The organism is Methanosarcina sp. UBA289 (assembly GCA_002496565.1).
GTDB lineage: Archaea > Halobacteriota > Methanosarcinia > Methanosarcinales > Methanosarcinaceae > Methanosarcina.
Map to the genome: position 1 here is coordinate 1 of DAKJ01000015.1, position 48,561 is coordinate 48,561.

Here is a 48,561-nt window from a genome sequence, read left to right on the forward strand (position 1 = left end):
GAAGTGTGCGAGCCTTCGGGAACTCTCGATCGCTGCCATACTCACCTTATAATACTTGCTATTCTTCTATTTCTAAATCAATTTTGATACTTTTATTGATCTTTTATATTGTTATTCTTACAATATTATTTTTCCAACACTGATTCTATGACTTGTTATACTTCATTAAGAATATGCTTTAGAATATGCTTTTTTGAAACTGTCCTAAAATCCTGTGAAATATATTTTATATGTTTTCTGGTTAATATTATAAATCAGTTTAAAGTGGGTCATTTTTGCTTCAGTATCAAAAGGTATCTCTTTTAGATTTATTCTCCCCGCAGCTCAAGCCCTGCTTTTACTCCTTTAATCACGACTTCAGTAATCTTTTTTCCGAAATCTGTACTTGAACCTGCGTAAGGAATTTCCTGCTTCCTCTCATTCTTTGGGCTAGATTCTGAATCAAACCCAGAGTCAATCTCATAGGCAACAATCACTGCATCCGTGTTCGTACCAAGGAAGGTGTAGCCTTTCTCAAGCAGGGCAAGCCCTTTTGCTTCCGTGGCTGTGATTATCGCTCCGAGAAGAGCTGTCTCAGATAGTTTTGCTTTTGAGACCAGAATTATATTTATGGTTCCTACTTTTGCCCTGAATTCCGAACCATTGCTTACGCCAGCAGTTATAAAAGCTGTCAGGTAGTCATTTTCTATTACCTGAAGGTATTCCATTTTCACAGCCGTAAGGAGGCCGAAGTGAGCTTCTTCAAGGCCCAGTTTCAGGGCTTCTTCTTTTACGAATTCTCTTGGGTCTGGTGGGTTGAAGGTTCTTGGCACCTGTTTGTTGGCAAGGTACTTGACCCGCGCGCGGCCACCGTTTAAGCCCGTACTCACGGCTTCGAAATTTCCTTTGATTATAAGGGTACTGTTCTTTACATAGTAATGCATAAAATTGCTCCGTTTTTACAGAGATGAATATAATTGTGTATTTTTTATTTTCTTCCACTAGTTAACTCTATACTTGAATTACTATATCTCAACTTTAGCAATTTACGCAGTTAGGAGAAGTTGCAGATTAAAAGGGTTATTTTAAGAAGGATTTGATTGGAGTTCAAAAGGTAATTAAACGATAACGGTCTACTCTTAACAGCTATTTATATCATTCTATATCTCAACTTTAGCAATTTACGCAGTTAGGAGAAGTTGCAGATTAAAAGGGTTATTTTAAGAAGGATTTGATTGGAGTTCAAAAGGTAGTTAAACGATAACGGTCCACTCTTAACAGCTATTTATATCAGTCTATAACATAGCAAAATATTTATTACTGTTCTTCTAATTATTAATTATGAATAACAAGTACTACTCATACTGGTTAGCTTTTCTTATTCTCTCTGGAATATTTTATATTCTCTTTGGAACATCCTATGTCATTTTTGGTTTACGAGGATTTCTAGTCGTTGCAGGTTTCTTTTTTATTTTAAGTGTGCTGTACGGTCTATTGTATTCTATTTCTCGTAGTTGAGTAAATGTTTAACTGCTTTTGAATAATTAGGCTCTGAGCCTGTCGTTTTACTAGGAAATTGTCTGTCTCTCCTTGGTTCTATTTATGGATGCAGTGCAAACCAAAACTAAATAAGTCACTCTTATTAAAGGGCATCTGCTTACGCTACAAGGTGCACTTGGACTTTACTGCTGATGAAATTACTCGAATCCTTACCAATGCGGGAATATCAATTGATACAGCCCAGCTATCTCTACAAAATGTCTCTTTGCTTTACAGGTATGGACTGCTGGCTAAAGCCTTTAAACTGAGCATAAAGGAATTAATTTGCTCAAACAACTTTCGGGTATTGACCCATTTAAATCCCTAAGCCCGGATCTAATGCACGAATTTCTACGAAACTGGACTCTAAATGAGATCCCGTAAGCTCTCTGAAAAGAGGCAGATGACAGGTTCTTTTCCGGAGAAATATGTTTACGATAATCCTAATAAATGGACTGAAGTTATCATAACTGCTTATAACCGCCAGTTAGAGATAATACAATAAGATATCAAGAGCCTGTATAAACTCTTAAATTTTCTCTATTATCTCCAGACAATTCTTTGCTTCTCTCAGAGGATAATCCTTGTAACTTGTATTAGACTTAAACATTGCAATTCTCAGCAGGCCATAAGCCATATAAAAAGGAATAACTTTAGTTATCTTGCAAAATTCCTTTTCATCTTTACTGTAATGCTTCAGGAAATGGCGAATATAAGGCTCTGCTCTCTGGCTTGATCCCTTCCGCGCAAAATAGTATTTAAGTTCAGCACAAAGTATCCCGAGATCACATGCGAAATTTCCATGTCGGGATGCTAGTTCAAAGTCCAGTAAAAACGGTCTTCCCTTGTGGAATACAAAGTTTACAGGAGTAGAATCGTTATGAATCATGCAGCCTTTTTTTATATCCAAGAGGGAACTGTGCCACCATTTTCCAAGCAGATATTTATATTCTTTTTTCATACACTGGTTGATTTTTAGATGATTCAAAACATAATGGAATTTTGAAAATTCATTTTCTTTATCATAATATGTCTGCGTATTTTCATGAAGCTTTCTAAGCATATCTGCTATAAGTTCTAATTTTTCCTTAAGCTCTTTCCTGTGTTTAAGGTACCAGAATAAAGGTTTCCCAGATACATATTTACTGGCTAAGACACAATTAAACTCTCTATTTGTTGCGATAGGTTCTGGGACATTAATTATTTTTTGGGCTTTTTTAAGATTCTCATATTCTTTATTCATCGAACCATAGCTATTGTACTTTTTAATTACCCCTGTAGGTATCCCAAAAAATTTGGCTATTATGGTTACTTTTTCCCCCTTGAATTCATATTTACAGATCCTATGGGATGCATGACTGAGTTTAAAAACTCTAACTTTACAACCTTTATTATGTATTCTATCCCCAAGCACCTCTACAAGCCAGTCCCTAAAAGTATCACCTGGTTTCACTGTCCGAATATATTCAAAAGAAGCTACAAAATTCCCTCCCTCATACTTGAATTGCTGTGATTCTTGATCAATGTAGCTATTCAATGATAGTTTATATCTTGTGAAACGTTGAATATGACTTTTATTAAGGATAAACAGGTTCAAGCTCTTGTTAATCTTCTCTGATTTATTTCTTGTCTTCTTTACTCTCTGGCTATTCCTCTAAGAAACTACCAAATAATCAATAATAACATCCAAAAAATGAAATTGGCCTATGCTTTTAGTCCAATATTAGTCCAATATTTTTGTTTTCTAAGTCCGCTGCCTTTGACCGTGCTGGGCAACCCTCCCACATTGATAGATATATTTTTATTTTTGACTGCTCATATTTCTTTTACTTTTGTTCCTTTCGCTGGAGATTATCTTAACATGTTTTTAGTTCTACATGTTATCTATTAAGTCCAGCAAGCTGGGCAGCGAAACTATGTGGGGACAGGCTATGCCAAGACGATTAGCATGGACGCTACAATATTGTTTTTCCCACAGGATGCAGGAACGAAGTTCAATGTTGATCCTGCCTCCTAGCTATTGGTTGAAGGTGTGGATGTGACAATCATAGCTGGTACAATGCAGGCTTTTGACTATAGCTAGATAAAGCTCGTCGGTTCTTACCGGCTCGGCTACCGTATCATAGTCATGGAATCTGGCAACCACTTCCTTGCTTGGTGGTCAGGAGCCGCTAGCTATACCATTGACAGTGATCCCTCCGGGATCGGTTCGAAAGATCTCAGCACTTTTTGCATTCCAGAAGAATGGGAAACTATATTCCGTGAATGCTGATGCAATTTATAAAAATCTGTCAGGTGACGGAAAAATGGAAAATCGATTCTACATCCCCGTTCCTGAAGATCCACATCTGCTACTTGGGGCTGTTGGCACATTAGCAAGATCATCTTTAAGGGAGAGGTCATTTGGATTTCTCTTCCGGCTTCGCGAATAGGCTGGGGAATGCGCTACACACCGAAAATTCAAAGTGAACAAATTCAAGAATTCAAGAATTGATAAAATGGTTCCACATACTGATTCGTCTCATACAAACTATTTGAGCATTTCTAGAGAGTCCGACTCACCCTATCAACTTTTAAAATTTCTCACAGAACTCTCTAGAGCTCTGACTACAGCAGGAATCGCGGTAATGTCCATAGAGTCAATTTTGAAAAAAATATGCCTGGCTTATGGTTTCAAAGCTGAGGAGGTTATTAGTTTACCTACTTTTTTAATCATAAAGATTGCAGATGGCGATTCAAAGGCTCTGGAAGTCGCCCTGCAGAAACCCGGAGTACTTGCTTTAGACCAGGTCTCAAGATTGTATGAGTTGATCAACAAGGCAGAAAATGCTGAAATAACACCTGAACAGGGAATAAAGTCTATTAATGAAATAATAAACGTTAAACGCCAACATAACTATCTTAAAAATATTTTAGGCTATGCACTTTTTTCCACAGGCCTGGGAATGCTCTTTTTACCAACTTTTAATGGTTTATTTTTTTGTGGAGCATTAGGAGCCATAGCAGGACTTATATTAGCTTATTCTGAGGATAAAACAAAACTTACTCCGATTCTGCCTGTTCTAACGGCTTTTATTGTTTCCACAATATTCTTTTTCGGTTTTAAACAGGGAATTATAAATGGGTCCCTAACCATAATGGTCCCTGCACTTGCCTACTTCATTCCCGGAGCAGTTCTGTCTACGGGAATGTTCGAACTGGCAGCAAACAATTTGGTCTCTGGTGCAGCCCGCCTGGTTCAGGGGGTTGTAATACTGCTACTTCTCTTATTTGGAGTGATAGTAGGCCTACAGGTTGTAGGCTTGTCCGAAGATTACATAATAGCCAATGCGGCAACTCCTTTGAATTGGTGGGCTCCCTATATTGGGGTTCTTGTTTTCACCCTAGGAATGTACCTCTTGATGTCTATAAGAAACAAGGATATGTTAGGGGTTTTAATTGTATTGCTCGCCACTTTTCTTGGACAGCAAGCAGGAAACTACCTTTTTGGGGGACTTTTTGGGGCTTTCATAGGTTCTATCATCATGACAATGTTAGGAACTTTTCTGGAGCGATCCAAACTTAGAACACCATATTATGTATCTATAACACCTGCATTCTGGATCTTGGTTCCCGGAGCACTTGGATTTATCAGCTTAGCTGCATTAGTGGGGCAGAATTATTCCTCTTCCATTGCCAGTCTGATCCAGGTAGCTCTGACCTTTGTGGCGATCTCCACGGGGCTGTTAATCGGTGCTGTGATTGCCGATCCATTAAAAATTGGATCGTCTCCCTAAGTTATTGAACAGGAGCTCTAAATTTTAATAATTCCTTTAAACTCATATGTGATCAGTTCTTCCTTCTGCTATTTGGAGATTTGAGCCCATAAAGGCAAGTTTCATCCGTACTAGGGGGGCTCGCTTGGCGTGATCACATCTGGCACCTATGCAGACCTCCTTGTCATGGACTGCAACCTGCTTGCGGGCATCACTTTGCTAGCCGACTCGGAGATGAACTTGAATCTAATCGTGAAGGGCGGGAAGATCTACAAGAACATACTCAAGCAGACTAACCAGAAAGGGAAGCTCGCCATGAAAACCAATGAGTCAGCTAGAATCTTTGTAATAAACTGGCAGAAAAATTAATAATATAAGAATCAAGTTATTTAATATCGGCAACTTACAGTATTATCCCAAGTCCATATTACGAAACTAATGTCGTGATAACAAGGCTGCGCAGGAAGCTGGAATTTTGTACTTTGCAGAACTTTTGGTACACTGTCCAAAAGAAAGAGATGTAGACCTGCTGCCTTCTACTTCCCAATATCTAAAAGCAGGCAGCATCAGTATTGAATTCAACGATATCCGAAACTGCTTTTTTAGAAATTTTTTTGTAATTAAAAGTTGTTATTTATGAGACTGATAAAAATGATAAATAATGAATATCTGCCCATATTGGAGAAAAAAATGGAACACGTTTCAGGAAGAAGGAAAAATACCCTTATTTTCGCTTGTTCAGGCCTTTCTAACACCGGAAAACTCACCATGCAGGCAGCGTCTACTCTTGCTTTCATGAGGCCGGATGTGTATAGAGCTGCGGCTGCTCACAAAGGAGTCGATGCGGTTGAGGATGCAGCATCCGAAGGCTTTAGAATTCTCGTCCTTGACGGCTGTACGGATCGATGTGCTACAAAAAAACTCGATGAAGCCGGGATACGAGCAGATATCTACATGGTAGTTACGGAACTAGGGATTGAAAAAACCAGGCCTTCAGATGTGAAGCCCGAATACGTAGAAGTAATAATACGTGCAGTCAAGGAAGCCTAAATCCAATCTACTACCGGTTTTCTTACTATCAATATTCCTATCTATGGATAATTGCCAATCCATCTGCATATAGCATCCTATCTTCTATTTTATGCAGACTGCATAGGTATCGTAATTAAGCCTAAGAGATTCTATTTTTATAGGGTAAGCTCTAGAAATTAGTCAAAAGTAGAAAAGTAGTAATTCAGTTATCCAGTTTGAGCATGACCTAACGGCGGGAACGATATTATGGAATAGTCTGTGACTTCAGATGATTATATAACTGGAAATCTAAACTCGAGAGTAGCCGTGGTAACTCTTGCCTTTGCCTACAGAACTTGGAACCTAAAGAACTATGTGATTTGCGGACATGTTTTACAGAAAATTTCGGAATCGAAAAAGTAATCGTCAATGTGCTTGCAAATCCGAACATAAATTGTCTCATTGTCTGTGGGGAGGAAAGTGAGCATCTTGTAGGTGAATCTATTATTTCTCTTGCCGAAAACGTAGATTCTACAATGACAGGTTTAAGGAAAATAATAGGCTCAAATTTTCCTTTGCCTTATTTGAATGAAACTCCAATGACTGTAATTTCCCGTTTCCTTAAGGAAATAAAGATCCTGTCACTATCCAGAAAGCTATCAACTCATGCACTACCCCTGCAAGAAGCGAAGCTTATGTCACATCGATTCTTGACAGATCTTTGTCTAGTAAATATCGCCCTCTATCTAAAACTCTAAAAACTTCGACTTATTATTGATAGATGTACAAATCGTTCTAACATGTATCAACTATTCTTGATATCCGTCATGAGGGTTTTTAAATCTGAATTCTAAATATAGCTTATATAAGTTTAAAAACTAAGTTAATTAGGAAGTCTAATGGAGTCTAAAGAAATGGGAAAAGAAAATAGTGTGGTGCAAGAAGAGGATTCTGAAAACAGCCCTATAGATAATGAAGAGGACTTGCTGTACACACATAAGCCCGAATCCAAAGGTAACACTATGCGATGGAACTCTTCTCTTTGCAGAAGGCCTGGCCATTAAAATTACTGGAATACTTGACAATGTTGCTTCAAATAAAAACTTTAAAAGTAAATTTAAAATATTATTTTATTATAGATTATTATAGATAAACAGATTTACTTTGAACTTAAACAATTTGTAACTACAATATGCTTTAAAATCTTTATAAACAAGGGGCTATTTAAATGTCTTTTTTGAATGAAATACTACCTGAAACTGCAGAAGCTTTCGGAAAGATGAGAAATTCCATTTTTAAAGACGGATATCTGGATCTCAAGACCAAAGAACTTATAGCCGTTGTCTCTTCTGTCCTTATGCGTTGCCAGTTCTGCGTTGATGCACACTCCAAGAGAGCAATTGCTGCAGGGGCTACAAAGGAAGAAATTGCCGAAGCTATTTCAATCGCTATGTTCGTTGCTGCCGGTTCACAGATTGGATGGACAAATGTATATGCGGAAAATATATATGACAAAATCTTTGAAAACGGTAAGGAAAAAGAAGACTGCTGTTGCTGTAAGGACTAAAACCTCAGTCGTTATGTTTTTCTTTTTTTCGGTATCTGTTAACTTTTATTAGGATTTTTTGTTTTTCATTTGTGAAATAGTATGAAAAACATTTTCAAATTCTGGATTTAACTTGTAAAAGTGCCATTTTGAACTGCTGTAGGCTTCGATGATCCCGCAGTTTTTCATGATTGCCAGGTGATGAGAAACAAGGTTCTGTCTCTCATTTAATTTAAATATTAATTCGCAAACGCAGTGATCTCTCTGAGAGAGGAAGTAAGCAATCTTCAGCCTTATCGGATGCCCAAGAGCGCTGAATATCTCACTGACTTTTTTAATGTCATTATCCAGGAAATCGATTTCCTGGAGCATTTTCTCTTCCCATTCCTTCTTTTTCTCAGGATCGGCAGGACAACAATAGTTCATAAATAAAAGAAGTTAGCTTTCTAATTAAGATTTTTCATATCAATTTTGTTTGATGTATTAAATGTTTTTTAATACTTGCCATTCTATTTATTTAGATTTATTCAATTCTATCATAATATAATATTAATCGTTTTTAATGAGTCTACTAACAAATTTATTACAGTTGTTTCCCCATCCCAATTTAGAACTATCAATTAATCTTCTGTTTAGAAAGATAGTTCTGAACTCCTATCTTTATGGAAATTTAATCAGTTCTGGAATGAGCTATTAATTTCCATGTGATCAGTAATTAGCAGTTAGAAATAAAATCAGTATTTTTAAATAACATATGAGTATATGTAATTATACTCATATTATATGGTGATGTTTGCGGATCTCGTTGATATTCTTAAGGCATTGGCTGATGAAAACCGACTACGGATATTGAATCTTCTAAAAAACGGTGAATTGTGCGTCTGTGATATTGAGACTGTTCTGGGCATTAAACAATCTAACACCTCAAGGCATTTGAACAGGCTCAAAATCTCAGGGATTATTACTTCCCAAAAAATGTCCCAATGGGTTTACTATAGATTAAAGGATGAAACTTTCACAAATTTTCCCTTTCTTTCAGTAATCATTAATGATGAAGTAGAGAAAATTGATATTTGTAAAAAAGATCTGGAACTTCTGGAAAAGATTAAAGCAAGTAATAGATGCTGCGATTGAGTGAGAAGTTATCAGCTTATTAAAGACAAAGAGGTGTCCTATCTGCAAGACTCCGTTGTGTCAAAATTATCGTTCTTGAACCGTTATTTGACCCTATGGATTTTTCTGGCTATGTTCATTGGTGTAGCTCTAGGCTTCGTTTTCCCCGGATTTGCAGACTTTTTACAGAGTTTATCCATCGGTACGACTTCGATTCCTATAGCCATCGGTTTGATAGTTATGATGTATCCTCCCCTAGCACGGGTAAAATACGAGGAATTAGGCAAAGTATTCAGGAATCATAAAGTATTAGGCCTGTCCTTATTACAAAATTGGGTCATTGGTCCTATTTTGATGTTTATACTTGCGATTGTATTTTTAAGAGACTATCCTGAATACATGGTAGGTGTTATTTTAATTGGTCTTGCCAGGTGCATAGCCATGGTGATTGTATGGAACAGCCTGGCAGACGGAGATAACGAATATGCTGCTGCCCTGGTTGCTTTCAATTCAATCTTTCAGTTAGTCTTTTACTCCGTTTTTGCTTATTTCTTTATAACCATAATACCTGAATGGCTGGGACTTAGTGGTATGGAAATACACGTATCTATGGGAGAAGTTGCCCGAAGTGTTGCGATCTATCTGGGAATTCCTTTCGCTGCTGGTTTCTTTACTCGATACTTCTTACGCCCTTCAAAAGGAGCTGACTGGTATGATAATAAACTCATTCCCACAATAGGTCCAATTTCACTATATGCCCTACTATTTACGATTATTGTAATGTTCTCGTTAAAAGGCGAATATATTGTTGCTCTGCCATTAGACGTTGTAAGGATTGCAATTCCTCTCTTAATCTATTTCGTAATTATGTTCGGGGTCTCTTTCCTGATCTGCAAACAAATGGGAGTTAATTACGAACAGACAACATCTCTTGCTTTTACTGCGGCCAGTAACAATTTTGAACTAGCAATTGCTGTGGCAGTAGCGGTTTTTGGGATCAATTCCGGGCAGGCATTTGCAGCTGTGGTAGGCCCTCTTATTGAAGTGCCTGTAATGATCGGACTTGTAAATGTTGCACTTTACTGGGGAAGGAAATACTTTGGTAAAAGTACAATGCAGCTTGGAGACGATAGTAAAAGAGGCCTTAAAACTTAATTACGCAGTCAAACTTACGCAGTCAAACTGCTTTGCATTATATGGAATTATAATTCTGTACTTGAAGCATTCATTATTTTATTTATTTTTTATTTTCCATTATTTATTAAAAATTCGATACCCGGTTATCCCAGTGTAATATAAAACTAGCCGAAAGACCAATACATGTTACTCGTAAGTAAACAAAAAAGGAGTAATTTTCAGCATGCAATATAGTCTTGGAATTGATGCCGGAGGCACATACACCGATGCGGTGCTTATAAGGGATACGGATAGTGCCATTGTTGACTCAAATAAATCGCTTACTACTTATCCTGACCTCCATCCCGGCATCAAAAACGTAATAGACGGCCTAAACCCTGAATATCTTAAAAATGTAAAACTTGTTTCAGTCTCCACAACCCTTTCTACCAACACTATCTTGGAAGGAACTGGATTTCCAGTAGCTTTGGTTCTTATTGGAGCCCATCCTTTTGAAAAACAATTTCCTACAAAATATGTGCTTCTTGCGTCAGGTGGACATAACCATAATGGAGAGGAAGAAGCTCCTCTTGATCTGAATGCTATTGAGAAGTTTTCCCTGCGCGTAAAGGATAAAGTTTCAGCTTTTGCCATTTCTTCCTATTTTAGCACGAGGAACCCGGAGCATGAACTTAGAGTAAAAGATCGAATTCTTGAACTTACAGGTCTTCCTGCTGTTTGTGGGCATGAGCTTTCCCAAGAACTCGGAGCCTATGAAAGAGCAGTCACAGCTTTCCTCAATGCTCAGCTGATCCCGATAACAAGGCAGTTCGTGAAGTCCATAATTAAAGATATACAAGAGCGGGGAATTAATGCCAGACTTCTTATGCTCAAATGTGATGGCTCCGTTGTTGGAATCAAAGATGCCCTGAAAAAGCCTATTGAAACTATCTTTTCTGGTCCTGCAGCAAGCTTGGTTGGAGCTTCGTATCTCTCTGGACTTGAAACCTGTGCAGTTGTGGATGTAGGAGGCACGAGCACAGATATTTCCTCGATCTGCATGGGTGTCCCTGATCTGAGCGAAGAAGGTGCAGTGGTGGGTGGCTGGAAGACCCGGGTAAAGGCTATTCGGATGGAAACAACAGCTACAGGCGGGGACAGTCATGTCTGGACTGTTAACAAGGAACTCTTCTTAGGACCTAGGCGAGTTATGCCCTTGGCAGTAGCTGCGGTAAAATATCCGGATTTCTTGAATAATCTAAAAAGGAAGCCCATATCTGCTAGAGAAGAGCTGGGTGAGAACATTCAACCCACAAAATTTTTTGTAAGATCTGGCTACCCGACAGGAGAACTGAGCAGGTCTGAAGCTGAAGTGCTAGAGGTTATCGGAAATGAGCCCGTCTCAGTACCTGAAATCAGAGCGCTTATCCGAAAAGACTTCCATCCTCAGACTTTAGATTCTCTTATTAGGAAACGTCTTGTCCAAGCAATCGGTTTCACTCCTACTGACGCCTTGCATGTGCTAGGAGAATATACTGCATGGAATGCCGAAGCTTCGCGAATTGGCGCAGAAAGACTTGCAAGGCTCATGCATATAGCTCCAGTAGAGTTTTGCACCGCTGTAAAAAAGCGAGTTGCGAGGAATATGGTACTTCATCTGTTATCATATATTTTGGCAGGCGTTCCATATGCATCAATTGCAAAGATCCTGGATGGAGACTATCCTGCAAAATTCCAGTTGAATATTCCGGTTGTGTTGCTTGGAGGACCTGTCCGGGCATACAGGAAGGAGCTGAATGAATTAATTGATGCAGAAATTCTGGTTCCAGAGCATGCCGAGGTAGGAAATGCAGTCGGAGCACTTGTAGGAAAAGGTATCAAAAGAGTTGAGATACTGATACGACCAGCAAGTCTCATTTCACCTGATAAGGATTTCCTGGTCTTTGCACCAGGTAGTCGACTAAGATTAGATGCTTATACAGAGGCTCTAGACGCAGCAGTCAAATTTGGGAAAAAACTTGTTGCGGATTACATGCAAGACTGTGGCCTTAGCGGAAACCAGGTTGAAATTTCAGTTGAGAAAAAGACTATATCACCTGATGGCTGGAACCATCCTCCTATGGAAACAAGTCTTTTAGTTATGGGAGTAGGAGTGAGGGAAAGATCTACCTGAACCAGATTCTTACCAAGAGATTGTAAATATGATCAACGGACTTGTATTAATTACTGTTTAAAGATTGAAAAACGCAATTTATAAGCGGCTTATTAGAAATTGTCTGAGATATCTAAAAACATATTAAGAATTGATGAATAACTAATGAGTGAAAGAGAAGATAATACTGTGGATGCAAATGAAAAAAAAGCATAATTAAAGAGACACAAGGGAAAATCGCAATAGTAGGTGGGTCCTGTCGTTCGAGTGGATGTTATGGTGATTCAAGTACGAGAGGTAGAGCTGAAAAATGACAAAAACCTGCTCACAAGTTGCATTGCAGGTGCTTTACTTAAAGAAGAATATCTCAGGATTTTAAGTGAAGCTGGATTTTCAGTTGAAATTTTGAATGAAGATCTAGATAAGCAAAAGGCAGTATAGTGGGTTTGCCTGCCGAGAGCTTGAAACTTAAAACCTGGAAGTGAGAAGGCTTCTAGGTTTCTCAAATTGGCTCTATATAAAACTTCAGACATCATTGAATTCGATACTGATGCTACCTGCTTTTTTTACCAATGATTTTGCAAGGAACCCACTCTCCATTCTGCAGAGGTTGAGTACTGCACAAGGCACAAGGCAATTTGAACAGCACTTTGCTTCCTGTGCTCTATCAATAACGTAATTGTTTTTAATATCCAGAATTTCCATCATGGGAACTTCCATGTGAGAGAATTTCTTTATCTTTTCACATGGAGTTTCTATGTCAACAATAATTTTATTTCCTTTTTTGCTTCCATGTATCTTGTGGACAAAACCACAGATAGTGGAATTTACAGTAAATTCAGTCAACATGTAACCCTCTATTTTTTGGTTATGCACGTTTTTCGAATCCGCTATTACTCGGACTGTAAGATCTTTAAGGTGTTTTCAAGAGCTTTGGAGAATTCATCCTTTTTGAGTTCTTTCTCTTTGGTTTTTTTAATCCCAAATTCGGATATAACAATCTGACGATCTACTTTGAAGCCTGCCAGTTCAAGGATTTTGCTTGCACAGTTTACAGAACAACCATCAATTGCAATTATCCGGTCACAAGCTTCGGCAGATTTCATAAGCCCTGGAGCTCTTGCACCAATTCCTGCAGTACACATAAGGTTTCCAATGTTCCGTTTTTCTAATTCAATTGCAATTTTATTTGAGAGCTGCCCCACATTTGAAGCTCCTACACATGGGAAAATTGCCACATTTGGAGAACCGCATGTACATTTTACCTCTTCTGCCATATTTATTCTCCGTTCTGATTCTTGTTAGAATTTATATTTTCTGATATAGACTAGGCCTCTCCTTTATTAAGAAATCCACTTTTTAATATCTTTTTCATCCGGAACTTTGCCCACAAGTTTGACTTCCCCATCAACGACGACTCCAGGGGTGATCATAACGCCGTAATTCAGGATTTTTTCAATATCTTCAATCTTAACAACTTCGGCTTCAACACCTTCATTCTTCAATACTTTTTCAATAACTTCTTTTGTTTTCTTGCACTTTGAACAGCCAGTTCCAAGAATTTCAATCTTCATGTTTTTAACCTCATACTTGTTTCTTTTGTTTTTGCCTCTAACACTTTTTTCTTTATTTTGATACTTGACTATAATCTCACAGAATAATGTTAAATAGATATCCCGTAAAAATTATCGATAAACTAACAACTAAAACAAAGGCTCCAATTAACTCGTTTTTAAGAACCTTTTTGAGGATAATCATTTCAGGAAGTGAAAGCGCAGTAACTGCCATTAGGAAGGCTAGGGCAGTGCCTACTGGAAGTCCTTTTCCAATAAGGCTTTCCACAATCGGAATCATACCCATAACGTTTGAGTACAGGGGCACCCCTATAATAACTGCAATTGGAACAGCAAGTAAATTGTCCTTCCCTGCATATGTTGCTAGGATGCCTTCGGGGGCGTATCCGTGAAAGATTCCTCCCAAAGTAACTCCAATAATCACATAGAGCCATACTTTTTCCACGATGTCTTTAACATTGTCAAAAGCAATAGCGGTCCGTTCTTTTATACTTAGGGCCTCTGGCTTTTTGTTCTGATCCCCCACTTTGATCTTGTAAACAAAATCAGCTACGTATTTTTCCATTTTCATGAGGCCTATTATATACCCACCAAAAACTCCGAGCAAAACACCTGATACAGCATAGATCAAGGTTGCTTTAAGACCAAGGGTAGCCCATAGTGCAGCGACTGCCGCTTCATTTACTAAAGGGGAAGTAATAAGGAAGGAAAAAGTTACTCCAAGAGGGATTCCAGCTTCTACAAAACCAATAAAAAGGGGCACTGAGGAACAGGAACAAAAAGGTGTGACAGCTCCCAATAGGGAAGCTAACAGATGATATTGCAGCCCTGTTTTGCCTCCAAGTACCCTTCGGGTTTTTTCTGGAGTCACAAAGGTTCTGATGTAGGAGATAGCAAAGATCATCACAACTAGTAGAATTAAGATTTTCAACACGTCATAAATGATAAAGTTAACACTGGCTGCAAGGTGTGTGTCAGGTGCAATCCCTAAAACCTCATATACCAGTTTGTCGGCAATCCATTGAAGAGGATAGAATACATCAACCATTTTAAGATCCTCCTTTGTTAGTTATTATTTCTTCACTAATTCAATTCCAAATATATCAATATGCATTGATATTAACATACTATATAAATAGTTCCATAATGCATGAATATTATTTATTACAACGGGAGCGCAGAGGGTTTACTTCATCCCCGAACTAAACAGCCTGTTTAGGGTGGAGTGGCCTCCTGCAATTTGATTTTAATAAAATAGTTTGAGCGTTTCTTTAATATAAATAGCAAACTCACCGGATTTAGAAAAAATGATAGAATAAAGAAGAAAACCACTAAAAATTTAAAGTATATATTCTTTATTAATGGAAAAAAGAACTTTCTTTTTCAAGCAAAAACCTGTGAGCTGAAGAATTAGTATTTCATGGATGTTGAAGAAAGGGAAAAGTAAGGAATAATCCACTTCAAATGAATAATGCAGTTGCTACAAGGATTCATGAAAATATTTATTAAATTTTAAATAATGCAATTCTTGAATTTTACCCGTAATAATACAAAACTTTATTCTTCAAGGACTTCTAAAATTTTCCTTATTTTTTCATTCTGTATAGAATAAAGCCTCATTTTCCCATTTCTTCTTACCTTTATTATTCCCCAATCCAGCAATTTTGCAAGATGCATTGAGGTATTAGACTGTGTCCTATCGATGATTTCTGGGATTTCACAGGCGCATAGCTCTCCTCTGTAGCCATATTGATTTTCTTCGGGATTATTCTCAGATTCAATTAAAGCCTTAATAATTCTATACCTCGTATCTTCGCTTAGGGCTTTGAAAAGCTGTATATTTTCTTCATTAATCATATCAATAATCATTGAATATGTGTAACTATATATATTTTTCTAAACCCAAAAGGACTTGGTGCATACAGAATAAAGCATGAAATTATTCTAACTTAAACATGTTCTTAGTTTTTAAGAAGAAATTAATTTTTTACAATAAATTCTACTGTTTGATTGATTCTTAAAATTCGTAATCTTTATATCTAACATCAAGATATATCGATATATATCGATATAATCATATCATGGTTTATTGATAATGGAGTTATATTTAAATGAGCAAGATTGGTAAGAGTTTGCTTGGAAAACTCATCGGAAATGATAAAAGTTGTTGCTGTTGTGGCCCTTCTATCGTTAGTGTCAGAAAGATAAAAGTTGCAGACAAAGATATGAATATTGCCGGATTAGATGAAGAATTTAAAAAATGTATTGATGCTGGAAAAACACCAGAGAATTTAGATGCTGAGGAGCTTATTCAAAATCTATTAAAAATTAATGTAATTCCTGAAAAAGAACTGGAAAATTTTAAAGCTGCAGTCCAGAAAGAATACGCAATATACTGGCAGAGCAATAAACTTTGATCATATTGACGGTTGTGAATTTAATTTGTGCCCATATTTTTGAACATGAATTTGTTGAGGTTTCGCAAATGAATTTTAAGTGTACAATATGTGGGAAAGAAGATTATTCTTTATTAAGGGCTAACCACAAAGACTTAGGAATCATAAAGCTCTGTGTAGATTGCTGGTCTAAGGAACAGAACAAAAACAAGTTGCTTTCCTTGGAAGGTGGAAGCAATTGTTGCAGGTGATACAACGATTAAAGAAGGAAGACGACTGTGACTGAAGGAACTGAAGTAAAAATTGAAAGATTGAAGCGATTCATCCCTGACGGAGACCAGTTTGAGTTCAGGGCACAAAGACTCAGTTCTCTGGTGAGCAGATTGAATGAAAAAGAATTATCTTCAGAAGCCAAAATTTTTAAAGCCCTTGCGGATGTCAATCGTGTTAAAATCATAAAGTTACTAAAAGAAGGAGAACTTTGTGTCTGTGAACTAACGACCGCACTCTTAACTTCTCAATCAACTGTTTCTCATCACCTGTCAGTACTAAAAAATGCAGGTCTGATCAAAGAAAGAAAAGAAGGAAAGTGGTCTTACTTTCGTCTTTCTGAAGGGGCAGTTATTGAAATCCTTAACCAGGTAAAGTTGCTTATCAATGAATAATTTCGTATAACTTTTCCATCTAAAAGGCAAATTTTGGAATGAGCAAGAACTCCTCAAAAACATTTTTTTCTCGAGAAAATAGGAGTTGTAAATAGACTAATCATGGCAGTTCGAGATAGCGGTAGCTTTTATCAATTACCTAATGATTGCTGCTCTCTGCGATTGTTTTTGCAGATAAGCAGAAAAGGGAATGTTTAGACAGACAGATATTTGAAAGAATTTGAGGGGAGTAAGGATGTTATGGGATAATTTAATTGTGGCGACTAAGTTCTTTATTGAGATCGCGGTAGAACTTACTGTTTTATTTATTGGGATAATCTTTTTAGTGGGGCTGATTCAGGAGTATGTACCTGAAGAAACCATAAAAAAGGCTCTTGGAGGACAGAACAAAGTTATAGGCAGTGTTCTTGGAGCAGGATTTGGTGCACTTACTCCTTTCTGTTCCTGTTCAACCGTACCACTTCTTCTCGGGATGCTTAAGGCTGGTGTATCTTTTGCTGCAACAATGGCATTTCTCTTCTCGTCACCCTTGCTAAACCCGGTAATAATATCCATGTTCATTATTCTGATGGGCTGGAAGATAGCCGCTCTCTATTTTACCGTCACTTTCGTGTCTACAATTGTTATTGGCCTTTTACTTGATAGACTTGGATTCTCCAGCCAGATTAAGTCAGTTACTGTTGTGCGAAATATCTGTGACTGTGAGCAGGAAATAAATGCGAAATCCAGAATACAGAGGTCTGCGGTATTTGCATTTAGCCTTTTCCGTCAGCTTGTGCCTTATCTCCTTATCGGAGCAGGAATCGGGGCATTTATTCACGGATTCGTACCCACAGAGATTATTTCCCGTCTTGCAGGACAGGACAATCCTCTAGCAGTCCCTGTTGCTGCAATTATTGGTGTTCCCATCTATATCCGAGCTGAGACTATGATTCCCATTGGGCTTGCGCTCATTGAAAAGGGAATGAGTGTGGGAGCTGTTTTGGCACTGATAATCGGCGGTGCTGGAGCCAGTATACCTGAGATAACTCTTCTTTCATCGATATTCAAGAAGAATCTACTGGCAGCCTTTGTGATGACTGTTTTTTCCATAGCTGTGGTTGCAGGGTATCTTGCAAATATGCTAACACTATGAAAATCTTCAAAAAAAGTTAAGGAATGGTACCAGGCAAGCAGATTAAACACTTGGTATCATTTTCCAAATACCTGGGAGATCCATTCTTTTATCTCATCTCTGACTTGGCGGAAAACTTTGAGCTTTTCTTCCTCTGATCCCGCAACTGCAGCAGGATCTTCAAAACTTTTGTGAATCACTTCTCTTGCTCTGGGATATTCGGTCGGAATCTCCAAGTTTGTACTGCAGATAGGACAGGAAACTTTAGCCCGATCACATACTGTGACTGCAATATCAAAAATGACATCATGGAATTCTTTGGGAGTTTTGGAATATTGACTGGAGATATCGATGCCAATTTCCTTCATGACCATAACTGCATAAGGATTAACATTTGTGGCTTTAACACCAGCACTGTAAGCTTCATACCGATCTCGATAAATAGCCCTTAAGAGACCCTCGGCCATCTGAGACCTAGCTGAATTATGGGTACATAAAAAGAGAATTTTCTTCTTTTCCTGTGATTTCGTACTTTTTCTCATTTTGCTTTATTGCACATAATATTAAATTAGGGTTATGATTTTCTATTTCAAACAGATAAAATCTGCAAGATATCTAATTTCAATAATTACACCTGTATCAAGAAACTGAAACATATCCTCATGCAGTTTAGTGCCTCTTTCGCAAACGTAGAAGCTTCAGTTATCATTTTTTCAATTCCTTCTGAATCTCTTTTGCGACATCTTTCACCATTTCCCCTACAAGATTTGCCTTATCACAATGAGAAGCTTCTTTCGGCTTACAATTAAGGAGAATACTCATTAGTCTATCGGCTGTCCTATAACATTTTATATCCTCAAGCTTAACCAGAAGTTCAGATAAACTTTCACTGAACTCTCTGCATTTTTCGTGATTGCAAATAGCTTGCTCATGCAGTCGACAGACATATTGAAAATCCTTTACGATTTCTTTTGGGAGATTCTCGACCATAATGATCGACCCTGTTAAGCAATTCGTTTTAACTATGTCTAAAGAACATTTAAAAATATAAAATTAAATTAAATTAAATTAAATTAAATTAAATTAAATCATTTCAGTTACGTGGCATGAAATTAAAATTCAAATTTATTATTCGATATTTTAAAATGTGTACGTATGCTCGGAGTGTTCCATAACATCTTCTATAAACATAGCATAAAAGTTATCAGGAATTTTGACTTTATCTCCTGCCCTGATAGATCTTGCCTCAAGATCTTCCTTGCACGCATAAACTTTGCACTCTGGCAATTCCTCCTCTATCTTGGTAAGTAAGTGATAGACCCCATCCCCAGCAAGGTAAAGTCTAACATTTTTGGTGCGATCAGCGAGTTTGAGACACAAATCTGACCTTGAATTAAGGGGAGGTCTTGTTAGCAGGAACACATTCGTTTGTTCTTGTTTCATATTATCATCCTATTCTCCCTTACTCAGAAACTAATGTTAAAGCAGAATAACACACTCCGATTTTTTCATAGATTCGAAAAAATCTTCCTCATCGGTCAATTCTAGGGTTTCTATAAAGTTTTCCTCAAAAAGCCCTCTTTCCATAAGTGAGGGTTCATGTACAAGTACCCTCAGTTCCCCGTATGCGTAAAGAATATCTGCAAGGTTTGGCACTCCAAGTTTTCTGCTGTCCTGGCCGGCAATTACAAGATAAACTCCATCTCCATAAAGGCCGAGAATTACATCCATCTTGCTAAGGCCTACAGCAGCCGCATTCAATGCTCCAAAGGCTTTTTCACTGCCATATGGAGCTGTATCTAGCAGATAGAAAACTGATTTCATCGTTTATACCTCATTTTGGTTAGTTTATCTTGACAATGAAATTACTCTATCACTCTTGCTAAGCATTTCCGATAACTCATAAACGCTGGTAATTTTTATTCCAGGATAATAATCTCTACAATTACTTCCTTCTATAATTTCTTCCTCTGGAAGGTACCCTCTTGCACCAGCACATCGTGAACAGGCTCGTATCACTGCCCCCTTTTCCGTGAGTCCTGAAATGAGTTGTCCTGCATTGGTAAAGAAGGAAGGATTTTGACCTTTTTTGGGGATGTGTACTGCATCCAGATAGAGGAATATATTCACTTTATATTGTTCAAGTGCAGACTCCGCGAGTTTGTAAGCAATATCAGCATATTCTGAAATGTAAGGGCCGTCGGTGAGCACTATTGTTAACGTCTTCATAATTCCTCCTTTAAAAGATATATTAGTAATTGTGATTCAAATATAGGTAGCCAAAAATTGCAGACGCTCTTGATTGGTTGCATATTGTGACTCTTTAAGGAGCGTACATTTCTCAAGGTTGACCTGTCCTGCCATTAACCTTATTGCAAAGCTATAACATCCCTGTTCGCCACACTTGCCACAGTTGGTCTGAGGAAGGTATTTGTAAATATCCATAAGTTCGACTTTGATCTTTTCCTTAGGAGGCGGAGTAATTCCTTTTTTGATAGCTTCATTGATAGCGTTTTTCAGGTTTTCAAGCTCTTCTTTAGCTTCATCCCCATTTTTAACCATTCTCATTACTACTTTTCCATTACCATAAATAGTTGTAATTATTTCTCCTTTTTTAACTATTAAGCTACTTTTTATATCCGAATAATTGGCTCTGGGAAAGATGGGTTCAAGAATCTTTAGGGCCCCATCCAATGGAGGAGCCATATCCGCAATTACCCTAAATTTTGAAGCATCTGCTATACAGGGTAAAAATTGTCTAACTTCGGCAATCTCCACAGGCTTTGCCTGAGAAAGGTCTTTAACTTCTTCAATACCAATTTTTTTCTTATTTTCCAGGAAATTCTTTCCATACTCGCTTATTCTGACAGTCTCTTTTTCTAGCTCAATAAGGCCAGCATCTTTAAGAAACTTAAGATGGAAATCGAACGTTTTTTTCCCTATTACTTCTCCGATTTCCTCAACGTTTCTGTCTCCTTTTGCGAGGAAATTAATTATTTTCCTTCGGACTTTATTGGCCATAGCGAAATTCACCAATTTTGTCTCACTTGTGCCTCCTGACATCTTTACACCTACTAGAGCTATTGGGGTACAATTTTGACTCTCATAGGACTTACGCAGTTGAACTGAAAAATCAATAGCATTAGACCGTTAACTGTCTGAAATATGTCTTAAATCCGCAACGTTTATTGCACTTAATTTTGTTCCTCAAGTGCGTAAATCTATTCCATAATTCTTTAACAGTACAAACCCATAATTCTTTAACAGTACAAACAAGTTTTTTAAGACGAAAATTCAGTTTTTCAAAGTCCATTCATTTAAAGAATAATTTATGGATTGATTTTATAAAAACCAGGGCCAAATACCAAAAAGATTGATATATAAATTTGTTATCAGCTGCTTTCTAAAGAATATGGGTCAGATAGATCAAATCTAAAACACTAGTAACTGAATATCATCAATTCTTCCATCGAGCCAGAGTTTCAGATTAACAATAATTTTTCTAGGAATTAAAATTTAAATATAAGCGGTCAAAACTTGCAAATGCTCTTGGTTGAGTGCATATTGTTTCTCTTTAAGCGGTGTACACTTATCAATAGAAGCTTCATCACTCATCAGTTTTATTGCAAATGTATAGCAGCTTTGTTCACCGCACTTACCACAGTTAGTCTGAGGCAGATATTTATAGAGCTCCATAGGTTCGACTCTAACTTTTTCCCTCGGAGCTGGAGCTACGCCTTTTGCAATAGCATTATTAATGGTACTTTTCAGGTTTTCAAGTGATTCTCTAGCCTCACCCTCATTTTTAATCATTGTCATGGTGACTTTCCCAGTACCATAAATAGTTGTAATAATCTCTCCTTTTTGAATTATGAGGGCGTTTATTTTGTCAGAATATTTACCTCTGGAAAAAAGTGGTTCAAGAACCTTGAGGGTTCCACCCAGGGGAGGAGCTATGTTTGCAATTACCCTAAACTTTGAGGAATCAGCTATACAGGGTAAAAATTGCCTGACTTCAGTAATCTCTATTGGTTTTGCCTGAGAAATATCTGCAGTTTTATCTGCACCTTTCTCTTCTTTATCTTTAAGGAAATTCTTTCCATATTCGCTTAGTCTCACAGTCCCTTCTTCGATTTCAATCAAACTAGCCTGCTGAAGAAGCTTGAGATGGAAATCAAGCATGGTTTTCCCTACTTCTCCTTCTATTTCCTCAGTACTTTTATCTCCTGCCAATAAAAAGTTCATTATCTTCCGTCGGGTAGCATTGGACATAGCGTTGTTTACCAGTTTTATTTCATTAGGATTTCCAGGCATCTTTAACACCTACGAAAGTTATAAAAATTTAACTTATTCTCTGACATAATAATATCAGTATTTCTTCTTTCAAAAATGAAATTTGATTCTCTTAATCGATATGGGTTTAGTTCATAAAAACCCACAGGATAGGTATCAAAAAAGATTGATATGAGTTTTAGAATCTAGCTTATTCATTTGTTATTCATTAATCCTAAAATTGTCGTAACTAAGACTTTTTATAGGAATATTATCAACGTTTACTTCAGTCCCTCATCTATATAAATTTCCAAAATTAGATACGAATTCAGATAAGTATAAAAGGAGAAATTTATTCTTTTTTAGCTTTTTGAGCATATTCTGACATGTCTATAAAATCATATCTTCATTAAAAACATCAAATGTTAGAGGCACTCAATTTCAGTTTCTTATGAGTTTACAGATTTGAAAAAATTAAATCTCTAAGATTAATAACAAGAAAGGAGTGTTTTATCCTGAAATAATTTCGCTTTGAAACTTTTTTGCTTTTGTCCATATTTTCACAACCCACATAATCTTATTCCGATTCTGAATTTTGCCTCAATTAGTAGTCTATTCCAGAATGCATCTTTGTGGTGATTCTAATTGTTCAAGTTTCAAAGCTCCATGAGGCCTTTTGTTGTACCACTGAACGAATTCTTCGAACGATTGAAACTTCTCTTCTAAACCTCTGATATGTATCGAAAATCATTTCTCTAGTTTTCCGTTTGTCTGAGGATGTCTGACCCTTGCAAGTATTGGTTTAATTCCAAGTTTTCCAATTCGCCTTTTAAACTCACTGTCCCATGAACCATCTTTATTAATTCTGTGTGCTCCGAATTCACTTTCATGATCCATGATCAACTCCCTTAAAGGGTAAATATCCCAATAGTCTCTGACAAGTTCATCGATCACTTTAATAGTGTTTTCCATGTTACAATGAACGTATTGTGTTTTCGTTCATATATATTCAAAAGAAGCTACAAAATCCCCTCCCTCATACTTGAATTACTGTGGGTATTGATCAATGTAGCTATCAAGTAATAGTCTATATCTTGAGAAGCATTGAAAAAAGTACGATTTTTGGAAATGATAACAGTTTAGAGTCCTTATCAATTATACCTGATTTCATTTCTGCCCTTTTGTTACTTCCCGGCTATTAATTACAAGAAACAATATAAAACAATGTGCGATTTAAAAAGTACAAAGAATCTATAATACCAAGTAACTGTCCAATTGTTAATATTTATATTGTAAGAATTGCAGCAGGCCATATCACTTTTTGATAATTATTTATCAAGTTTTTCAAATAGGGCAGGGCACCTCTCTTTTAATTTTATGAAAAGCTTTTCATCTAATTTTGCATTATAAAGGGTTTTTACATTACAAAGTTGGTCGACTAATAAGTGCTGAGCCCCTTCTAGATTTGCCTCCTTAAACTTAGCTCCTTGGAGATTAGCTTTTCTAAAGTTAACCATTTGAAGGTCAGCTCCATTGAAATTAGCCCCTCTGAGGTTAGCTCTTTGAAGGTTAGCACCCTCAAGTTTAGCTTTTATAAGGTTAGCACCATCGAGGTTAGCACTTTTAAGGTTAGCCTTTTGAAGTTTGGCTCTAATAAGTTTAGTTTTTATGAGTTTAGCTCCTTGAAGGATAGCTTCCTTAAGTTTTGCCTCTTCCAAGTTAGTTCCCTCAAAATTAGCCTTTCTAAGGTTAGCTCCTTTAAGTTGAGCCTTTTCAAGGTTAGATTTTCCAAGGTCAGCTCCTTGAAGATTAGCTTTTCTAAGGTCTGTTCTTTGGAGATTAGCTTCTTGAAGATTAGCTCCTTGAAGGTTAGCTCTCTGCAGGTTAGCCTCTTCAAGGTCAGCTCCTTGAAGGTCAGCTTCTTGGAGGTTAGCTTTTTCAAGATCAGTTCTTTTAAGGTTAGTCTCTTTAAGGTTAGTTCCTTCAAGATTAGCTTTTTCAAGGTCAGCTCCTTGAAGGTCAGCTCCTTGAAGATCAGCTCCTTGAAGATTAGCCTGTTGAAGATCAGCTTCACAAAATATAGTCCTTTGAACTTTAGCCCTTTCAAGATTTGCTTCTACAAGCTCTGTTCTTTGGAGGTTAGCTTCTTGAAGGTTAACCTCTTGAAGGTTAGCTCCTTGAAGGTTAGCTCCTTGAAGGTTAGCCCCTTGAAGGTCAGCCCCTTGAAGGTCAGCTTGATAAAGTGTGGCCATTTGAAGTTTAACTCTATGAAGATTAGCCTCTTGAAGATTAGCTCCTTGAAGGTTAGAACCTATAAAATTAGCCTTTTCAAGGTTAGCTCCTTTAAAGTTAGCTCCTTGAAGGTTAGAACCTATAAAATTTGCCTCTTCAAGATTAGCCTCTATAAAATCGGCTCCTTTAAGCTCAGCCTTTATAAAATTAGCTCCTTGAAGATCTTTTTTTTCTTTATAATCCATTTTCAACCACTCAAATCTAGACTTTAATAAACACTGCTATCTTACAGTTAATTTGATGGATTACATAAACGTAGTTAATACGTATATAAATTAATATTAAATAACCTCAATGTCTTCAGATAATATTTTATACTTCTCTTAGTTTAGTCTCCAAAATCAATATAAATTCTCCGAACTTGAAAAGAAATCCAACACTGATAAAACTTGGAAAAAAGCTACATATATAAAAGATAATTATCGAGCTCATTCCAAAACTCAAAGTTGCTTCTCCGAAGCCCATATTCTGAATAGTTAATTGAGTTTCAGATTACGGAAAAATTGCTTTGGCTGAAATTGAGGATTTCTACAAAGCCAATATACGATACGACATCAAGTGCCACGAAAGATAAACATTGAGTAAATCCCAACTGCATTTTGGTACTTGAAATAATTATTTGATTCTCCAGTTGAGTAAATGTTTTCTTAGAAAATCCAAAAAAGGCTTTAAACGACTTAAAATAAACTACTAAAAAGTTTATAATGCGAGAGGTGCGATTCGAACGCACGAACTCCTACAAGACCAGGCTCTGAACCTGGCGCCTTTGACCTGGCTGGGCAACTCTCGCACGATGTAGCTTATGTTACAGGAGCAATAGTAGTGCTCTTTGTTCTTATACTTTTTCCTTGAAAGCCTATTCAGAGGGCGAAATTTGTCTTAACTATTTTAATAATTTCCTTTTTCGGGAGCTGATTTAAATCTATTTAAATCAGACTTTTTAAATCAGACTTAAAACAGCAGAAGCCGAAAAATCCATGTGTATGAGTATTTCTATAGCAACATAAAGTAATTAAAATTGATGAAATTTTCATCTCATCAATTTTAGAATAAGTGCTTTTTGAGCATGCAGACGGTTTTCAGCCTCATCAAAAATTACGGAATTCGGACCGTCCATAACTTCATCCGTAATCTCAAGGCCTCGACGGGCTGGCAGGCAGTGCATAACTATTACATCAGGTTTTGCGACTTCCAGGAGTTCAGTATTGACCTGAAAAGTGGCAAATTCCTTCAAACGTTTCTCCTGTTCGGCTTCGTCGCCCATGGAGACCCAGACGTCCGTATAAATGATATCAGCATCCTTTGCAGCAGCTTTCGGATCATCCGTAATTGTAAACTTGCCTCCTATGGCTTTTGCCTTTTCAAGGAATTCGGCTTTTGGCTCGTATCCTTTCGGGCATGCGACGACAAATTCCATTCCCATAATAGCCGAGCCGAGCAGGGCTGAGTTGCAGACATTGTTTCCATCTCCTACCCAAGCGAACTTCAGACCTTCGAATTTTTTCTTATGTTCCATTATGGTCATGAAGTCACCAAGGATCTGACAGGGGTGTTCCCGGTCCGAAAGCGCGTTAATTACGGGTATAGTTGAATACTCGGCTAGTTTCTTTACTGTCTCGTGGCTCATAACTCTGGCCATGATCCCGTGAAGGTAGCCTGAGAGGATTCTGGCAGTATCCTCAATAGTCTCGCCTCTTCCTACCTGAATATCTCTGGAATTCAGGTAAAGGGCGTGTCCTCCAAAATCAGTCATTGCAACCTCAAAGGAGACTCTGGTTCTTGTGGAAGCTTTCTCGAAAATCATCCCGAGGCTTTTATTCTTCAGGAACTCTGTAGGTTCTCCAGCCTTACGTTTTTTTTTCAGATCTAAGGCCGATTCGAGGAGTTCATAAATCTCTTCTCTGGACAGGTCAGTTATCGAAAGTACATCCTTCTTCATCACTTCAACCCCGACTTTACTCTAGCTAAACTTACTTCATTCAAGCTGAATTTACTCTATTCTAGCTGAATTTCTCGATTTTAGCTGAATTTACCTCATTCTGGTTGAACTTAAACTTTATACTACCGCATAGTACTTATTTTCACGCCGTACTTTTATGGTATATTTCAGGCAGTCAGCCTCGCTATTTTCGTCAATTTGCCTTATTTTTTTCAGTGTAGTTAACCTCTAAGCTCTTTCATATGATCAATCCTTTTCTGGATAAGGGCAGCAGTTCCAATATCTTTTCGGAAAAACAGCTTACCGTGAAGATTTTCAAGGGCATTCTGAGCAATTTTTTCGGCTGCGACTATAGTATCAGCGACTCCGATAACTGCAATGGCACGGGAGCCGGTTGTGTAAACTTTTCCTTCTTTTTCATAGACGCTGGCATAATAAATGGAAGCCTCTCCTATATCTCCTACAATTACTTCGCTGTCTTTTTCAGGATTATCAGGATAGCCTGCAGGAACTGCGTATTTACATACAGTTGCTTTCTTACTGAAGCTTACAGGCAAATTCTCAAGTGTTCCTTTTACCACCGCAGACATGATTTCTACAAAGTCGGTTTCAATTAGGGGGATCACGTTCATGGCTTCTGGATCACCGAATCGAGCATTGAATTCAACAACTTTGGGGCCGCTGGCTGTAAGGATGAACTGTCCATAGAGAATGCCTTGATATCCTGTTCCGGTTTCCTCAGAGAGGGCCTTTACAGTATCCTGCATAATCTTCTTTGCCTTCTTAATATCTTCAGGGAGCATAAAAGGCAGGATTTCCCCTGCATCGGTATATGAACCCATTCCGCCTGTATTGGGTCCGACATCTCCTTCATAGGCTCTTTTGTGGTCCTGCACGGCAGGGAAGAAAACAAGGCTTTTTCCGTCCACAAAGGCCTGAAGCGTAAACTCCTCTCCTATAAAGCGTTCCTCGATGACCACAGCTCCTTTCTCAAGAAGTTCACTTGTGTAAGCTTTGGCAGCCTCGAGGTCAGGAAGCTGGTCTCCCATAACTTTTACGCCTTTACCCCCTGTCAGGCCTGAGGGTTTGACTGCTACATCTCCCAGTTTTTCTATAAAAGCGTGTGCAGGCTTTTCCTCTGTAAAAACCTCATAAGCAGGGCAGCCTTCGATTCCGTATTTTTTCATGAAATTTCTTGCCCAGGCCTTGTCAAATTCTATTGTTGCACAGGCTTTTTTAGGCCCTACAACCGGAATTCCGGCATCCCAGAGAGCATCTGCAACTCCTGCTGCAAGAGGGGCTTCAGGCCCTACAAAAGCCATTTCGATCTTTCTGGCTTTTGCATACTCAACGACTTTTTCAACTTCGGTTTCCTTCTCAAGGAGAAAATCCTCACAGAGGGCGGCTATTCCGGGGTTTTTTTTCGCCATTAACGCATAAAGAGAGGGATTATGCTCGCTTTTCTTGATACCTTTGGCGATTGCATGTTCCCTTCCGCCTCCGCCAATAAGCAAAATTCTCATTTTTATTCTCCTGACTTTAAAAAGGTTAATTTTATATTCAAGTATTATTATGGGTTTTTTATGTACTGAAATAAGATGAAGTAAGATAGATAAGAAAAGGTAATGGATTTCCAGTCCTTAAAACCTTTCAATGCTGCTTTGTGCAGCTATTTGTTTTTATTGACAATTTATTGACAATACTCTTTAATCAGAAACATACTGAAGGACTTCCTAGTTCTCTATTTCTTATAATAAATATCTTCTTGTTGTCAGGCTTCAAACTTAACTAAAAATCTCTCTTTTTAAGAACATTTTTAAAATTTTACTCCAACGTCTCCAATAATCGAAACTTATTAGACTGAAATGGTTAGACTCTTTCAAAAAATAAAATCACGAACCAAAATCCATATATAAAATCTTCCAAAGAGGGTGTCCAGAAGTAGCGAGAGTATCCAGAAGTAGCTAGTGGCACGTTTTAATGAGCTTATCGAAGCCTAGAGAACCTTTCTTGATGCTAAAACAAAGCAATTGGTCATAGCCATTCAAACTGATAGTTGAAATCCACAGAGAGTACAGCTGCATAGTAATGGCAAAGAACAAGGGTGCGTCTCGTGAAGAAATTATTGACGTAGTCGTCTTGAACCTTATCACTCCAGTTTTGCTAACGTTCTTGAGTGCCTTCCTGCAGCGACAAATGGGTTTGAGAGTAAAATCTAAAAAATTTAGTAAAGGAAAATGCTCTTACATCTTCCTTACTTTAAAAGATCGCTTGCACTCACAAGAGGCACAAGTTCCGTACCTGCCTCTTTTAAGTTTTCTATTGCTCCTTCTTCTCTATCCACGACACTGATGACGTATTTGACATTTGCCCCGGTTTCCCTGACAACCTCAATTGCGTTCTTGACCGAGCCGCCGCTTGTCGTTACGTCTTCGAGCATTACAAGCCTGTCTTCAGGTTTAATGTCTCCTACAAATCTGCTCTTTGTACCGTAGTCCTTTACAGCTTTCCGGACTATAAGCAGGGGAAGTTCGGTTTCCATAGAAACTGCAGTTGCCAGCGGCACACCTCCAAGTTCCACTCCTGCTATTATATTTACATCCATTTGTTTTATCCTGGATGCTGCCTGCCGTGCTATAAGTTTCAGAGTTTTAGGGTCAGTACTGGCCTTTTTTATGTCTATATAATACTTGCTTTTCTTTCCCGAGGCAAGTGTGAAATTTCCGTAGCGGATGGCTCCGCAGGCTTTGAGGGCTGCGATCAGTTCCTGTTTTTGTGCTTCTAATTCCGTATCTATTTCAGATTTGTTCATGGTCTTACCTGTTTGCAGCCTTATTAGCTATTTTCTATTAAATGTACCGAGTAAACGGATTAAATCTTCATATTTTTGATTAGTTTTTTGAAAAGTTCTTGTTAAGAATCCGGTTAAAGCTAATAAGCTTACCAAGGTTCTTTTTTTATACCTGTGAGGTATCCTATTATATTTGTTGTAAGATGCAGCAGAGGCGTTGTGATTAGGATAATTATCATTATTGAGGGTGTAAAATTGCTCACGAACCATTCTGGGGCTGTAAGGTATGCAAAGACCCAGGCTCCAATTACGAAGTCCAGCTGGTCTACAAGTGGAAGCGGAGCTCCCCTTTTCATTCCCATCCTGCGCTTGAAGAAACTTTTGAACATATCTCCAAAAAGCGAACCACAGGCAAGGGCAAGGACAACTTTGAAAGCCTCAGTATAGTTCAGGCCGAAAGCTGGCATCTCGATTCCCAGAATCTCAAAACCCTTTGAATTCAGCCAGATCTGGATGCCACCTGCAAGCACTCCAAAAAAAATACCTGAAAAAAGCCCTCTATAGGTTTTTCCGTCTCCTATAATCCTTCTCCCGTCCCTTAAAGTCCTGCCTCCGTCAATTGGTTTTCCGCCGCCAAAAACAGCTGCAAATGGGTTGGGAAGGTATGCTGGAAGCATCAGCCAGAATGCTTTAATTATCAGCTCAATCGTGGTATCAACTCTTTACGTCAATTTTGTCTTTTTCTTGAGAGAACTCAACTTTCTGGATATTACTGGACTCTTTACTTATCTTCATAATTTGCCCCGCAGAACATACCAATAACCTGTGCTCGCTGTTTTAACCTGCTTTTAATTAGGTATGGCTAACATCGACTTGAAAATGGACTTAATTAATTAAACTATATATTGAGCCTAAATAAGAGCTCAATGTGCTTAAGTAATGGGCTTATGTAATTATTGACTCTATTTAATTATACTTATTTTATTAAGTTTAAATCTTAAATTACAGATGGAGATTATGCCTCGTTTTCCCTTCATGTTTTAATTTTTACCTGAGGCTTATTATTTTTGGATAATTTTCATGTTTAAAAGAGAATATGCTTAAGCAACGTGTCTTTTGCAGAGAATAAATTCACAAAAAGACGATAAAAATCAGGGAAAAGGAAAGATAAACCAAGAAATCTTTGGATCGAAAAGTAAAGGGTTCAAGATGAGAAAAGAAGAGATTCTATAAGAGATTCTATATTTGATAATACTGCTTTGCAGTTATACTTAAAAATTGGTGTTGATCGGGGTGAATAGTCCCCAGATCTTCTCACACGCTATATAGAAAAGAAAAACTTATTAGAAATTACTTTTTCTTCTTTTCCTTTGCAAGTTTCTTCTTAGCGTCCTTGCTGCCTGCAGAAGCCATTTTTTCTAGCTCCTCTAGCTTTTCTCTCTTAGCGCTTTTCTTCTTCTCTAAATCTTTTTTAGACATTGCCATAATACGTACCTTCATAAATATCGGTGAAATTGCGAGAGCTTTACAGCATTAGTGATGTGAGATGCCTTAACAGATCTCGCACTATCAACTTTCAGTTGTAAATGTATTTATCAGTTTCCCGCCAAATAAATCTTTTTGACCGGGTGTCAGGTTTGGTTAAAGATTGAAGTTTATTCAACACAGGATTAAAATAATTATAATGAAGGGAATTAAAAAAGATAGATTCCCTCAAATGGCTTTTAACTGCTTTATCGTCCTTCTCTTCCTTTACTGTACTTGCACATTGCCGCAACAAGACCGTTAAATGGTGGAGATGGCCTTCCAGGTCTTGACTTGAACTCGGGATGGAACTGAGAACCAAAGAAGAAGCGCTTTCCAGGAATCTCGGCAATCTCCATTCTGTTTTTGTTTTTGCCGGAAAAGAGAATGCCAAAAGACTCAAGCCTGTCAATAAACTCAGGATTAACCTCATACCTGTGGCGGTGGCGCTCGATTATGTAATTGGTTCCATAGATTTTTGCGGCAACAGATCCTTCTTTAAGGATAGCCTCATAGTCCCCAAGGCGCATAGTTCCACCCATGTCTGAAACACCAGTTTGCTCAGGCAGGAGATCAATTACAGGGTAAGGAGTATCTTCATCAAATTCTGTACTATTTGCCTTTTCAAGTTTAGCTACATTTCTAGCAAATTCAATGACCGCTAGCTGCATTCCCAAGCAGATACCGAGGAATGGAATATCGTTTTCCCTGGCGAACTTAATTGCCATTATTTTGCCTTCTGTGCCGCGTCCGCCAAAGCCGCCTGGGATCAGAATTCCATCATACTGTATTAGCTTCTCAATCTCGGTTGGATTTTCTTCCAGAGTTTCAGCTTCAACCATATTGACTTCAACCCTGCATCCGTTATTAATTCCTCCGTGTTTGACAGCTTCAAGGATGCTGAGGTATGAGTCTTCAAGATTAGTATATTTTCCGACGATTGCCAGTTTGACCGTATTGGTTGTGGACTTCATCTTTGCGACCATTTCTTTCCACGCACCATTTTCGACACTGGAGTCCAGTTGCAGATGTTTCATTAGCTGGGTGGTTAATCCCTGCTCTTCTATCTCAAGAGGCACTTCATAAATATCATCGGCATCATGAGCGCTGATAACCAGTTCCTGAGGAACGTCACAAAAGAGGGCGATTTTCTCTTTGGCACTTTCCTGAAGAGGAGACTTTGACCTTACAACGATTACTTCAGGGCTGAGACCAAGGGCCCGAAGTTCCTTTACGGAATGTTGGGAAGGCTTGGTTTTTTGCTCACCCTGAAGGTCTTCCATAGCCAGGGTCACATGAATAAATACAATATTTTCTGAAGGTTCTTCCCTGTGCATCTGGCGTACAGCCTCAAGGAAAGGCATGCTCTCAATGTCTCCAACAGTCCCTCCTATCTCAATAAGACAGACATCAGCCCCACTCCTGGCTGCGACCTTTCGGATCCTGTTTTTGATCTCATTTGTGACATGGGGAATGATCTGAACAGTTTTTCCGAGATAGTCCCCTCTCCTTTCTTTGGAAATTACTTCCAGGTAAATCTTGCCTGTAGTAAGGTTATGGTCTCTTGTAAGTTCTGTATCAAGGAACCGCTCATAATTTCCAAGATCCAGGTCAACTTCCCCTCCATCCTTAAGCACAAAGACTTCCCCATGTTGGTAGGGACTCATGGTGCCTGCATCTATATTGATGTAAGGGTCAATCTTGATAGCCGTAACTTTATAACCTTTGTTTTTAAGGTTTCTGCCAATGGATGCGATGGTAATGCCTTTTCCAAGACCGCTCATCACCCCACCGGTAACTACGATATACTTCATGGATAAGCTTCCTCAATAGTTTTCCTAATAGCGGTTTCAGACTACTAAATGTATAATATGTGGTAGACAGGAAATAATCAAATTATAACGAGTAAGAAGTCTGTAATTTATCCTCTTATAAGAACACAATACCAATATCCTTATGGTATAAAAATTCCTCCCAACTTCTAAACGTGAACAGGCTCAAATAAAAAATGAAAGTATAAGACAGACCGGAGTAAAAAATGACAAATTTATAATTACTGACATAAAGTACCGGCAGCCGGAAAAGCTCGGAATGAGGAAGAAAAAGTCGAGAAAAGTTTAATTTTCCCTTTTTCAACGCTTCCACAATTTTAACATTTGAAATGGATTTTCCGTGCTTTTCTATATTATGAATCTAAAAGGATCCTCACTTATGAACCTGAGGTGAATTGAGTAGATGTCAGGTTCAAAAAGAATGTAAATTCTGGGTTCAAAATTATTGTTATCATAAAGAATTTAGTTTTCTTCTGCAATTTTTAGCAAGGTGTATATCATACAGGTCACGAAAAGTATTGAAAACAAAAGCGACTGAGCAAAACTGACTTTAAACTGCAGGCCTGATGGTAGCATAAAGTAGAGGAAGAATAAGCATATAAGTAGTAAAAGCCCTCCAAAAGCTATATTCAGAGAACGTTTTTCGTTCCCACTTACGTTACTGTGGGTTTTTCTTCCTGTGAAATCTGAAGAGCTTACTGTAAAGTTTCTACGGATAGAAGATGAAAGCCAACCTTGCCCTTTTCCTGATTTTGGGTGAAAACTCCTCTTTATAGGTAGTGCGAATGAGGGCCTTTGAGAACTCAATTCTTCATTTTCATTCCCTGTATAGGACTCATCTTCTGAGTGCTCCTGTGGCTTTGGATCAATTTTTCCAAGCTGGACTGGAAAACCTTTCTTTCTTGAACCATAACCCGCTGTAATATAGATCTGCCCTTCAGTAAGCACCCTGCCTTCTTGCGGAATTCTTACAACTACGGAAACATACTCTTTTTGAAGCACATATGGATTATCTCTCAGGAAAGTTATCTGGCCTTTTAATTCCTCACTTACTGAGAAATGTATATGAGTTGGAGACCCGTAGTTTGTTATCAGGATTTCAAAAGTTTCTTCTTCGCCGGGAGAAAGAGAAATCTCAACGCTTTCCTTTTCAAACTCAATTGAGTTTATCTCCTGTCGGTTGATAATAACATTCTGGAATATCTGCTGCAAGTTTTACCCTCACGTCAGTTTCTGAGGTCAGGAGGAAGCAAGTTTGGGATTCCCTCATCGATAGGATAATGCTCTTTGCATACAGGGCAGTAGAGAGTTCCAGATATGACCTCTTCATCGTTTTCTTCGACAACGTTCAAAATTAGGTCGCCCTTACATACAGGGCAGGCCAGAATATCCATAAGATCTTTTTTCACCAAAATTCACCGTTAAAACCGCTTTTCCGATATGATGAGACAGAGTTTCATTATAGTAAAGATAGATAGTTGTTTCTAATCTTCACTTTTCCACCATGCGGATGTAAACTTTATCCCATTATTTAACCGTATTCAATTCATCCTCCTATTTTAAGGTAATCTATATGTTTACAGGCACTTATGATTTGACACTTATGATTTGACACTTATGATTTGACACTTATGATTTGAATCTTATCCGTCTTGTTGAATGTTATTCGTTGTATCTTAATTTAATCGCGACATTTTTAAGAAAGTTTATAAAACAATAACATTTGATACTTCTAAAGTGTTTTTTTCCAGATTCTCCAGTTTGAGATAGATTGGGCTGGAAATCAAGAAGTAAAGAATCAGTCAGGTTAGACTAATTCAGGTCATGGATTTCAGGATTCATTCTTCATCAGGAAGCTTGAACCCGGGAAGCTTGAACCTAAATTTTGGATAGTTCCAAAAGGAATAGAGAAAAATTGTGGGATGTTAGATGAAGCTGGAAATATGTGAGAGAACTATTGACCTTGCAAGCCAGAAAATGCTACAGAAAGCCGAAGAAGAAGGCATTGAAACCGCCTGGGACAGGTATGAAAAGCAATTGCCTCAGTGCAGTTTTGGGCAGCTAGGAGTCTGTTGTCGGAATTGCAATATGGGTCCCTGTAGGATAGATCCATTTGGGGAAGGAGCTGAAAGGGGGATTTGCGGCGCTACTGCAGATGTCATAGTTGCAAGAAATCTCCTGAGAACGATTGCTGCAGGCGCAGCGGCTCATTCCGACCATGCAAGAGATGCTGTACTGACCTTTAAGAAAATGAGTGAGGGAGAGGCAGGAAGTTACAGGATAAAAGACGAAGCAAAATTGTTATCTCTTGCCTCGGAGTATGGAATTTCCTCGGAAGGGAGAAGTTTGGAAGAAATTGCATCCAGACTCGCAGACACACTTCTTCAGGAATTTGGGAAACAGGACGGTCACCTCCTGTGTACCAGAAGAGCTCCCGAATCAAGGTTCAAACTCTGGGCCGAGCTTGGAATAGAGCCCAGGGGAATTGACAGGGAAATCGTGGAATGCATGCACAGGACTCATATGGGTGTGGATAATGATGCGGTTCATATTCTGCTGCAAGGACTGCGCACAGGACTTTCCGACGGCTGGGGAGGCTCGATGATCGCCACTGATGTCCAGGATATACTTTTCGGAACCCCTCAGCCTAGAAGAAGTACTGTTAATCTTGGGGTACTGTCTAAGGACAAAGTAAATGTAATCATTCACGGGCACGAACCTATTCTCTCTGAAATGATCGTGGAAGCTGCAGAAGATCCCGAGCTCCTTAAACTTGCAGAGGAAAAGGGCGCAGCAGGAATCAACGTTGCCGGGATCTGCTGCACTGGTAACGAGACCCTGATGCGGCATGGGACTCCCATAGCAGGAACCTTCCTTCAACAGGAACTGGCAGTGATTACAGGTGCTGTGGAAGCTATGGTTGTGGATGTACAGTGTGTCATGCCCTCGCTTGGAGAACTTACAGGCTGCTACCACACAAAGTTCATATCTACATCCCCAAAAGCTGATTTTCCTAATACCGTAAGAATGGAATTCCATGAGGACAGAGCTTATGAAACCGCAAAAGAGATCGTAAGGACTGCCGTTGAAAATTTCCCTAACAGAGTTCCAGAAAAAGTTACCATACCTGATGAAAAGCAGGAGTGTATGATCGGTTTCAGTGCCGAGGCTATCCTTAATGCTCTTGGAGGAAGCCCTGATCCTCTCATTGAAGCCATAAAAGGCGGGGCAGTTCGGGGAATCGGGGCTGTTGTCGGTTGTAATAACGTAAAAGTCACGCACAATTACGGGCATATCAACCTTGTTAAAGAACTGATTAAAAACAATGTGCTTGTGGTCACAACCGGTTGTAATGCAATTGCCTGTGCCGAAGCAGGGCTGCTTTTGCCAGAAGCTTCCGAACTTGCGGGAGATGGGCTAAAAGCCGTCTGTAAGGTTCTGGGCATACCCCCTGTCCTGCATATGGGTTCCTGTGTTGATATCAGCCGTATTCTTGTGCTCTCATCCGTGATTGCAAATCGTCTGGGTGTGGATATAAGCGATCTTCCAGCAGCAGGAGCAGCCCCTGAATGGATGAGCGAAAAGGCAGTCAGTATCGGAGCTTATGTGGTTTCATCAGGCGTATTTACCGTGCTCGGTACTATTCCGGCTGTTCTTGGAAGTCAGGCTGTTACGTCCCTACTGACAGGGGGCTTGAACGGCGTGGTCGGAGCAAGCTTTGCAGTTGAGCCTGATCCCTTTAAAGCTGCAGATCTGATTCTTGAGCATATTGATGGAAAAAGAAAGGCATTAGGCCTGGACTAAGAGATGGTTTACAATGAAGGACGTAATGATTCGGCCTGAACGCTGCCTGGGCTGCCGCTCATGTGAGATTGCATGTGCTGTTGCACATTCCGAGAGTAAGAGCCTTTTTTCAGCTATAGGGGAAAAACCAGCTCCAAAAAAACGCATCTACCTGGAGCATGTCCCTGACCTTGGAGTTTCTCTTCCGATCACCTGTCGTCACTGTAAAGATGCGCCCTGTGTTTCGGTTTGTCCTACAAAAGCTCTCTACCAGGACGAAACTACTAGCACTGTAATTCATAACCCGGACCGTTGCGTAGATTGCTGGAGATGTTCTACGGTATGTTCCCGCTTCAGTTCTCTATATCAATTGATTCTTGTTATGGGTTGCTGGACAAGTTCCATGAATCACAATCGTGGGGTAATTAGCAGGCAAGCTGAAGTGGGGATAAAATGTGATCTCTGCGAGAGCAGGGATTTACCTGCTTGTGTCGAGGCTTGCCCAACACATGCTCTTATTCTCTTTGAAGTTAACGAGATTTGAAGAAAAAGCATAATTAGACTGCTTTGGAAATTGCAAGATAAACAGAATTGCGCTGGCGCATGCTACAAGCAATTGGATCTATCTGCGCCACCGCTTCCTTACTGGATGGTAATATATAACAAACCTTGCATATTAATATGAAAAATTTAAAAGAAAATGGGGAGTCAGATACTATTAACAGTCTTTACAGAAAGATAATGGTTGCAACTGACGGTTCGGAATCTGTCAGAAAAGCGGTCGAGACAGCAGTTGAAATTGCAAAGATAACCGGAGCAAAACTGTATGCTGTGTATGTGATTACTTTGGGAGGACTTTCAATGCCCTATCCCAAGGATGTAGGGTGGGAAAGGATCACTCTCGAATACTTCAGGAATGAAGGCAGGGAGGCCACAGCTTATGTTAAAGAATCCGGGAAAGCTGCAAATGTTGAGGTCGAATCTGTAATTCTGGAAGGAAGTCCTGCGAATGAGCTTGTCGATTTTGCAGAAAAAAATGATATTGATCTTATTGTCGTGGGTACACTAGGAAAAACTGGAATTCCAAGGTTCCTGCTCGGAAGCGTGGCCGAAAATGTGGTAAGGCACTCAAAAAAAGCGGTACTTGTGGTAAAGGGAAAAGCTGTTTAATATGTCAGATACGCATATAAGGACCAAATTTTTCAGGATGGGAGTCCAGACTTTTCTTGGGGATATCTATCACCTATCTATATTGGAAGGTTTTACTCTTTATGATAATTAACGCTAAGTCTGCTTATTTTTGGAACTCAAACTTAGCCTTCAGATTGTCGTATACTCAATCATAATTAAAGAGATTTCTTTAAAGAATAAGACATCTAGATGATTAAAAAGTAGATGAAAGAAAAGTAGAGTAAAAATAACTAAAAATTACTTGTATATACTTAAGAAAAAATATAAAAACCAATAACAGTGAACGGGGGTTTTGGAGGAGGTTAAAATATGTTGGATATAATTATTGTCAATAATATTTGATTTTGAGCTTACCCGTTCACTAATCCTCTCTCTAATGATTATGCTATATAAGTATTTTGGTGCATAAAAAATCTAATGCCCTTTTGTGCCAGAGTGACCCGGAATATATTCAAATTTACGGATTTTTTTGTCCACATATAACTAAAATAAACAATATTAAAACAGTACTTATTTCTTTTGTTCTATTCGGGTAATTTTAATAATAATTAACAAAAAGTTTACTAAAGAGTAATTTATATAACAATTATACCCCATAAGGGATTATTATATATTTCCGGAAAGCGTAGACAAATCTAGAAGATATTTACATATGAGAATATATCCGGAGGTACAATTGAAAATTTCTTGGATATAGGTTTGTATAATATAATGAAAATGATATAATGAAAATTGTATGTAAAAACTCTATGTAAAAATCTTATATGAAAAATTTCCGTTGTTATAATGGGGGATTTTAGTTGGAAAGTAAAAATTACCAAAAGATAATAATTGCAACCGACGGCTCAAAACAGGTAGGAAAAGCAATTGAGGCAGGAGTTGAGCTTGCTAAACTCACTGGAGCAAAGCTTTATGCCATATATGTAATTGTCCAGACAGGCTATTCTCCGAGAGATTTCGGGTGGGAAGGCTCATTGAGAGAATTTCTTGAGGCTGAAGCTAAAAAAGCTGTTACTTCCGTTGAGGAGGCGGGAAAAGCTTCAGGCATTAATGTAGAATCTGTAATTCTTGAGGGATATCCTGCAGACAAAATTCTGGAATTCGCAGAACAGGAAGGTATGGACCTTATAGTAATGGGAACACTTGGAAGAACCGGGCTTGACAGGTTCCTTATGGGAAGTATAGCTGAAAAGGTAGTAAGGCATTCAAAGATACCGGTAATGGTTGTAAAAGGCTAAGCTGAGAAATAAAATTGAAAAATAATAACAATAAGAGATTTTCATTTAGAAGATTTTCATTTATATTCAGTTAAGATACGAAACGTTTAAAGAATGATATCTTGTGAGCTCATCCCAAAGCTTCAAAATTGCTTCTCTCAAGCCCATATTCCGGAAACCAGTTGAGTTTTTAATCATGAAAAATAGCCTTGGAACTCTTACTGGTTGAAAATAAATTGATTTTGGAATGCACTGAATATTAAACACATTAAAAGATCTTTGGCGATCCACAAATAATCGGTTGATATTTTTCCGAGTATTCATTATTCGCATTCCGCTTTAATTTTCTACTTTATGCACATTCAATTTCCTGTACACCGGTAAGCTTAGAAAACAGATGAAACTAAGCAAAAACACTCAAAGACAAAATATCAACCACCTAATAATGCACGACCAGGGCCTTCAGTATAAAAAATAAATTTTCAATTTTTCCCGATCAATACTCGTGGTATTTTTGAAGCATAAGTGGCCAATTTTTGCAGTCTTTCGCGAACTCTAAGTCTGCATAATATTTGGAAACGCAATGAGGACGTGGAATTAAATAAACTGACGCCCCACAACATTGATCGTAGTCTTTTCCGAGATGTGATTCTGCAATGATGAATTTTCCCGAATTAGCTTTGAATTCTTGGACGACATTTTGTGCCGTTTGATTTACATTACTGTCCGGAGTTAAACCTGATAATACTTTGCAGAAATTAGATGCATCCCACAGCGTATAGTAAAAAAAACTCTTCGATTTATTTTGAGCTCTTTCAATTGCTGTGATTACATCAGGCATCTTATCGATCAATGCTTCAGCCAGTGAATCTAAACTCTTTGCGGCATCCTTAACTTTTGAGAGGTCAAAAGCTGACTGAGTCACATCAGACTGACCCCATTCATTATAAGTTTTTGTATAAGCCTTGACCATCTCACAACAAAATTCTGGTGTTGAAATTCCCGGATTTTTATCCAGTATATTAAGTATAGAACTATACGGCCACCCCTCTCCGGGTTCGGATTCCTCAGATGAAACAATATATTTTACGTGTGGCTCTGCTTGATAGGCCACCTCAAGGTTACTCATGAGGCAAGCATCCATACCCAGAATATCCAATGGTTGTCCAAGCTTTTCTTTTGCATAAGCAAGGACTTTACCTAGCTCTATCGTGTCTAGAGAATGGCCTGATCCATCGTCGCTACAGATGGCCCTCAAATTCGAGGAATCCAGATTAAGGATTTCACTGACAGTCGTATTGAAGAAGGTTTTCTTTAATTTTGACGCAGTCATATAACTTGCTTCACGGGTATTCCAATTCTTTGTTCTCTCGCACCTAGCGAGTCTATCTAAATCACTTGGCTCCCAACCTCCACCATGATTCCACAAAATCAATGCATAGCGGTCGGCTGGATAATTATCACAAGACCAGGCTATGAAATCCTTGAGAACATTCGGATCTCCAGAGTCAGTTTCCTCTAGTTCTTCAACCTTCTCATTGATTCCTCCGCGTCGAATATAGAAACGTCTGGTACCTTTATTACCCGCGTTATCAAATTGAACTAAAACATTAACGTCAGGGCTCGAGCCGACTTGTCTCATTTCCCTAAGGTCTTCATCTCCAGCCGTTGATAAACTATTATCGCCGGCCATATAAACCATGTACGTCCACTTGGCTTTCGTTTCCATTATCTTCACCTTTTTATTTAAAAACTAATCTAAAAATTCAAAATTGTTTCTTCGAATCAAGTATTCTGTGTGATCAACGTAGTTCAAATTCGGAAAATAATCTCCCACTCAATTTCCCACTCGAAACAACACAGAGCCGTATTTTACTGATCGTATTTTGTCTACCTGTAAAAAATACGATAATTATTATGTATGCTGCCATATAAAATTAGAAGTATATAATTACTGGAGAATATGTATTAAGAACCTATAGCCACAATTGCATATAACCTGTATCGGCAGGCAGACTTTAAAACCTAATTTGACAGAAGCACATATTTTAATGCATAAATGGGTTTTATGCTTCTGTAAATTAGGGTCATGTCCTAACCAATTATCAAAGTCAAGTTTCTTGATTTCTAGATACTATTACTTGAGCTCCACAGACAAACGTTGCCATTTATGCATGTCACAGCAGGATTACCACAAATGAAAAAGGTAGAGTGTGACGCAGTTCATAGTATAGCTCCTTATCACGCCTGCCAAAAGCAGGATATAAAATATAAAAAAGATTCTCAAGTAAAATAATTTATATTAAATCCCCAGACCAGTATTAATCAACTTATCAAGTGAACTTATCAATTCTTGAAAAAAGAGAAGGCTCTTTAAGAGCCTTTAACCTATAACACTTATATCCGAAACCCGGATAGAAGGTGTAATTATTCCTCCGACTTTCCGGACATCAAAGCCTGCCCCTGTGATCTGTTTTAAGAGTTCGAAAGCATTGCCCGAAATCATAAGGGATTTTATAGGCTTATCAAGAGCACCGTCTTTAATTGTGAAGGCATTTCTGGCTTCTACCGAGAAATCCCCTGAAATCGAGTTCGCCGTATGGGCACCGATTACTGTATTTACGAAAACCCCTGATTGCGTATCAGCAATAACATCCGACTGAGGATAATCAATAATAAAGTTTCTGAGCCCTACTGAAGGAGGGTTTGTGTAAGAAGACCTTGAGCCATTCCCTGTACTCTTTACGCCTGCTTTTCCTGCGGTATAACTGTCATACAGGTAAGTTTCAAGCACACCTTTCTCAATCAAGGTAGTACGCTGCGAGGGAACACCTTCGTCATCCGAAGCAGAAGTTTCAATCCCTGCTTCAATCAACCCATCATCGTAGATGCTGAGTTCCGGCACTGCCAGGTCCTCCCCTACTTTGTCTATCAAGCCTGACCTTCCCTTCTGGACATTATCCGCATCAAGCGAAGGAGCAAGCGCTTCCTCAATAATATCCGCGAAGGCAAATGGATGGAAAATCACATCAGTCTTTTGAGGTTCGATCTTTATCCCCCCATTGGACTTCAGCGCAAGCTCGGCTGCGTTCTTTCCGAGAACAAAGAAATCAATATCTAGAGAACGGGAAATTCCAAAATCATAGGCTGTAGAGGTCTGCCCGTTTACTGTAATGACATCCACAAAGCCGGAAACAGCTGTCGATTCCTCTTCAATTTCTATGCCGTTGGTGTTCAGGATAAGTTGCTTGCCCTTTGCCCGGGTAAAACCTCCTGATGTCGGAAGCGTGCCTGGGATCTCTTTTGTACCTTCAACAAGTTCCAGGGCATAGTCAATACAGGCTTCAAGTTCCAGAGTCTCGACTTTTTTATCGAAAATGCCCGAGACTGTGGGATATTTCTCGTTAGAAGGAAGACTTACCCAGTCAGGGTCGCTTTCCCTGACCCTAGCTTCGGCAACGGCAACTTCAACGGCGCTTTCTATTTGTGCTGCCGAATTCGTGCTGGCAAAGCCAACAGCTCCGTTTACTATAGCCCGGATTCCTATGCCTTCCGAGAAACGGTCTTTAGCATTCTCAAGGGCGTCTTTTCTAAAATTCACGCCTGTTGAGTGATTTGCAGCGTAATAAATTTCGGCTTCTTCAGCCCCTGCCTTTTCTGCAAGTCTGAGGGCTTTTTTTGCAAGCTCGTACATCTTCAGGCACCTCCCACAAGGGCTTTTGAGATCGCAAGGTGAGGAGAACCATCTGATACGGATACAAGCTGCCCGGCTTTTCCGCATCTGCCTGCAGTCATTTTCAGGTCGTTGCCCACAAGGGCCACATGGTTGAGAATCTCAAGAGTTTTGCCGGAGAGAGAGACGTCCCGTATAAGTTCGGCGAGCTCCCCGTTCCTTATCAGGTATCCTTTTTCGGCATTGAACTGGAAAATCCCTTCGCCGGTATTCACCTGTCCTCCTCTCGAGCCTATGAGATACATGCCGTCTTTTACCTCTTCCAGCATCTCTTCAAACCTGGCATCTCCATTATCTATGAAGGTATTACTCATCCTGACAACAGGCATCGAATAACCCTGAGATCTACAGTTCCCTGGAGTTCCTCCAAGTTTCGCTGCAGTTTCCCGGGAGTGGAGATAGGAATTGAAAACTCCGTCCTTGATTATTTCTGTCCTTTTTGATTGTGCCCCTTCGGCATCAAAAGGATAGTATCCGAACTCGTGCAGGGTAGGGTCATCGATAATCGTAACAAGGGGGGATGCAATCTGTTCTCCGATCCGGTTTTCAAGGATTGAGTCTCCTTCAAGCACAAGATCAGCCTCAGATGCGTGCCCAACAGCTTCATGGGCAAAGACGCCAGCCAGTTCTTGGTCAAGAATTACAGGCATTTCTCCGCCTTTAGGGGTCTTCGCTTTGAGGAGTTCGATTGCAGTATTTCCTGCTTTGCCGGCAAGTTCCAGCACGTTCTCTTTCTCAAAGAGTTCGTATCCGTATCCAAAGCGGCTTTCTCTGCCTGCCTGGTATACTCCGCTTTCCGAAGCAACTGCCGAAACTGCAAAGCCGACGTTCTGAAGCTCATAAGCACATTCAATACCATCAGAACTTCTGTATTCAACTTTAAACTCGGATTCCAGGTACATTACTTTGGTACTGTTGATGCCCTTTACTTTCGCGCTGGCTTCTATGCTTTTTAAAAGATCGACTTTTTCCTCAATGGAGACATCCCTTGGATCAATTCTGACTTCAGGGAGATTCTCTACTTCCGGAGGGTTTATAGCTGCAAGTTCTACGTCTTCCTTGGGGGTATTTGCATTCATAGAAAAAGCAAGTTTTGAGGCCGCCTCAACGCCCTGTTTGAGGTCGATCTCTCCTTCCACAGACGTATAACCCCAAGAACCACCACAGAGGGCCCTTACACCGGCCTCCCGTGTAAAGTTTCTGGATATCTCTTCGATCTTTCCGTTATCCAGAATAATTGAGGTGGAGCTGCCCTCAATTACCCTGCAGTCATAAAATTTAATGTCCTGCATAATGCCTGTCATGATCAGTTCCTGCACCCAAAAAGATTCTTAGCCTGTACGGAAGCGGGTGAAACCTCAGGAATATCGAAGCTGAGCTTTGTAAGATTTCTGAGTTTTTCGATAATTGAGTTCTTTTTCGGGCCCACAAGGCTGTGTTCCATTACCTCCGCAATGGAGGAAACGGGAATGATCTGGATTTTTTCCTTGTATGCCTTCTCAATAAGGACATCAGCTTCGTTTGCTTTTGGAATAATGACTTTCTTCATCCCAGCCTGAGCCGCAGCTTCAATCTTATATGTAACTCCGCCTACAGGCAGGACATCTCCCCTCACTGAAAGGGAGCCTGTCATCGCTACAGTCTGGTCTACAGGAATCTTTTCGATGGCAGATATGACAGCTGTTGCAATGGAAACCGATGCACTGTCTCCTTCCACACCTTCGTAGGTTCCTACAAACTGAATATGGACATCATGTCTGGATATATCCGTACCAGTCATGTTTTTAATCACAGCAGAGACGTTTTGCACTGCTTCCTTTGCAATTGTCTTTAGCTTACCTGTTGCTATAATTCGTCCTTCAGCTCCGGAAATTGCAGGGGTGACTTCGGACACGATAGGGAGTACGATTCCTGAGTCTCCACCCATGACCGCAAGCCCGTTGACCCTGCCCACAGCAGACCCTCTTCTGAGGAATGATTCGTATTCCTTGCGTTGTTCCAGGTAGCTGTCTGCAAGCTGCTGTTCTATAGATCTTGCGATTCTCTTTGCTGCTAGTACATGCTCTGCGGTTGTTAATGGAGCGCTTTCGGAATGGGCAATGTCTCCTGCCACACGTACAAGCCCGCCAAGATCACGAAGCTTGAGAGTAAGGTGGCCTTTCCTACCTGCCCGCCGACGGGCTTCCCGTATTACTTCTTCCACTGCACCTTCATCGAAGTGAGGGATATGTCCGTCCCGAACAACTTCCTGGGCAACGAAACGAACCATTTTCTTCCGGTTCTCAGGAGTATCTTCCATGGAGTCCCGCATGTATACTTCGTAGCCGTAACCTTTTATTCTTGACCTAAGCGCAGGGTGCATCTTCTGTACGGCATCGAGGTTCCCTGCAGAAACCATAATAAAATCGCAGGGTACAGGCTCAGTTTTGACAAGAGCGCCTGAACTTCTCTCTGACTGCCCGGTAATTGGGTATTCCTTTTCCTGAAGAGCAGTCAGGAGACTCTGCTGGGATTCCAGCTTGAGAGTATTGATTTCGTCAATAAAGAGTACACCTTTGTGGGCCTTGTGGATATCTCCGGCTTCTACCCTGTCGTGAGCAGGAGTTTCAAGTCCACCTGACTGGAACGGGTCGTGCCTCACATCCCCAAGCAGAGCCCCTGCGTGAGCTCCGGTGGCATCGATATAGGGTGCGTGCTCTTTGTCATAATTTGAAACCGCCATTTTCGGGATCATCATTTCTTCTTTAGGCAAGAACTGGCGGGTTAGCATGAGAATCATAATGCCTGCAATAATGCCCCAGAGTAATTGACCAACAAAATAAGAGTAAATGATAATACCCACAACAAAAAGCATCATGAGCATATTCCGAGCCTGGGCTTTCTTTCTGGCTTCCATCTTGTGAGCCATGACGATTTCTCTGCCCTTTCCGGCAGGAACCTCCCTTATTTTGGGGTTGTTCAGGTCTTCCATGTTAGGATATACAAGGATATCTTTGAGTTCTTCTTTAGGAAGAAGTTCTGCCATTGCTTTTGCAAGCAGGGATTTCCCTGTTCCTGGAGTCCCTATCATCATGATATGCCGTCTTTGGCTAGCTGCCTTTTTCACGACTTCTACGGCATGCTCCTGCCCCAGCACCTGGTCAATAAGAAGTTTGGGTACATCGATATTAGAAGTATTTTCAAACTGGAAGCCGATATCAATATCTTCATCCATGTCCTGATCGGACTCAGACTCGGCCTTAACTTGATTGGATTCAAACCCAGTCATACCCCCACCGGATTCATCCTTCTTCTGGTCGGCCGCAGACTTGTCTCCATCCTGAACGGGCTCGCCAATATTTTGAGCGGGTTCGTCCATCTTCCCCGAAGACTCGTCTATGTTCTGATTATTATTATATACCATGGTTAGCTCACATATTCGAACGTTATTGAATAGACGTTACTGATCGATATATATACTTGACGTTTTCGAAAAAATGATCTATTTAATGATAAAATTATTGGCAAAAAGCGGGATGCCACAATAAAGAATTTCTCGATTTACTGTGACCCCATCCATATTTCGACTAATTATATAGACTTTCGGTATATAAAATTAACCTACTACTAAATGTATAATATAGAAACCTTTTATTATATACTTATTTGCTAATTACCTATTTGGCTCGAAAACGCGATAGATAATCAATTTTCAAATCATTGCTTAATGATAGTTTCAGCTCTTTTATGATATTCCTCTATAAATACATTGAGCATCGTTCGCTAATTTAGAGCCAATTTAGTTTTGGATCCTAATAGTTAAAAAATATATACGAGTTAATTCCGAGTTAGTCAGAACTGGCTCAGAATGATTTAGCGCTAGCTCATCCCATTTCAGAGCTAAATTAGAGGTAATTAGGAGATAAGTCTAAGCTATGTCCAGCCGGCTATTCATAAATCGGCATCGACAGCTATTTAAAAAACAGGAGGCATTTTTCTCTTATGTCCAGAAGCAAGGTAAAAAATCTTCTCCTTCTAAAGCAAATTCACAGTGCCGTAGCCCAGATCCGAAAAGGCAAGATGGATAAAGCCCTTGAAACCCTAGATAAAGCCGAAGACTCTGCAAGGAAAGCAAAAGCCACCGACGCCGTATATTATATTCTTTTTATGCGCGGAGGCATCTTTTATACTGAGTCAAAGTATGATGAAGCCCTCGAAACCTATGAAAAGGCGCTTGATGCAGGTTCGGAACTCCTTAAAACTAACCCTGAAAATAACGATTACAAGCACTACATGGGCACAACCCTGAGCAATACCGGAAACCTTCTTAAAAGGAAAGGCGAAAATTCGAAAGCTGCTGAATATTATGCTCAGGCCCGTGAGACCTATGTAAATCTTCTGGCAAAAGATCCTGGAAATGCAGTCTTCCGATCTACTGCCGGCGAGAACCTGAACAACTATGCAGCTCTCCTTACGGACATGGGTTCTTTTGAGGAAGCATGTGAAGTCCTCAGGCAGGCGATTGAGCTCTACGAAAAGCTTCTTGAAGAAAAGCCCGACAACCTGGGCTATCAAGCCGAACTTGCAGTCGCGCTCAGTCAGCTTGGAAAATGCCTGATCCAGCAGAGTCCGGAAAACTGCGGAACTGCAAAACAAAGCCTTGAAAAAGCTCTTTCCATGCAGGAAAACATCCTCACCCAGCAGCCCGAAAATGCAACTATTATAGATGCCATTGCTTTAACCCGGGAGAGACTTGAAAAACTGGAAACCCTGGAAAAACAGGAAAAGCCTGAAAATCTGGAAAATCCGGAAACCCTGGAAGAACAGGAAAAAACAGAAACTTTGGAAGAACAAGAAAATCCGGAAAATTCGGAAAGGCTTTAAGGTTTTTATCTCAAATGCGCCGGCAGCATCATAGAGAGCTGAGTCATAGAGGATAGCGTCATAGAGCCTATAATCTCTTAAAATCCGCAAAAATCCGAACACTTCAACTTTTTACAGGTTCTCCTTTGAAAACAGCAGCATGTGCACATAAAGCAAAATCAGCAGGCCTGCAACGATTCCTGAGATAAACTGGAAAGTAAAGTATGAATAAACAACCAGCCCAAGCACGAAGAGAGTAATAAGAATATTTGCAAGCCGAACTCTCTTCCTCATCTGAGGATCTAGCGGAGTTCCGGCTTCTTTTTCATCTAGCTGACATTCCCTAAAGTAACTCCTTTCTCTTTTCATAAGGAAATAGAGTCTCAGAATGAGAACATCAATAACTATGCCCCAGAGAAGCTGGCCGATATACAAGGTATAAAAGAGGATAGCTGCGAGAAAGATACTCACAAGCAGGAGGTATATTTTTTCTCGTTTTCTAATTTCAAGAATCTCGATTCTACCCTTCCCCCGAATCTCGATCTTATTCTTACTTCATTTCTCTGTTCACATTATTTACCTTTTCCCTGTGTGCAAAGAATAAGAAGCAAACCATCTCTTATTCACGCACTTTTGCTACAACTCTATAGTAAAAAAACAAAATGTTTAAGCTATCCTGAATTTATCTTTTATTATGTCAGAGAGTTTGAGAGATTCAGCAATAACCTCCTTTAATGAAGCTTTAGAGCTAATTCAAAGAGATCAAAAAGAGGAAGCCTTAAAAGCGCTTGAAAAAGTCGAAGAAGCCGCAGGCCAGGCTGAAGCGTATGATATTTTTTCTATATATTCAGGCTTTAAAAGGACATCTAATGCAGGTAATAGGAGCATATGAAGAAGCTCTAAATATCCACTCTTTTGCCATAGAAGTTGCTGAAGAGCTTCTTATAAATGATCCTGATAACGAGTTTTATCAGTCAATTCTTCAGATGAACCTTGACGAAATTATTACTCTTGGAAATCTTTTCTATAACACGGGACTTTTTCTTCAAGCAAAAAATTGCTATGAACTACACCTTCTAATCTCTCAAAATCTCCTTGAAAACGACCCCGAAAACTTATCTTACCAATCAGATGTAGCAATGACACTCAACAATTTAGGAAACTTGCTTTCTGATATGGGGCGCA

At 39.2% G+C, this 48,561-nt stretch carries 49 protein-coding genes, 1 tRNA gene and 2 pseudogenes; 21 read left to right on the plus strand and 31 right to left on the minus strand.

Going from position 1 to position 48,561, the window contains the following annotated elements:
* Window positions 1–308: 308 nt before the first annotated feature.
* Together BP549_RS04285 and BP549_RS04290 are read right to left on the minus strand one after the other, a co-directional pair.
* A complete protein-coding gene (locus tag BP549_RS04285; RefSeq protein ID WP_292378447.1) occupies window positions 309–923 on the minus strand; it encodes an adenosylcobinamide amidohydrolase in 615 nt (204 codons plus the stop codon).
* A gap of 1,124 nt (window positions 924–2,047) precedes the next feature.
* Window positions 2,048–2,971, minus strand: a complete 924-nt coding sequence (locus tag BP549_RS04290) for a phosphotransferase (protein WP_292378449.1) — start codon at window positions 2,969–2,971, stop codon at window positions 2,048–2,050.
* A 736-nt stretch (window positions 2,972–3,707) separates the two neighbouring features.
* Between BP549_RS04290 and BP549_RS04295 the strand changes: the two genes are divergently transcribed.
* From BP549_RS04295 to BP549_RS04325, 7 genes are all read left to right on the plus strand, one after another.
* Window positions 3,708–3,950: a hypothetical protein gene (locus BP549_RS04295; protein WP_292378450.1), complete on the plus strand. Its 243-nt coding sequence runs from the start codon at window positions 3,708–3,710 to the stop codon at window positions 3,948–3,950.
* A 66-nt stretch (window positions 3,951–4,016) separates the two neighbouring features.
* Window positions 4,017–5,294: a threonine/serine ThrE exporter family protein gene (locus BP549_RS04300; protein WP_292378452.1), complete on the plus strand. Its 1,278-nt coding sequence runs from the start codon at window positions 4,017–4,019 to the stop codon at window positions 5,292–5,294.
* Window positions 5,295–5,423: 129 nt separating this feature from the next.
* Window positions 5,424–5,642 carry a hypothetical protein gene (locus BP549_RS04305; protein WP_292378454.1) on the plus strand — a complete coding sequence of 73 codons (219 nt, stop codon included), beginning with the start codon at window positions 5,424–5,426 and terminating at the stop codon, window positions 5,640–5,642.
* Window positions 5,643–5,963: 321 nt separating this feature from the next.
* Window positions 5,964–6,323, plus strand: coding sequence for a putative zinc-binding protein (locus BP549_RS04310; protein WP_292378455.1), 360 nt, complete (start codon window positions 5,964–5,966; stop codon window positions 6,321–6,323).
* Between the two features lie 317 nt (window positions 6,324–6,640).
* On the plus strand, window positions 6,641–7,042 hold the full coding sequence (locus tag BP549_RS04315) for a hypothetical protein (protein ID WP_292378457.1): 402 nt from the start codon (window positions 6,641–6,643) through the stop codon (window positions 7,040–7,042).
* A gap of 141 nt (window positions 7,043–7,183) precedes the next feature.
* Complete coding sequence (locus BP549_RS04320; protein ID WP_292372314.1) at window positions 7,184–7,348, plus strand: hypothetical protein; 165 nt, start codon at window positions 7,184–7,186, stop codon at window positions 7,346–7,348.
* Window positions 7,349–7,512: 164 nt separating this feature from the next.
* On the plus strand, window positions 7,513–7,851 hold the full coding sequence (locus BP549_RS04325; protein WP_292372316.1) for a carboxymuconolactone decarboxylase family protein: 339 nt from the start codon (window positions 7,513–7,515) through the stop codon (window positions 7,849–7,851).
* Window positions 7,852–7,899: 48 nt separating this feature from the next.
* Here the strand turns inward: BP549_RS04325 and BP549_RS04330 are convergent, their stop codons facing one another.
* The gene (locus tag BP549_RS04330) at window positions 7,900–8,256 is read right to left on the minus strand and encodes an ArsR/SmtB family transcription factor (RefSeq protein WP_292372318.1); all 357 of its coding nucleotides are present in this window, start codon (window positions 8,254–8,256) and stop codon (window positions 7,900–7,902) included.
* A 357-nt stretch (window positions 8,257–8,613) separates the two neighbouring features.
* Here BP549_RS04330 and BP549_RS04335 point away from each other — a divergent pair, with 357 nt between their 5' ends.
* From BP549_RS04335 to BP549_RS04350, 4 genes are all read left to right on the plus strand, one after another.
* Complete coding sequence (locus BP549_RS04335; protein ID WP_292372320.1) at window positions 8,614–8,964, plus strand: ArsR/SmtB family transcription factor; 351 nt, start codon at window positions 8,614–8,616, stop codon at window positions 8,962–8,964.
* Between the two features lie 42 nt (window positions 8,965–9,006).
* Window positions 9,007–10,098 (plus strand): ACR3 family arsenite efflux transporter, encoded by a 1,092-nt coding sequence (gene arsB, locus BP549_RS04340; RefSeq protein WP_394339060.1) that lies wholly within the window; start codon window positions 9,007–9,009, stop codon window positions 10,096–10,098.
* A 205-nt stretch (window positions 10,099–10,303) separates the two neighbouring features.
* Complete coding sequence (locus tag BP549_RS04345) at window positions 10,304–12,232, plus strand: hydantoinase/oxoprolinase family protein (protein ID WP_292378461.1); 1,929 nt, start codon at window positions 10,304–10,306, stop codon at window positions 12,230–12,232.
* 255 nt (window positions 12,233–12,487) lie between these two features.
* Entirely contained in the window at window positions 12,488–12,652 is a 165-nt protein-coding gene (locus BP549_RS04350) for a hypothetical protein (protein ID WP_292372324.1), read from the plus strand.
* Window positions 12,653–12,736: 84 nt separating this feature from the next.
* On the opposite strand, the gene BP549_RS04355 is transcribed toward BP549_RS04350, so the two are convergent.
* The 5 genes from BP549_RS04355 to BP549_RS04375 all read right to left on the minus strand — a co-directional run bounded on the left by BP549_RS04355 (window position 12,737) and on the right by BP549_RS04375 (window position 15,642).
* On the minus strand, window positions 12,737–13,057 hold the full coding sequence (locus BP549_RS04355; protein ID WP_292372359.1) for a DUF6951 family protein: 321 nt from the start codon (window positions 13,055–13,057) through the stop codon (window positions 12,737–12,739).
* A 47-nt stretch (window positions 13,058–13,104) separates the two neighbouring features.
* Window positions 13,105–13,488, minus strand: coding sequence for a putative zinc-binding protein (locus BP549_RS04360; RefSeq protein WP_292372326.1), 384 nt, complete (start codon window positions 13,486–13,488; stop codon window positions 13,105–13,107).
* Between the two features lie 66 nt (window positions 13,489–13,554).
* Window positions 13,555–13,785, minus strand: coding sequence for a thioredoxin family protein (locus BP549_RS04365; protein WP_292372328.1), 231 nt, complete (start codon window positions 13,783–13,785; stop codon window positions 13,555–13,557).
* Window positions 13,786–13,861: 76 nt separating this feature from the next.
* Window positions 13,862–14,833, minus strand: coding sequence for a permease (locus BP549_RS04370; RefSeq protein WP_292378462.1), 972 nt, complete (start codon window positions 14,831–14,833; stop codon window positions 13,862–13,864).
* Between the two features lie 509 nt (window positions 14,834–15,342).
* Window positions 15,343–15,642: an ArsR/SmtB family transcription factor gene (locus tag BP549_RS04375; RefSeq protein ID WP_292378464.1), complete on the minus strand. Its 300-nt coding sequence runs from the start codon at window positions 15,640–15,642 to the stop codon at window positions 15,343–15,345.
* 254 nt (window positions 15,643–15,896) lie between these two features.
* Here BP549_RS04375 and BP549_RS04380 point away from each other — a divergent pair, with 254 nt between their 5' ends.
* The 3 genes from BP549_RS04380 to BP549_RS04390 all read left to right on the plus strand — a co-directional run bounded on the left by BP549_RS04380 (window position 15,897) and on the right by BP549_RS04390 (window position 17,981).
* Window positions 15,897–16,202: a hypothetical protein gene (locus tag BP549_RS04380; RefSeq protein WP_292378466.1), complete on the plus strand. Its 306-nt coding sequence runs from the start codon at window positions 15,897–15,899 to the stop codon at window positions 16,200–16,202.
* A 257-nt stretch (window positions 16,203–16,459) separates the two neighbouring features.
* Window positions 16,460–16,846: an ArsR/SmtB family transcription factor gene (locus BP549_RS04385; protein ID WP_292378468.1), complete on the plus strand. Its 387-nt coding sequence runs from the start codon at window positions 16,460–16,462 to the stop codon at window positions 16,844–16,846.
* A gap of 235 nt (window positions 16,847–17,081) precedes the next feature.
* Window positions 17,082–17,981: a permease gene (locus BP549_RS04390; protein WP_292378470.1), complete on the plus strand. Its 900-nt coding sequence runs from the start codon at window positions 17,082–17,084 to the stop codon at window positions 17,979–17,981.
* A 56-nt stretch (window positions 17,982–18,037) separates the two neighbouring features.
* Here BP549_RS04390 and BP549_RS04395 read toward each other — a convergent pair whose 3' ends face one another.
* The 18 genes and pseudogenes from BP549_RS04395 to BP549_RS04480 form a co-directional block, all read right to left on the minus strand.
* Entirely contained in the window at window positions 18,038–18,502 is a 465-nt protein-coding gene (locus tag BP549_RS04395) for an arsenate reductase ArsC (RefSeq protein ID WP_292378472.1), read from the minus strand.
* 163 nt (window positions 18,503–18,665) lie between these two features.
* Window positions 18,666–18,950, minus strand: a complete 285-nt coding sequence (locus tag BP549_RS04400) for a hypothetical protein (RefSeq protein ID WP_292378474.1) — start codon at window positions 18,948–18,950, stop codon at window positions 18,666–18,668.
* 150 nt (window positions 18,951–19,100) lie between these two features.
* Window positions 19,101–19,403 carry a sulfurtransferase complex subunit TusB gene (gene tusB / locus BP549_RS04405; protein ID WP_292378477.1) on the minus strand — a complete coding sequence of 101 codons (303 nt, stop codon included), beginning with the start codon at window positions 19,401–19,403 and terminating at the stop codon, window positions 19,101–19,103.
* Between the two features lie 36 nt (window positions 19,404–19,439).
* Window positions 19,440–19,784 carry a DsrE family protein gene (locus BP549_RS04410; RefSeq protein ID WP_292378479.1) on the minus strand — a complete coding sequence of 115 codons (345 nt, stop codon included), beginning with the start codon at window positions 19,782–19,784 and terminating at the stop codon, window positions 19,440–19,442.
* Window positions 19,785–19,808: 24 nt separating this feature from the next.
* Entirely contained in the window at window positions 19,809–20,189 is a 381-nt protein-coding gene (locus BP549_RS04415; RefSeq protein WP_292378481.1) for a DsrE/DsrF/TusD sulfur relay family protein, read from the minus strand.
* 36 nt (window positions 20,190–20,225) lie between these two features.
* A complete protein-coding gene (locus BP549_RS04420) occupies window positions 20,226–21,023 on the minus strand; it encodes a (Fe-S)-binding protein (protein ID WP_292378484.1) in 798 nt (265 codons plus the stop codon).
* A gap of 453 nt (window positions 21,024–21,476) precedes the next feature.
* A complete protein-coding gene (locus BP549_RS04425; protein ID WP_292378485.1) occupies window positions 21,477–22,274 on the minus strand; it encodes a (Fe-S)-binding protein in 798 nt (265 codons plus the stop codon).
* A gap of 518 nt (window positions 22,275–22,792) precedes the next feature.
* A pseudogene (locus BP549_RS04430) lies at window positions 22,793–23,222 on the minus strand (IS481 family transposase); the annotation flags it as partial.
* 338 nt (window positions 23,223–23,560) lie between these two features.
* Complete coding sequence (locus BP549_RS04435) at window positions 23,561–24,709, minus strand: pentapeptide repeat-containing protein (RefSeq protein WP_292378486.1); 1,149 nt, start codon at window positions 24,707–24,709, stop codon at window positions 23,561–23,563.
* A gap of 520 nt (window positions 24,710–25,229) precedes the next feature.
* Window positions 25,230–25,314, minus strand: a tRNA-Leu gene (locus tag BP549_RS04440).
* 240 nt (window positions 25,315–25,554) lie between these two features.
* Window positions 25,555–26,463 carry an ornithine carbamoyltransferase gene (argF, locus tag BP549_RS04445; protein WP_292378487.1) on the minus strand — a complete coding sequence of 303 codons (909 nt, stop codon included), beginning with the start codon at window positions 26,461–26,463 and terminating at the stop codon, window positions 25,555–25,557.
* A gap of 221 nt (window positions 26,464–26,684) precedes the next feature.
* Window positions 26,685–27,986, minus strand: a complete 1,302-nt coding sequence (gene purD, locus BP549_RS04450; protein WP_292378491.1) for a phosphoribosylamine--glycine ligase — start codon at window positions 27,984–27,986, stop codon at window positions 26,685–26,687.
* 731 nt (window positions 27,987–28,717) lie between these two features.
* Window positions 28,718–29,275 carry an orotate phosphoribosyltransferase gene (gene pyrE / locus BP549_RS04455; RefSeq protein ID WP_292378493.1) on the minus strand — a complete coding sequence of 186 codons (558 nt, stop codon included), beginning with the start codon at window positions 29,273–29,275 and terminating at the stop codon, window positions 28,718–28,720.
* A gap of 128 nt (window positions 29,276–29,403) precedes the next feature.
* Window positions 29,404–29,952, minus strand: a complete 549-nt coding sequence (locus BP549_RS04460; RefSeq protein ID WP_292378832.1) for a CDP-2,3-bis-(O-geranylgeranyl)-sn-glycerol synthase — start codon at window positions 29,950–29,952, stop codon at window positions 29,404–29,406.
* Between the two features lie 652 nt (window positions 29,953–30,604).
* A complete protein-coding gene (locus tag BP549_RS04465; RefSeq protein WP_292374683.1) occupies window positions 30,605–30,739 on the minus strand; it encodes a hypothetical protein in 135 nt (44 codons plus the stop codon).
* A gap of 248 nt (window positions 30,740–30,987) precedes the next feature.
* On the minus strand, window positions 30,988–32,592 hold the full coding sequence (gene pyrG, locus BP549_RS04470) for a glutamine hydrolyzing CTP synthase (protein ID WP_292378496.1): 1,605 nt from the start codon (window positions 32,590–32,592) through the stop codon (window positions 30,988–30,990).
* Window positions 32,593–33,072: 480 nt separating this feature from the next.
* A complete protein-coding gene (locus tag BP549_RS04475) occupies window positions 33,073–33,822 on the minus strand; it encodes a DUF7524 family protein (RefSeq protein WP_292374681.1) in 750 nt (249 codons plus the stop codon).
* Window positions 33,823–33,836: 14 nt separating this feature from the next.
* Window positions 33,837–34,019 carry a methytransferase partner Trm112 gene (locus BP549_RS04480; RefSeq protein WP_292374679.1) on the minus strand — a complete coding sequence of 61 codons (183 nt, stop codon included), beginning with the start codon at window positions 34,017–34,019 and terminating at the stop codon, window positions 33,837–33,839.
* A gap of 520 nt (window positions 34,020–34,539) precedes the next feature.
* Here BP549_RS04480 and cooS point away from each other — a divergent pair.
* From cooS to BP549_RS04500, 4 genes are all read left to right on the plus strand, one after another.
* Window positions 34,540–36,414, plus strand: coding sequence for an anaerobic carbon-monoxide dehydrogenase catalytic subunit (gene cooS, locus BP549_RS04485; RefSeq protein ID WP_292378497.1), 1,875 nt, complete (start codon window positions 34,540–34,542; stop codon window positions 36,412–36,414).
* 13 nt (window positions 36,415–36,427) lie between these two features.
* Window positions 36,428–36,937, plus strand: a complete 510-nt coding sequence (locus BP549_RS04490) for a 4Fe-4S dicluster domain-containing protein (RefSeq protein WP_292374675.1) — start codon at window positions 36,428–36,430, stop codon at window positions 36,935–36,937.
* 137 nt (window positions 36,938–37,074) lie between these two features.
* A complete protein-coding gene (locus BP549_RS04495) occupies window positions 37,075–37,563 on the plus strand; it encodes a universal stress protein (RefSeq protein ID WP_292378500.1) in 489 nt (162 codons plus the stop codon).
* Between the two features lie 821 nt (window positions 37,564–38,384).
* Complete coding sequence (locus BP549_RS04500) at window positions 38,385–38,822, plus strand: universal stress protein (protein WP_292378503.1); 438 nt, start codon at window positions 38,385–38,387, stop codon at window positions 38,820–38,822.
* A gap of 475 nt (window positions 38,823–39,297) precedes the next feature.
* Here the strand turns inward: BP549_RS04500 and BP549_RS04505 are convergent, their stop codons facing one another.
* The 4 genes from BP549_RS04505 to lonB all read right to left on the minus strand — a co-directional run bounded on the left by BP549_RS04505 (window position 39,298) and on the right by lonB (window position 45,937).
* Complete coding sequence (locus tag BP549_RS04505; RefSeq protein WP_292378505.1) at window positions 39,298–40,530, minus strand: clostripain-related cysteine peptidase; 1,233 nt, start codon at window positions 40,528–40,530, stop codon at window positions 39,298–39,300.
* A gap of 654 nt (window positions 40,531–41,184) precedes the next feature.
* Window positions 41,185–42,495, minus strand: a complete 1,311-nt coding sequence (locus BP549_RS04510; protein ID WP_292378507.1) for a TldD/PmbA family protein — start codon at window positions 42,493–42,495, stop codon at window positions 41,185–41,187.
* A gap of 2 nt (window positions 42,496–42,497) precedes the next feature.
* Window positions 42,498–43,838, minus strand: coding sequence for a TldD/PmbA family protein (locus BP549_RS04515; protein ID WP_292378510.1), 1,341 nt, complete (start codon window positions 43,836–43,838; stop codon window positions 42,498–42,500).
* A 2-nt stretch (window positions 43,839–43,840) separates the two neighbouring features.
* Entirely contained in the window at window positions 43,841–45,937 is a 2,097-nt protein-coding gene (lonB, locus tag BP549_RS04520; protein ID WP_292378513.1) for an ATP-dependent protease LonB, read from the minus strand.
* Window positions 45,938–46,515: 578 nt separating this feature from the next.
* Between lonB and BP549_RS04525 the strand changes: the two genes are divergently transcribed.
* Entirely contained in the window at window positions 46,516–47,397 is an 882-nt protein-coding gene (locus BP549_RS04525) for a tetratricopeptide repeat protein (protein ID WP_292378514.1), read from the plus strand.
* A 111-nt stretch (window positions 47,398–47,508) separates the two neighbouring features.
* Here the strand turns inward: BP549_RS04525 and BP549_RS04530 are convergent, their stop codons facing one another.
* On the minus strand, window positions 47,509–47,847 hold the full coding sequence (locus tag BP549_RS04530; RefSeq protein ID WP_292378516.1) for a hypothetical protein: 339 nt from the start codon (window positions 47,845–47,847) through the stop codon (window positions 47,509–47,511).
* A 223-nt stretch (window positions 47,848–48,070) separates the two neighbouring features.
* On the opposite strand from BP549_RS04530, the gene BP549_RS04535 reads away from it, so the two are divergent.
* Both BP549_RS04535 and BP549_RS04540 read left to right on the plus strand, forming a co-directional pair.
* Complete coding sequence (locus tag BP549_RS04535) at window positions 48,071–48,268, plus strand: hypothetical protein (protein ID WP_292378519.1); 198 nt, start codon at window positions 48,071–48,073, stop codon at window positions 48,266–48,268.
* Window positions 48,246–48,561: pseudogene (locus tag BP549_RS04540) on the plus strand (tetratricopeptide repeat protein); the annotation flags it as partial. The gene BP549_RS04535 and the pseudogene BP549_RS04540, both read left to right, overlap by 23 nt.

Excerpts from the sequence above, each read along its gene's own strand:
- BP549_RS04285 (WP_292378447.1), bottom strand. The coding sequence starts at position 923 with ATGCATTACTATGTAAAGAACAGTACCCTTATAATCAAAGGAAATTTC.
- BP549_RS04300 (WP_292378452.1), top strand. The coding sequence starts at position 4,017 with ATGGTTCCACATACTGATTCGTCTCATACAAACTATTTGAGCATTTCT.
- BP549_RS04310 (WP_292378455.1), top strand. The coding sequence starts at position 5,964 with ATGGAACACGTTTCAGGAAGAAGGAAAAATACCCTTATTTTCGCTTGT.
- BP549_RS04320 (WP_292372314.1), top strand. The coding sequence starts at position 7,184 with ATGGAGTCTAAAGAAATGGGAAAAGAAAATAGTGTGGTGCAAGAAGAG.
- BP549_RS04325 (WP_292372316.1), top strand. The coding sequence starts at position 7,513 with ATGTCTTTTTTGAATGAAATACTACCTGAAACTGCAGAAGCTTTCGGA.
- BP549_RS04330 (WP_292372318.1), bottom strand. The coding sequence starts at position 8,256 with ATGAACTATTGTTGTCCTGCCGATCCTGAGAAAAAGAAGGAATGGGAA.
- BP549_RS04335 (WP_292372320.1), top strand. The coding sequence starts at position 8,614 with ATGGTGATGTTTGCGGATCTCGTTGATATTCTTAAGGCATTGGCTGAT.
- BP549_RS04345 (WP_292378461.1), top strand. The coding sequence starts at position 10,304 with ATGCAATATAGTCTTGGAATTGATGCCGGAGGCACATACACCGATGCG.
- BP549_RS04350 (WP_292372324.1), top strand. The coding sequence starts at position 12,488 with ATGGTGATTCAAGTACGAGAGGTAGAGCTGAAAAATGACAAAAACCTG.
- BP549_RS04360 (WP_292372326.1), bottom strand. The coding sequence starts at position 13,488 with ATGGCAGAAGAGGTAAAATGTACATGCGGTTCTCCAAATGTGGCAATT.
- BP549_RS04365 (WP_292372328.1), bottom strand. The coding sequence starts at position 13,785 with ATGAAGATTGAAATTCTTGGAACTGGCTGTTCAAAGTGCAAGAAAACA.
- BP549_RS04370 (WP_292378462.1), bottom strand. The coding sequence starts at position 14,833 with ATGGTTGATGTATTCTATCCTCTTCAATGGATTGCCGACAAACTGGTA.
- BP549_RS04375 (WP_292378464.1), bottom strand. The coding sequence starts at position 15,642 with ATGATTAATGAAGAAAATATACAGCTTTTCAAAGCCCTAAGCGAAGAT.
- BP549_RS04380 (WP_292378466.1), top strand. The coding sequence starts at position 15,897 with ATGAGCAAGATTGGTAAGAGTTTGCTTGGAAAACTCATCGGAAATGAT.
- BP549_RS04390 (WP_292378470.1), top strand. The coding sequence starts at position 17,082 with ATGTTATGGGATAATTTAATTGTGGCGACTAAGTTCTTTATTGAGATC.
- BP549_RS04395 (WP_292378472.1), bottom strand. The coding sequence starts at position 18,502 with ATGAGAAAAAGTACGAAATCACAGGAAAAGAAGAAAATTCTCTTTTTA.
- BP549_RS04400 (WP_292378474.1), bottom strand. The coding sequence starts at position 18,950 with ATGGTCGAGAATCTCCCAAAAGAAATCGTAAAGGATTTTCAATATGTC.
- tusB (WP_292378477.1), bottom strand. The coding sequence starts at position 19,403 with ATGAAACAAGAACAAACGAATGTGTTCCTGCTAACAAGACCTCCCCTT.
- BP549_RS04410 (WP_292378479.1), bottom strand. The coding sequence starts at position 19,784 with ATGAAATCAGTTTTCTATCTGCTAGATACAGCTCCATATGGCAGTGAA.
- BP549_RS04415 (WP_292378481.1), bottom strand. The coding sequence starts at position 20,189 with ATGAAGACGTTAACAATAGTGCTCACCGACGGCCCTTACATTTCAGAA.
- BP549_RS04420 (WP_292378484.1), bottom strand. The coding sequence starts at position 21,023 with ATGTCAGGAGGCACAAGTGAGACAAAATTGGTGAATTTCGCTATGGCC.
- BP549_RS04425 (WP_292378485.1), bottom strand. The coding sequence starts at position 22,274 with ATGCCTGGAAATCCTAATGAAATAAAACTGGTAAACAACGCTATGTCC.
- BP549_RS04435 (WP_292378486.1), bottom strand. The coding sequence starts at position 24,709 with ATGGATTATAAAGAAAAAAAAGATCTTCAAGGAGCTAATTTTATAAAG.
- argF (WP_292378487.1), bottom strand. The coding sequence starts at position 26,463 with ATGAAGAAGGATGTACTTTCGATAACTGACCTGTCCAGAGAAGAGATT.
- purD (WP_292378491.1), bottom strand. The coding sequence starts at position 27,986 with ATGAGAATTTTGCTTATTGGCGGAGGCGGAAGGGAACATGCAATCGCC.
- pyrE (WP_292378493.1), bottom strand. The coding sequence starts at position 29,275 with ATGAACAAATCTGAAATAGATACGGAATTAGAAGCACAAAAACAGGAA.
- BP549_RS04465 (WP_292374683.1), bottom strand. The coding sequence starts at position 30,739 with ATGGCAATGTCTAAAAAAGATTTAGAGAAGAAGAAAAGCGCTAAGAGA.
- pyrG (WP_292378496.1), bottom strand. The coding sequence starts at position 32,592 with ATGAAGTATATCGTAGTTACCGGTGGGGTGATGAGCGGTCTTGGAAAA.
- cooS (WP_292378497.1), top strand. The coding sequence starts at position 34,540 with ATGAAGCTGGAAATATGTGAGAGAACTATTGACCTTGCAAGCCAGAAA.
- BP549_RS04490 (WP_292374675.1), top strand. The coding sequence starts at position 36,428 with ATGAAGGACGTAATGATTCGGCCTGAACGCTGCCTGGGCTGCCGCTCA.
- BP549_RS04495 (WP_292378500.1), top strand. The coding sequence starts at position 37,075 with ATGAAAAATTTAAAAGAAAATGGGGAGTCAGATACTATTAACAGTCTT.
- BP549_RS04505 (WP_292378505.1), bottom strand. The coding sequence starts at position 40,530 with ATGGAAACGAAAGCCAAGTGGACGTACATGGTTTATATGGCCGGCGAT.
- BP549_RS04510 (WP_292378507.1), bottom strand. The coding sequence starts at position 42,495 with ATGTACGAGCTTGCAAAAAAAGCCCTCAGACTTGCAGAAAAGGCAGGG.
- BP549_RS04515 (WP_292378510.1), bottom strand. The coding sequence starts at position 43,838 with ATGACAGGCATTATGCAGGACATTAAATTTTATGACTGCAGGGTAATT.
- lonB (WP_292378513.1), bottom strand. The coding sequence starts at position 45,937 with ATGGTATATAATAATAATCAGAACATAGACGAGTCTTCGGGGAAGATG.
- BP549_RS04525 (WP_292378514.1), top strand. The coding sequence starts at position 46,516 with ATGTCCAGAAGCAAGGTAAAAAATCTTCTCCTTCTAAAGCAAATTCAC.
- BP549_RS04535 (WP_292378519.1), top strand. The coding sequence starts at position 48,071 with ATGTCAGAGAGTTTGAGAGATTCAGCAATAACCTCCTTTAATGAAGCT.